Annotated in this window: 51 protein-coding genes and 2 pseudogenes (1 of these 53 running past the window's edge); 19 read left to right on the top strand and 34 right to left on the bottom strand. The window is 74.4% G+C overall.

Annotated features, from left to right (window positions below):
- Together FYW95_RS24770 and FYW95_RS24765 are read left to right on the top strand one after the other, a co-directional pair.
- On the top strand, positions 1 to 1,017 hold the 3' portion of the coding sequence (locus FYW95_RS24770) for a heavy metal translocating P-type ATPase (protein ID WP_201295023.1). It extends 891 nt beyond the left edge of the window; only the last 1,017 of its 1,908 coding nucleotides appear in the window; the start codon falls outside the window, past its left edge; its stop codon occupies positions 1,015 to 1,017.
- Positions 1,018 to 1,149: 132 nt separating this feature from the next.
- Complete coding sequence (locus FYW95_RS24765) at positions 1,150 to 2,082, top strand: universal stress protein (RefSeq protein ID WP_159942923.1); 933 nt, start codon at positions 1,150 to 1,152, stop codon at positions 2,080 to 2,082.
- A 74-nt stretch (positions 2,083 to 2,156) separates the two neighbouring features.
- Here FYW95_RS24765 and FYW95_RS24760 read toward each other — a convergent pair whose 3' ends face one another.
- The gene (locus tag FYW95_RS24760; protein ID WP_159942924.1) at positions 2,157 to 2,567 is read right to left on the bottom strand and encodes an arsenate reductase ArsC; all 411 of its coding nucleotides are present in this window, start codon (positions 2,565 to 2,567) and stop codon (positions 2,157 to 2,159) included.
- A 73-nt stretch (positions 2,568 to 2,640) separates the two neighbouring features.
- Here FYW95_RS24760 and FYW95_RS24755 point away from each other — a divergent pair, with 73 nt between their 5' ends.
- The 3 genes from FYW95_RS24755 to FYW95_RS24745 all read left to right on the top strand — a co-directional run bounded on the left by FYW95_RS24755 (position 2,641) and on the right by FYW95_RS24745 (position 5,182).
- Positions 2,641 to 2,946, top strand: a complete 306-nt coding sequence (locus FYW95_RS24755; RefSeq protein WP_159942925.1) for an ArsR/SmtB family transcription factor — start codon at positions 2,641 to 2,643, stop codon at positions 2,944 to 2,946.
- A complete protein-coding gene (gene arsB / locus FYW95_RS24750; RefSeq protein ID WP_159942926.1) occupies positions 2,946 to 4,043 on the top strand; it encodes an ACR3 family arsenite efflux transporter in 1,098 nt (365 codons plus the stop codon). The genes FYW95_RS24755 and arsB overlap by 1 nt, the downstream gene beginning before the upstream one ends.
- A 65-nt stretch (positions 4,044 to 4,108) precedes the next feature.
- Positions 4,109 to 5,182, top strand: coding sequence for an ArsO family NAD(P)H-dependent flavin-containing monooxygenase (locus tag FYW95_RS24745; RefSeq protein ID WP_160050898.1), 1,074 nt, complete (start codon positions 4,109 to 4,111; stop codon positions 5,180 to 5,182).
- Here the strand turns inward: FYW95_RS24745 and FYW95_RS24740 are convergent.
- The 3 genes from FYW95_RS24740 to FYW95_RS24730 all read right to left on the bottom strand — a co-directional run bounded on the left by FYW95_RS24740 (position 5,154) and on the right by FYW95_RS24730 (position 8,950).
- Positions 5,154 to 6,209: a flavin-containing monooxygenase gene (locus tag FYW95_RS24740; RefSeq protein ID WP_160050897.1), complete on the bottom strand. Its 1,056-nt coding sequence runs from the start codon at positions 6,207 to 6,209 to the stop codon at positions 5,154 to 5,156. The genes FYW95_RS24745 and FYW95_RS24740 overlap by 29 nt on opposite strands.
- 69 nt (positions 6,210 to 6,278) lie before the next feature.
- Entirely contained in the window at positions 6,279 to 7,511 is a 1,233-nt protein-coding gene (locus tag FYW95_RS24735; protein WP_159942929.1) for an MFS transporter, read from the bottom strand.
- Positions 7,508 to 8,950 (bottom strand): FAD-dependent oxidoreductase, encoded by a 1,443-nt coding sequence (locus FYW95_RS24730; RefSeq protein ID WP_160050896.1) that lies wholly within the window; start codon positions 8,948 to 8,950, stop codon positions 7,508 to 7,510. Before FYW95_RS24730 ends, FYW95_RS24735 begins: the two co-directional genes overlap by 4 nt.
- A 104-nt stretch (positions 8,951 to 9,054) precedes the next feature.
- Between FYW95_RS24730 and FYW95_RS24725 the strand changes: the two genes are divergently transcribed.
- On the top strand, positions 9,055 to 9,945 hold the full coding sequence (locus tag FYW95_RS24725; RefSeq protein ID WP_236572304.1) for a helix-turn-helix domain-containing GNAT family N-acetyltransferase: 891 nt from the start codon (positions 9,055 to 9,057) through the stop codon (positions 9,943 to 9,945).
- 198 nt (positions 9,946 to 10,143) lie between these two features.
- Here the strand turns inward: FYW95_RS24725 and FYW95_RS24720 are convergent, their stop codons facing one another.
- Positions 10,144 to 11,448 carry a TrkH family potassium uptake protein gene (locus FYW95_RS24720; protein WP_159942950.1) on the bottom strand — a complete coding sequence of 435 codons (1,305 nt, stop codon included), beginning with the start codon at positions 11,446 to 11,448 and terminating at the stop codon, positions 10,144 to 10,146.
- Between the two features lie 122 nt (positions 11,449 to 11,570).
- Entirely contained in the window at positions 11,571 to 12,332 is a 762-nt protein-coding gene (locus tag FYW95_RS24715; protein ID WP_159942932.1) for a response regulator, read from the bottom strand.
- Between the two features lie 249 nt (positions 12,333 to 12,581).
- Here FYW95_RS24715 and FYW95_RS24710 point away from each other — a divergent pair, with 249 nt between their 5' ends.
- From FYW95_RS24710 to FYW95_RS24695, 4 genes are all read left to right on the top strand, one after another.
- Positions 12,582 to 15,110 carry a sensor histidine kinase gene (locus FYW95_RS24710; protein WP_159942933.1) on the top strand — a complete coding sequence of 843 codons (2,529 nt, stop codon included), beginning with the start codon at positions 12,582 to 12,584 and terminating at the stop codon, positions 15,108 to 15,110.
- Between the two features lie 97 nt (positions 15,111 to 15,207).
- Positions 15,208 to 15,753, top strand: a complete 546-nt coding sequence (locus FYW95_RS24705; protein ID WP_159942934.1) for a hypothetical protein — start codon at positions 15,208 to 15,210, stop codon at positions 15,751 to 15,753.
- Positions 15,754 to 15,782: 29 nt separating this feature from the next.
- Complete coding sequence (locus tag FYW95_RS24700; RefSeq protein ID WP_159942935.1) at positions 15,783 to 16,421, top strand: TetR/AcrR family transcriptional regulator; 639 nt, start codon at positions 15,783 to 15,785, stop codon at positions 16,419 to 16,421.
- Positions 16,403 to 17,689, top strand: a complete 1,287-nt coding sequence (locus FYW95_RS24695) for a glycosyltransferase (protein ID WP_160050894.1) — start codon at positions 16,403 to 16,405, stop codon at positions 17,687 to 17,689. Before FYW95_RS24700 ends, FYW95_RS24695 begins: the two co-directional genes overlap by 19 nt.
- 120 nt (positions 17,690 to 17,809) lie before the next feature.
- On the opposite strand, the gene FYW95_RS24690 is transcribed toward FYW95_RS24695, so the two are convergent.
- From FYW95_RS24690 to FYW95_RS24650, 9 genes are all read right to left on the bottom strand, one after another.
- Entirely contained in the window at positions 17,810 to 19,315 is a 1,506-nt protein-coding gene (locus FYW95_RS24690) for a fluoroquinolone export ABC transporter permease subunit (protein WP_159945640.1), read from the bottom strand.
- Positions 19,312 to 20,166 carry an ABC transporter ATP-binding protein gene (locus FYW95_RS24685; protein WP_159945641.1) on the bottom strand — a complete coding sequence of 285 codons (855 nt, stop codon included), beginning with the start codon at positions 20,164 to 20,166 and terminating at the stop codon, positions 19,312 to 19,314. Before FYW95_RS24685 ends, FYW95_RS24690 begins: the two co-directional genes overlap by 4 nt.
- A 96-nt stretch (positions 20,167 to 20,262) precedes the next feature.
- The gene (locus tag FYW95_RS24680) at positions 20,263 to 20,619 is read right to left on the bottom strand and encodes a cation:proton antiporter (protein WP_201295022.1); all 357 of its coding nucleotides are present in this window, start codon (positions 20,617 to 20,619) and stop codon (positions 20,263 to 20,265) included.
- The gene (locus FYW95_RS24675; protein WP_370462451.1) at positions 20,616 to 20,831 is read right to left on the bottom strand and encodes an MrpF/PhaF family protein; all 216 of its coding nucleotides are present in this window, start codon (positions 20,829 to 20,831) and stop codon (positions 20,616 to 20,618) included. Before FYW95_RS24675 ends, FYW95_RS24680 begins: the two co-directional genes overlap by 4 nt.
- 38 nt (positions 20,832 to 20,869) lie before the next feature.
- Entirely contained in the window at positions 20,870 to 21,247 is a 378-nt protein-coding gene (locus FYW95_RS24670; RefSeq protein ID WP_236568134.1) for a Na+/H+ antiporter subunit E, read from the bottom strand.
- Positions 21,244 to 22,746, bottom strand: coding sequence for a monovalent cation/H+ antiporter subunit D family protein (locus FYW95_RS24665; protein ID WP_159945643.1), 1,503 nt, complete (start codon positions 22,744 to 22,746; stop codon positions 21,244 to 21,246). The genes FYW95_RS24670 and FYW95_RS24665 overlap by 4 nt, the downstream gene beginning before the upstream one ends.
- Positions 22,743 to 23,051, bottom strand: a complete 309-nt coding sequence (locus FYW95_RS24660) for a sodium:proton antiporter (RefSeq protein WP_159945644.1) — start codon at positions 23,049 to 23,051, stop codon at positions 22,743 to 22,745. Before FYW95_RS24660 ends, FYW95_RS24665 begins: the two co-directional genes overlap by 4 nt.
- Complete coding sequence (locus FYW95_RS24655; protein WP_159945645.1) at positions 23,048 to 25,858, bottom strand: DUF4040 family protein; 2,811 nt, start codon at positions 25,856 to 25,858, stop codon at positions 23,048 to 23,050. The genes FYW95_RS24660 and FYW95_RS24655 overlap by 4 nt, the downstream gene beginning before the upstream one ends.
- Before the next feature lie 205 nt (positions 25,859 to 26,063).
- On the bottom strand, positions 26,064 to 26,705 hold the full coding sequence (locus tag FYW95_RS24650; protein ID WP_159945646.1) for a pyridoxamine 5'-phosphate oxidase family protein: 642 nt from the start codon (positions 26,703 to 26,705) through the stop codon (positions 26,064 to 26,066).
- 67 nt (positions 26,706 to 26,772) lie between these two features.
- On the opposite strand from FYW95_RS24650, the gene FYW95_RS24645 reads away from it, so the two are divergent.
- Positions 26,773 to 28,176, top strand: coding sequence for a MocR-like pyridoxine biosynthesis transcription factor PdxR (locus FYW95_RS24645; protein ID WP_159945647.1), 1,404 nt, complete (start codon positions 26,773 to 26,775; stop codon positions 28,174 to 28,176).
- 247 nt (positions 28,177 to 28,423) lie between these two features.
- Here FYW95_RS24645 and FYW95_RS24640 read toward each other — a convergent pair whose 3' ends face one another.
- Genes FYW95_RS24640 through FYW95_RS24630 form a run of 3 tightly spaced genes read right to left on the bottom strand, consistent with a single transcriptional unit; the run spans position 28,424 to position 29,918 of the window.
- On the bottom strand, positions 28,424 to 28,975 hold the full coding sequence (locus FYW95_RS24640; protein WP_201295021.1) for a DUF5701 family protein: 552 nt from the start codon (positions 28,973 to 28,975) through the stop codon (positions 28,424 to 28,426).
- Between the two features lie 32 nt (positions 28,976 to 29,007).
- Positions 29,008 to 29,265 carry a virginiamycin B lyase family protein gene (locus tag FYW95_RS24635; RefSeq protein WP_201295020.1) on the bottom strand — a complete coding sequence of 86 codons (258 nt, stop codon included), beginning with the start codon at positions 29,263 to 29,265 and terminating at the stop codon, positions 29,008 to 29,010.
- Entirely contained in the window at positions 29,262 to 29,918 is a 657-nt protein-coding gene (locus FYW95_RS24630; RefSeq protein WP_159945648.1) for a CatB-related O-acetyltransferase, read from the bottom strand. Before FYW95_RS24630 ends, FYW95_RS24635 begins: the two co-directional genes overlap by 4 nt.
- Positions 29,919 to 30,136: 218 nt before the next feature.
- Here FYW95_RS24630 and FYW95_RS24625 point away from each other — a divergent pair, with 218 nt between their 5' ends.
- Together FYW95_RS24625 and FYW95_RS28495 are read left to right on the top strand one after the other, a co-directional pair.
- Positions 30,137 to 30,784: a TetR/AcrR family transcriptional regulator gene (locus tag FYW95_RS24625; RefSeq protein WP_159945649.1), complete on the top strand. Its 648-nt coding sequence runs from the start codon at positions 30,137 to 30,139 to the stop codon at positions 30,782 to 30,784.
- Positions 30,785 to 30,878: 94 nt separating this feature from the next.
- Positions 30,879 to 31,670 (top strand): annotated as a pseudogene (locus FYW95_RS28495) (siderophore-interacting protein); the annotation flags it as partial.
- 18 nt (positions 31,671 to 31,688) lie between these two features.
- Here the strand turns inward: FYW95_RS28495 and FYW95_RS28490 are convergent.
- The 3 genes from FYW95_RS28490 to FYW95_RS24610 form a co-directional block, all read right to left on the bottom strand.
- Positions 31,689 to 32,210, bottom strand: a complete 522-nt coding sequence (locus FYW95_RS28490; RefSeq protein ID WP_159945552.1) for a hypothetical protein — start codon at positions 32,208 to 32,210, stop codon at positions 31,689 to 31,691.
- Positions 32,211 to 32,442: 232 nt separating this feature from the next.
- Complete coding sequence (locus FYW95_RS24615; RefSeq protein ID WP_159945553.1) at positions 32,443 to 34,245, bottom strand: ABC transporter ATP-binding protein; 1,803 nt, start codon at positions 34,243 to 34,245, stop codon at positions 32,443 to 32,445.
- 52 nt (positions 34,246 to 34,297) lie between these two features.
- A complete protein-coding gene (locus FYW95_RS24610; RefSeq protein WP_236568128.1) occupies positions 34,298 to 36,052 on the bottom strand; it encodes an ABC transporter transmembrane domain-containing protein in 1,755 nt (584 codons plus the stop codon).
- A 269-nt stretch (positions 36,053 to 36,321) separates the two neighbouring features.
- Between FYW95_RS24610 and FYW95_RS24605 the strand changes: the two genes are divergently transcribed.
- The gene (locus FYW95_RS24605) at positions 36,322 to 37,092 is read left to right on the top strand and encodes a siderophore-interacting protein (protein WP_160050893.1); all 771 of its coding nucleotides are present in this window, start codon (positions 36,322 to 36,324) and stop codon (positions 37,090 to 37,092) included.
- 214 nt (positions 37,093 to 37,306) lie between these two features.
- On the top strand, positions 37,307 to 38,311 hold the full coding sequence (locus tag FYW95_RS24600; protein ID WP_159945556.1) for an iron-siderophore ABC transporter substrate-binding protein: 1,005 nt from the start codon (positions 37,307 to 37,309) through the stop codon (positions 38,309 to 38,311).
- Positions 38,312 to 38,372: 61 nt separating this feature from the next.
- Here the strand turns inward: FYW95_RS24600 and FYW95_RS24595 are convergent, their stop codons facing one another.
- Positions 38,373 to 39,551: an alcohol dehydrogenase catalytic domain-containing protein gene (locus FYW95_RS24595; RefSeq protein WP_159945557.1), complete on the bottom strand. Its 1,179-nt coding sequence runs from the start codon at positions 39,549 to 39,551 to the stop codon at positions 38,373 to 38,375.
- Between the two features lie 192 nt (positions 39,552 to 39,743).
- Here FYW95_RS24595 and FYW95_RS24590 point away from each other — a divergent pair, with 192 nt between their 5' ends.
- Positions 39,744 to 42,050, top strand: coding sequence for an FdhF/YdeP family oxidoreductase (locus tag FYW95_RS24590; RefSeq protein WP_159945558.1), 2,307 nt, complete (start codon positions 39,744 to 39,746; stop codon positions 42,048 to 42,050).
- 14 nt (positions 42,051 to 42,064) lie between these two features.
- Here FYW95_RS24590 and FYW95_RS24585 read toward each other — a convergent pair whose 3' ends face one another.
- Positions 42,065 to 42,853 (bottom strand): SAM-dependent methyltransferase, encoded by a 789-nt coding sequence (locus tag FYW95_RS24585; protein WP_159945559.1) that lies wholly within the window; start codon positions 42,851 to 42,853, stop codon positions 42,065 to 42,067.
- A gap of 165 nt (positions 42,854 to 43,018) precedes the next feature.
- On the opposite strand from FYW95_RS24585, the gene FYW95_RS24580 reads away from it, so the two are divergent.
- Positions 43,019 to 43,654: a histidine phosphatase family protein gene (locus FYW95_RS24580; protein ID WP_159945560.1), complete on the top strand. Its 636-nt coding sequence runs from the start codon at positions 43,019 to 43,021 to the stop codon at positions 43,652 to 43,654.
- Between the two features lie 81 nt (positions 43,655 to 43,735).
- Here FYW95_RS24580 and aroQ read toward each other — a convergent pair whose 3' ends face one another.
- On the bottom strand, positions 43,736 to 44,212 hold the full coding sequence (gene aroQ / locus FYW95_RS24575; protein ID WP_159945561.1) for a type II 3-dehydroquinate dehydratase: 477 nt from the start codon (positions 44,210 to 44,212) through the stop codon (positions 43,736 to 43,738).
- 125 nt (positions 44,213 to 44,337) lie between these two features.
- On the opposite strand from aroQ, the gene FYW95_RS24570 reads away from it, so the two are divergent.
- Positions 44,338 to 46,134, top strand: a complete 1,797-nt coding sequence (locus tag FYW95_RS24570) for an acyl-CoA dehydrogenase (protein WP_159945562.1) — start codon at positions 44,338 to 44,340, stop codon at positions 46,132 to 46,134.
- Between the two features lie 206 nt (positions 46,135 to 46,340).
- A complete protein-coding gene (locus tag FYW95_RS24565) occupies positions 46,341 to 46,841 on the top strand; it encodes a hypothetical protein (protein ID WP_159945563.1) in 501 nt (166 codons plus the stop codon).
- A 17-nt stretch (positions 46,842 to 46,858) separates the two neighbouring features.
- Here FYW95_RS24565 and FYW95_RS24560 read toward each other — a convergent pair whose 3' ends face one another.
- The 10 genes and pseudogenes from FYW95_RS24560 to FYW95_RS24515 form a co-directional block, all read right to left on the bottom strand.
- Positions 46,859 to 47,758 (bottom strand): glycosyltransferase family 2 protein, encoded by a 900-nt coding sequence (locus tag FYW95_RS24560; RefSeq protein WP_159945564.1) that lies wholly within the window; start codon positions 47,756 to 47,758, stop codon positions 46,859 to 46,861.
- Entirely contained in the window at positions 47,755 to 48,630 is an 876-nt protein-coding gene (locus FYW95_RS24555; protein WP_160050892.1) for a glycosyltransferase family 2 protein, read from the bottom strand. The genes FYW95_RS24560 and FYW95_RS24555 overlap by 4 nt, the downstream gene beginning before the upstream one ends.
- 45 nt (positions 48,631 to 48,675) lie before the next feature.
- Entirely contained in the window at positions 48,676 to 49,668 is a 993-nt protein-coding gene (locus tag FYW95_RS24550; protein ID WP_159945566.1) for a UDP-glucuronic acid decarboxylase family protein, read from the bottom strand.
- Positions 49,669 to 49,768: 100 nt separating this feature from the next.
- Entirely contained in the window at positions 49,769 to 50,455 is a 687-nt protein-coding gene (locus tag FYW95_RS24545) for an SDR family oxidoreductase (protein ID WP_159945567.1), read from the bottom strand.
- Positions 50,456 to 50,542: 87 nt separating this feature from the next.
- Positions 50,543 to 51,925: a PfkB family carbohydrate kinase gene (locus FYW95_RS24540; protein WP_159945568.1), complete on the bottom strand. Its 1,383-nt coding sequence runs from the start codon at positions 51,923 to 51,925 to the stop codon at positions 50,543 to 50,545.
- Complete coding sequence (locus tag FYW95_RS24535; protein WP_159945569.1) at positions 51,922 to 52,512, bottom strand: D-sedoheptulose-7-phosphate isomerase; 591 nt, start codon at positions 52,510 to 52,512, stop codon at positions 51,922 to 51,924. The genes FYW95_RS24540 and FYW95_RS24535 overlap by 4 nt, the downstream gene beginning before the upstream one ends.
- Positions 52,512 to 53,771, bottom strand: coding sequence for a glycosyltransferase (locus tag FYW95_RS24530; RefSeq protein WP_159945570.1), 1,260 nt, complete (start codon positions 53,769 to 53,771; stop codon positions 52,512 to 52,514). The genes FYW95_RS24535 and FYW95_RS24530 overlap by 1 nt, the downstream gene beginning before the upstream one ends.
- Positions 53,768 to 54,808: a glycosyltransferase gene (locus tag FYW95_RS24525; protein WP_159945571.1), complete on the bottom strand. Its 1,041-nt coding sequence runs from the start codon at positions 54,806 to 54,808 to the stop codon at positions 53,768 to 53,770. The genes FYW95_RS24530 and FYW95_RS24525 overlap by 4 nt, the downstream gene beginning before the upstream one ends.
- Complete coding sequence (locus FYW95_RS24520) at positions 54,805 to 55,821, bottom strand: glycosyltransferase family 9 protein (protein WP_159945572.1); 1,017 nt, start codon at positions 55,819 to 55,821, stop codon at positions 54,805 to 54,807. The genes FYW95_RS24525 and FYW95_RS24520 overlap by 4 nt, the downstream gene beginning before the upstream one ends.
- A pseudogene (locus tag FYW95_RS24515) lies at positions 55,818 to 56,519 on the bottom strand (D-glycero-alpha-D-manno-heptose-1,7-bisphosphate 7-phosphatase); the annotation flags it as partial. The pseudogene FYW95_RS24515 and the gene FYW95_RS24520, both read right to left, overlap by 4 nt.
- Positions 56,520 to 56,636 lie beyond the last annotated feature (117 nt).

Genomic DNA, 56,636 nt, shown 5'->3' with positions numbered 1-56,636 from the left:
TGCGCGGTGGTGCTCTCCACCATGCCGCCCCTGCTGGCCGCGATCGCCAACGCCGGGCGCCACGGCGTCCTGGTCAAGTCGGCGACCGTCATGGAGCAGATCGGCCGGACCGGGGCGGTGGCCTTCGACAAGACCGGCACCCTCACCCGGGGAGAGCCCGAGGTCACCGGGATCGACCCCGCGCCGGGCCGGGAGGCCGACGAGGTCCTGGCCCTGGCCGCGGCCGTGGAGCGCTACAGCGAGCACCCGCTGGCGCGCGCCGTGTGCGCCGCGGCCGCCGCACGGGGGGCGGACTCCTCGGGGAGCCGCGCCGAGGACTTCGCCGCGCTGCCCGGACTGGGGGTGCGCGCCCGTGTCGACGGCCGCGGGGTGCGGGTGGAACGGGCACCCGCCGGCCCCGGGGGCCCGGCGGGCACCCGGGTGTCGGTGACGGTCGACGGAGCCCCGGCGGGCACCCTCACCCTGTCCGACGCCCTGCGCCCGGAGGCGCCCGCCGCCGTGGCCGAGGTCGGTGCGCTCACCACCTCGCCGGTGCGCCTGCTCACCGGCGACAACGCGGCCACCGCCGCGCACGTGGCCCGGGCCACCGGGATCGGGGAGGTCCGCGCCGACCTGCTACCCCAGGACAAGTCCGCGCTGGTACGCGACCTGGAGCGGTCCGGAACCCGGGTGCTGCTGGTCGGCGACGGGGTCAACGACGCTCCGGCCATGGCCGCGGCCACCACAGGCGTGGCCATGGGGAGGCGCGGCTCGGACCTGGCCCTGGACACCGCCGACGCCGTCATCGTCCGCGACGACCTGGCGGCCCTGCCCCGGCTGATCGCCCTGTCGCGGCGCGCCCGCAGGTTCGTGGTCGCCAACCTGTGCGTGGCGGCGGCGTTCATCCTGGTACTGGTCATCTGGGACCTGGTGGGCACCCTGCCGCTGGCCCTGGCGGTGGCGGGGCACGAGGGCTCCACGGTGATCGTGGCCCTCAACGGGCTGCGGCTGCTGCGCGCGCGGGCCTGGACGCGCTGACGCCCGCGGTCGCCGGCCCGGAACGGGGGACCTTCGACGCGGACGAACCGGGACCTGTGGAGCCACTGGGGAACCCGGGAGCGGGTCATCCTGGAGACGAGGAAGCGGACGCTGCCCGAAGGCGAGGAAGACATGACCGACGAACAGGTACCCACACCCAAGGTGGCGGTGGGCGTGGACGGCTCCGAGTCGGCGCGCGCCGCCCTGGAGTGGGCGGCCGCCGAGGCCGAGCGCACGCACCTGCCCCTGTACATCGTGCACACCCTGTCCATGCCGCTGGTGGTGTCGGTCTACACCGGTCCCACCCGCTTCCCTCCGCCGGAGGAGGTGTCCCAGCACGGCCGAGGTGTCCTGGAGGAGGCCGTCGGCCACGTGCGCTCGCTGTGGCCGAACCTGAAGGTGGAGACGGAGCTGGCGCTGGAGGAGCCACCGCTGGCGCTGCTGCGCCGGCTCGGCCACGGGGACACGGTGGTCGTGGGCTCGCGCGGGCTGGGGCCGGTGCGCTCGGCGCTGGCGGGCTCGGCGGGGGTGCGCCTGGCGGCCAAGGCGGTGTGCCCCGTGGTGGTGGTCCCCCGCCGCCCCCAGAACGAGGCCCCGCCCAGGGGGCCGGAGCGCATCGTGGTCGGCGTGGACGGATCGGACGACTCCCGGCGCGCCCTGCGATTCGCCCTGCACCGCGCCGCCGAGCACGCGGGTTCCTCGGTCGTGGTGGTGCACAGCTGGCGGGTGCCCCTGCCCTTCGACACCGCGACGATGGTCGCCGGCGGCTGGGCTCCGCCCTCGGACGAGCTGCTGGACCGCTACTCCGAGGAACTGGTGGCGGGCGTGCTGGCCGACGTCATCGACGAGAGCACCGAGGGCGTGGACGTCAGCGTCCTGCGCACCGGTGACAACCCGGTGGACGCCCTGGTCGGGGCGGGCGCCGGAGCCGATCTGATCGTGGTGGGCTCGCGCGGGCGGGGCAGCGTGCGCGGCCTGCTGCTGGGCTCGGCCACCCAGGGTGTGCTGCACAACGCCACGGTCCCCGTCGCGGTGCTGCCCCGGCACTCCGAGGACGGGGAGTAGGACGGCGGCGCGGTCGCGGACCGGGGCCGGGCGGGACCACCGCGCGGCCCCGGCGCGTAGGGGAGGAGCCTCCCCTACGCGGGGGCGACCTCCGCGAGAAGCTCCTCGACGCGCTTCCTGATCTCGTCGCGGATGGGGCGCACCGCCGCCACGCCCTGTCCGGCGGGGTCGGGCAGCGCCCAGTCGAGGTAGCGCTTGCCGGGGAAGATCGGGCAGGTGTCGCCGCAGCCCATGGTCACGCACACGTCGGAGGCCTCCACGGCCTCGGTGGTGAGGATCTTGGGGCTCTGGTCGGTGATGTCGATACCGACCTCGGCCATGGCCTCGACCACGGCGGGGTTGAGGGCGTCGGCGGGCGCGGACCCGGCCGAGCGCACCTCGACGCGGTCCCCGGCCAGGTGGGACAGCCAGGCGGCGGCCATCTGCGACCTTCCGGCGTTGTGGACGCAGACGAACAGCACGGACGGCGTGGCGGACGTGGTCATGGTTCCTACTCTTCTGGCGGGGTGCGGATCGGGGATCGGAAGTCGGGCACGAATGATGCGATAGTATCAGCCCATGCTGATGTCAGTTGATCCTGATGTGATCAAGGCGGTGTCCGACCCGCTCCGGCTGCGGATCGTGACCCTGCTGGCCCGCGAGACCCTGTGCACGACCCACCTGATCCGGGAGACCGGCGCGCGCCAGACCAACCTGTCCAACCACCTGCGCGTCCTGCGCGAGACGGGCGTGGTCGAGACCGAGCCGTGCGGCCGCTTCACCTACTACCGCCTGCGCCCCGAGGCGCTGGAGTCCCTGTCCGGGGCGCTGTCCGAACTCGCCCGCACCGCCCGCGAGAGCGGCACCACCAGGAGGCCCTGCTGATGACGGCCACCAACGACACCTCCCCCGCCACCCCCTCGGTCGTGGCCAAGCTGTCCACCCTGGACCGGTTCCTGGCGGTGTGGATCCTGCTCGCCATGGCCGTGGGGCTGGGCCTGGGCCGCCTGGTCCCGGGCCTGGACGGGGCCCTGGCCGCGGTGGAGGTCGGCGGGATCTCGCTGCCCATCGCCCTGGGCCTGCTGGTGATGATGTACCCGGTGCTGGCCAAGGTCCGCTACGACCGCCTGGACACCGTCACCCGCGACCGGCGGCTGCTCGTCTCCTCCCTGGTGGTCAACTGGGTCGTGGGCCCGGCGGTGATGTTCGCCCTGGCCTGGATCTTCCTGGCCGACCTGCCCGAGTACCGCACCGGTCTGATCATCGTGGGCCTGGCCCGGTGCATCGCCATGGTGATCATCTGGAACGACCTGGCCTGCGGCGACCGCGAGGCCGCCGCGGTGCTCGTGGCGCTGAACTCGGTGTTCCAGGTGCTGGCCTTCGGCGTGCTGGGCTGGTTCTACCTGGACCTGCTGCCCGGGTGGCTGGGCCTGGACACCGGCGGCCTGGACGTGTCGCCGTGGCTGATCGCGCTGAACGTGGTCATCTTCCTGGGCGTCCCGCTGGCCGCGGGCTTCCTCACCCGCACGCTCGGCGAGCGGCGCATGGGCCGGGAGCGCTACGAGTCCGTCTTCCTGCCGCGGATCGGCCCGTGGGCGCTGTACGGGCTGCTGTTCACCATCGTGCTGCTGTTCGCCCTCCAGGGCGGCACCATCACCAGCCAGCCGCTGGACGTGGTGCGCATCGCCCTGCCCCTGCTGGCCTACTTCGTGATCATGTGGTTCGGCACCTTCGTGCTGGGCAAGGCGATCGGGCTGGGCTACGACCGCACCACGACGCTGGCCTTCACCGCGGCGGGCAACAACTTCGAACTGGCCATCGCGGTGGCCATCGCCACGTTCGGCGTCGCCTCGGGGCAGGCGCTGGCCGGGGTCGTGGGACCGCTGATCGAGGTGCCCGTGCTGGTGGGCCTGGTGTACGTGTCGCTGGCCTGGCGCAAGCGCTTCACGGCCCGCACCCCCAGCACCGCCCCCACCCCCTAGGAACCCCGGAGCCGGGGGCGGTCCACCGCCCCCGGCCGCCACCCCCGCACGCGAAAGGAACACGGATGCAGCACCGGGAGCACACCGTCGACGTCGCGGTCGTCGGCGGCGGACAGGCAGGTCTGGCCGCGGGCTACTTCCTGCGGCGGACCGGGGCGGAGTTCGTGATCCTGGACGACCGCACCGAGCCGGGCGGGGCGTGGAACGAGTACTGGGACTCGCTGCGGCTCTTCTCCCCCGCCGGGCACAGCATGCTGCCGGGCTGGTGGATGCCCGAGGAGGAGGGCCAGGCCTACCCGAGCGCGCGGCACGTCACCTGGTACCTGGGCGAGTACGAGCGCCGCTACGGCCTGCCCGTGCACCGCCCGGTCCACGTGGAGGGCGTGGAACGGGTCCGCGGCGCCCTGCGGGTGAACGCGCGGGAGGGCTCCTGGCGGGCCCGGTACGTCATCAGCGCCACCGGCACCTGGCGGGCACCGCGCGTGCCCGACCTCCCGGGCCGCGACCTGTACCGGGGACGCCAGCTGCACACCGTCGACTACCGTGCCCCCGAGGAGTTCGCCGGGCAGCGGGTCGTGGTCGTGGGCGGCGGCAACTCCGCGGCGCAGATCCTCGCCGAGCTCTCCCGGGTCGCCCAGACCACCTGGGCCACCCTGCGCCCGCCCCGGTTCCTGCCCGACGAGGTGGACGGGCGCGCCCTGTTCGCCATCGCCACCCGGCACCAGAACGCCGCACGCGACGGCGGTCCGCTGCCTCCGGGGGTCGGCGACCTGGGCGACATCGTGGTGGTGCCGCCCGTGCGCGAGGCTCGCGAGCGCGGCGCGCTCAAGGCCGAGCCGATGTTCGACCGCCTCACCCCCACCGGGGTGGTCTGGTCGGACGGCAGCTCCCTGGACTGCGACGCGATCGTGTGGTGCACGGGCTTCGCCCCGGCACTGGACCACCTGGCCCCGCTGGGCCTGACGGACGGCCGGGGCCGGATCCCGGTGGAGGGCACCCGGGCCGCGGCCGAACCGCGCCTGTTCCTGCTCGGCTACGGCGACTGGACCGGACCCGCCTCGGCCACCCTCATCGGCGCCGGACGCACCGCCAAGACCACCGTCGCCCGGATCAGCGACTCCCTCGCAGCCGGGGGCTGAGGCCGCGAAGGACCCGGCGCGCGTCACGGCCGACCCCGCGCAGGGTGGCCGAGGAGAAGCTGCGCTGGAACTCCAACCCCACGTACCCCAGGCCGGGGACGGTGGTGGAGATCCCGCCGCGGTGCAGCGGTCGGCCCCGGGCGTCCAGCGCCCCGGTGGGGGCCAGGTAGTCCAGGGCGGGCCGGTAGCCGGTGGCCAGCAGGAGGGTGTCCACCCGCTCCACCGTGCCGTCGGCCCAGGTGACCTTCTCCCCCCGCAGTTCGGAGAACATCTCCCGCCGGTCGGGGTTGCCCGTGGCGAAGGCCGCCCGGTACCGGCCGTCGTCGATGACCAGGGTGGCCCCCCGTTCCCACACCCGGCGCAGCGGTGCCGTGTCCAGGCCGCTGCGGGTGAACCACCAGTGCAGGTCCCGGCCGAGGGGGCGCTGGTTCACCCAGGCCACGGGCCCTCGGGTGGCCAGGCTGACCCGGGCCACGGAGGCCAGGTCGGCTGCGATCTGCACGCCGGAGTTGCCGCCGCCGACCACCACCACGCGCTGTCCGGCGAAGGCGTCGGGGCGCCGGTAGCCGGCCGAGTGCAGCACGGTCCCGGGAAAGGCGTCCAGGCCCGGCAGGGCCGGACGGTGCGGCCGGGAGAAGCCGCCGGTGGCCGCGACCACCGCCGAAGCCCGGAACCGGGAGCCGTCGGCGGTGGTCAGCACGAGGGCGTCCCCCCGGGGTTCGACCCGCTCCACGCGCTGGCCGTAGCGCAGGTCGGCGTCCAGGTGTTCGGTGTAGTCGCGCAGGTAGGCCACGATCTCATCGCGCCGCGGGTAGCGGTCGGGGTCCCCGGGCAGGGGGTGCCCGGGCAGGGCGGAGAAACGGGCCGGGGAGAACAGGGTCAGGCTGTCGTAGTAGTGCGGCCAGGAGCCGCCCGCGCTGTCGGCGGCCTCCAGCACCAGGGGGGTGAGGCCGCGCCGACGGGCGGCCCGTGCGGTGGCCAGCCCGGCCTGTCCGGCTCCGATGACGGCCAGGGACACGTGTTCCACGTTCTCTCCTCAGGGGATGGGGTCCCGCCGCCGGCGCGGGCGGGGGACCGGTTCTCGGGGAAGGGTTCTTCAGGAAGGGGCTGGGGCGGGGACCGGGCTCGGACGGCTGGCCAGGACCGCCAGGGCGCCGACCCCCGCCAGGACGCCCAGCAGAGTGAACGCGGCCGGGTAGCCGCCCACCGGTCCGGCCAGCGCGGCCCCCGCCCAGGGGGCCAGGGCGACGGCCACCATGACGGGCACGTGCAGGAGGCCGTTGAGGGTGGCGTGGTCCCGTGTGCCCCACCAGTCCACGACGGCCGTGGCCTGGAGGAGGGTGAGCACTCCGCGCGCCGTTCCCGCCAGCACCGCGACGGCCATGACCAACCCGAGCGGTCCGGGGACCAGGGCCAGGAGCAGCGTGGTCACCGAGCAGGCGCCCAGGACCGCCAGGGCGCGCGGCACCGGGGCCGTCCGACGTTCCAGGGGCCCGTAGACCAGGCGGCCCAGGACCTGGCCCACACCGCCCGCGCCCAGGGCCCAGGCCGCCGTCGTGGTGTCGAACCCCCGCTCCTGCAGGAGCGGGACCAGGTTGATCACGACGGCGTACACCGTGAGGGAGCCCGCGGTCAGCGCCGCGGCCAGCGCCCAGAACGCCGCCGACCCGACCACGGCGCGCACGTGCCCGGTACCGCCGGGCCCCCTCGCCGTGGCCGTTCCGTCCCAGGCCCGGGGCAGGGCGAAGGCGTGCAGGGGAACCACCACCGCGACGAGCACCCCGCCCAGGGCCAGGTAGGCGCCGCGCCAACCCAGCGAGGCCTCCAGGACCGCGGTGAGCGGGGCGAAGACGGTGCTGGCCAGCCCGGCGACCAGGGTCAGCACGGTCAGCGCGCGCACCCGCCCGGCGTCGTACCAGCGGGTCAGCGCGGCGAAGGCGGGCGGGTAGAACAACCCGGCCATCGCCGTCCCGGCCACCAGCCAGGCCGCGCCGAACAGCCAGAGGTCGCGCGCCGACGCGACCGCGGCCAGGGCCGGGACCGCGAGAACGGCCGCGGCCGTCATGGCCGGTCGGGGCCCGCGGCGGTGCAGCCACCGCCCCACCGCGATCCCCGTGAGCCCCGCCACGACCTGTGCGGCCGAGAAGCAGGCGGTGAGGGCCGCCAGCGACCACCCGGTGTCGGCGGTGATGGCGGGGGCCAGCACCGGGAAGGCGTAGAACAGCACCCCGTAGCTCGTGGTCACGGTGACGGACAGGGCCAGGAGCCCGCGGTGGGCCCGCGCGGCGCCCAGCACCCGCGCGGGCCCACCCGTGGTCGGGGAGCTCACGCCGTCGTGACCGGAGCGGGCGCCTCGACCGCCTGCGGGACGGGGGCCGAGCAGCAGCTTCCGGCGTCCGGCCCGCTCCGCGCCACGGTCACCGCGGCCTCGCGCTCCCGCCCGCCCGGCTCCGTGGTGTCAGCGGCGCCCGAGGGCTCCGGAGCACCGCAGCAGCCGCCCTCGTCCTGGACCTCGACCTCCTCGGTCAGGCCGCCTCCGCTGCACACCCCGGTCTCGGGCAGGGTCAGCTCCACCCGGGCCGCGCCCTCGTGGTCGCCCGCGAGGTGGGCGGCGATGCTGCGCACCTGCTCGAACCCGGTCAGCGCCAGGAAGGTGGGCGCGCGCCCGTAGGACTTCATCCCGGCCAGGAAGAACCCCTCCTCCGGATGGGCCAGCTCCCGGGCCCCGTGCGGGTAGACGGTGCCGCAGGAGTGCACGTTGGGGTCGATGAGCGGAGCCAGCTCCACCGGCGCCTGAAGCGTGGCGTCCAGTCCCAGGCGGATCTCCGACAGCGGAGCCAGGTCGGGGCGGAACCCGGTCAGGGCGACGACCTCGTCCACCGGCTCCAGTTCCCGACCGTTCTCGTCCGCCAGGACCAGGCCGCCGTCCTCGGTGCGCACCTCGGCGGTCCGGAAGCCCGCGACCACCCGGATGTGCCCGGCCGCCACGGCCGCCTTCGCCCGCTGGCCCAGGGCTCCCCGGGCGGGCAGCTGGTCTGCGTCCCCTCCTCCGAAGGCGTCGCCGACCTCCCCCCGGCGCAGCACCCACAGAGCGCGGGTGTCCGGCTCCTCCCCGGCCAGCGCGGCCAGGGAGACCAGGGCGGTCAGCGCGGAGTGGCCCCGGCCCACCACGGCCGTGGTGCGGCCCGCGTAACGGGCCCTCACGGCCGGGTCGGCCAGATCGGGGATCCGGTGGGAGATCCGGTCGGCGGCGGCCTCCTCCCCCAGCGCGGGCAGGCCGTCGCCGCCCACCGGGTTGGGGGAGCCCCAGGTCCCGGAGGCGTCGATCACCGCACGGGCCAGCAGGCGCTCCTCACCCGCGTCGGTGCGCAGCCGCACGGTGAAGGGCTGTTCGGCCCGTTCGGCGTCCACGACCCGGTCCCGGCCCCGGCGGCTGACACCGGTGACCTCGGCGCCGAAGCGCACCCGCTCTCCCAGTGCCCCGGCGAGCGGGGACAGGTAGAGCTCGGCCCACTCCCCGCCGGTGGGGTAGACCTCGTCGTCCGGGCGCTGCCATCCGGTGCCGGTGAGCAGCTTCTCCGCGGCGGGGTCGACCAGGTCGCGCCACATCGAGAACAGGCGCACGTGCCCCCACTCGCGCACCGCCGCTCCGGCGCTTCCGCCCTTCTCCAGCACCAGGACCGGCAGCCCCCGCTCGACCAGCTCCGCCGCCGCGGCCAGGCCCACCGGACCGGCTCCGATCACCACGACCGGGTACTCCTCGACCATGACGCATCCTTTCATCGACTGACATCTATGCAAGAAGAAGATATAGACTTCCATCAATGGATGCAACATCGACTTTGGTCGATGTCGTCACCGATACTGGGGGGGTGACCGTAACGAGCCCCGCACCCGAGACCCTCCCCGCCAGTGACGCCCAGACCTACGCCGCCTGGTTCGCCTGCCTGGCCGAGCCGATGCGCGTACGCCTGCTGCACACCGTCGCCGCGTACCCGGGCACGATCAGCGTGGGCGAACTCGCCGCGGCGGTGGGCATCAGCCAGCCGACCGCCTCCCACCACCTGCGCAAACTGACCGAGGTGGGCTTCGTGACCCTGACCCGCGTGGGCACCTCCACCCGGGTCGCGGTCAATCCGGCCTGCTGCACCGGCCTGCCGCACGCCGCCGACGCCGTCATGGGACTGCTCGGCTCGCGCCCGTGCTGCCCCGCCGACCTGCCCGCCGACGTGGACGTACGCGCCATGACCGAGGCGGATCTGCCGACGGTCCGCGAGATCTACGCCCAGGGAATCGCCACCGGCGACGCCGCCTTCGAGACCGAGGCGCCCGAGGAGGACGCCCTGTTCGAGCGGTGGCTGCCCGGTCACCGCTGGGTCGCCGAGCGCAGCGGGCGCCTGGTGGGTTGGGCCGCCGCCGCCCCGGTCTCCTCCCTGGCCGCCTACTCCGGCGCCGCCGAGACCTCGGTCTACGTGGCCGAGGACGCCCGGGGCCGGGGCACGGGCAAGGCACTGCTCCACCGGCAGGTCACCGAGGCCGACGCCGCCGGGCTGTGGACCCTGCAGGCCTCGGTCCTCCCCGAGAACAAGGCCGCCCTGGCCCTGCACCGCTCGGCGGGGTACCGCACCGTGGGCGTGCGCGAGAGCATCGCGTGCCTGGACGGCCGCTGGCGGGACAGCGTCCTGCTGGAGCGGCGCCGCCCGGAGCACCGGACCGCGACCTGCGGCGCGGACTGCGGTCCCGCTGAGGCACCGCGCTCCTGAACGGCTCACGCGGGGTCCCCGCGCACACGGCTATCCGGCCCCGGCACCGCCCATCCCGCTGCCCGGCGAACTGCTGGAGACCAACGGCGTGCGGATGGACGTCAACCACGGGCCGAACCGGGTGCGCTTCCCCGCCTCCGGGCCGCCCGGACGACACGGGGGGCGGGTCGGCGCCGGTCACACGCCGCGCCGCCGCCCTCAGCCGACGATCGGCCGCTCCTGGGGCAGCTCGTACAGGCGCGCCCGGCGGCGCAGCGCCAGGGCCGAGGCCAGGGTGATCGGCCCGATCCGCCCCACGAACATGAGGAAGACGACGACCATCTCACCGAGCGGCGGCAGGTCCCCGGTGATGCCGGTGGACAGGCCGACCGTGCCGAAGGCCGAGACCGTCTCGAACAGGATCTGGTCCAGGGTGAAGGGTGTGACGGTCATCAGGGTCAGCGTCGCCGCCAGCACCAGCCCCAGGGCCAGAAGCACCACCGTGGTCGCCTGGGAGGCGGTGCCGTCGGCCAGGCGGCGGCCCCCCACGTGCACCGTCGGCTCCCCTCTCACGTTGGCGTAGACCACGAAGGCCAGCACGGCGAAGGTCGTCACCTTGATGCCCCCGGCGGTGCCCGCGCTGCCCCCGCCGACGAACATGAGCATGTCGGTGACCAGCAGGGTCTGGGTGTGCATCGCGCCGAAGTCGAGGCTGTTGAAGCCCGCCGTGCGCGGCATCACCGCCTGGAAGAAGGCGGTGAGGACCTTGTCGCGCGGCGTCAGGGGACCCATCGTCGCCGGGTTGGCCCACTCCAGCAGGAGGAAGGCCGCGAAGCCGATCACCAGCAGGACACCCGTCATCACCAGGGTGATCTTGGCGTGCAGGGACCAGTGGCGCGCCTCCCGGCGCCGCCGGGTGAAGCGCCACAACTCCACCCAGATGGGAAAACCCAGCCCTCCCGCGACCACCGCCACGGCGATGGGAACCGTGATCCACGGGTCCCTGGCGAACCCCGTCATGCTGTCGGCGTAGAGCGAGAAACCGGCGTTGTTGAAGGCCGAGACGGCGTGGAAGACCCCCGTGTAGCAGGCCCGGCCCAGCGCCAGGTCGTACGCCAGCCACCAGCGCAGCGTCAGCACCACGGCCAGGACCGCCTCGAAGACCAGCGTCACCGCCAGGATGCCCTTGACCAGCTGGCGCACCTCGCCCAGCGTGACCACCTTGGCCTCCGAGCCGGTGCGCAGCGCCATGCGCAGCCCCAGCTGGCGGCCCACCACCAGGGTCAGCACGGTGGCCAGGGCCATGATGCCGAACCCGCCGACCTGGATCAGGGCCAGGATCACCAGCTCGCCGAAGGCCGACCAGTAGCCCGCGGTGTCCTCCACCACCAGACCCGTCACGCTGGCCGCCGACGTGGCGGTGAACAGGGCGTCGGGGAGGGAGGCCCGCTCCCCGCTCTCCGTGGCGGCGGGCAGCGACAGCGCGGCCGTGCCGACCAGGACCAGGGCGGCGAAGGCCAGCACCGTCAGCTGGGGCGGCTTGACCCACCGGGCCAGGTCGCGCAGCCTGTGGTCGAGCGCGCCGTTGACCCGCACCAGCACGCGCGAGGCGCGCGAGGCCGCCGAGGGTTCCCTGGTGCCGTGGCTCACGCGCCACCGGTCCCGTCGCGGCGCTCCGGGGACCCCGCGCCCCCGTCCGGCCGGAACCGGTAGCCCAGGCCCGGCTCGGTGAGGAAGTAGCGCGGGCGCGGCGGGTCCGGTTCCAGCCGCTGGCGGATCTTGGTCATGAACACCCGCAGGTAGTTGGTCTCGCGCCCGTACGCGGGCCCCCACACCTCGTTGAGCAGGTGCTTGTGGGTGACCAGGCGGTCGGGGTTGCGGGCCAGCACCTCCACGATGTGCCACTGGCGCGGGGTCAGGCGCACCGGGGCGCCGTCCTTGAGGACCTGTTTGGCGGCCAGGTCGATCGTGAAGTGACCGGTGGCCACGGGCGGCTCGTACTCGGGCACCACCGAGCGGCGCATGGCCGCGCGCACCCGGGCGAACAGCTCGTCCATGCCGAAGGGCTTGATCACGTAGTCGTCGGCGCCCAGGTCCAGCGCCTCCACCTTCATCGCCTCGGTGTCGCGCCCCGAGAGCACGACCACCGGCACGTCGGTCCATCCGCGTAGCCCCCGCAGGACCTCCAGGCCGTCCATCCCGGGCAGCCCCAGGTCGAGCAGGAGCAGGTCGGGGTGGTGCCGGGCCACCAGCCGCAGTGCGTGCTCGCCGGTGTCGGCCAGGTAGGAGGTGTAGCCGCGCACGCGCAGGTTCACCTCCAGCGTCCTGCGGATGCGGGGGTCGTCGTCGACGACCAGGACTGCGGGGGATCTGCCCCCGCCGGTGTCCGTGCTGGTGTCGGTGTCCATGGTGATCCGTTCTTCGCCTGTCCGGGTCCCCCCAACTCAGGGTGGGTCCCGCGGAAACGATGGTAGGGGCGTGCGGGGACCGCCCCCCGGCGGCGCTGGCACCGGACCGACTCTGGAGGAGAAGGGCCGGGGCGGGCCAGCACGCTAACGCCCCCTTAGCACCGGCAGTGTGGTAATTAGCGTCCTGTTAGCAGGTGAAACGCCCTGAACCGTCCGGGTGAGAATGGAAGCGGAGAGAGGGAGGGGTCCATGACCGCACGCGGCCACCTGCGCGTCTACCTGGGCGCGGCTCCGGGGGTGGGCAAGACCTACCGGATGCTGGACGAGGCGCACCGGCGCCGCGACCGCGGTGCCGACGTGGTGATCGGCTTCGTGGAGAGCCACGGCCGCACGCTCACGGAGGCGATGATCGACGACCTGGAGACCGTGCCGCGCGCGGTGTTCACCTCCCACGGCGAGCGGTTCGAGGAGATGGACCTGGACGCCGTGCTCGCGCGCCGCCCCCAGGTGGTCCTCGTGGACGAACTCGCGCACACCAACGCCCCCGGGGCGCGCAACGCCAAGCGCTGGCAGGACATCCAGGTCCTGCTGGACGCGGGCGTAACGGTGCTGTCCACGCTCAACGTCCAGCACCTGGAGTCGCTCAACGACGTCGTGGAGAAGATCACCGGCGTCCGCCAGCACGAGACCGTGCCCGACGCCTGGGTCCGCGAGGCCGACCAGATCGAACTGGTGGACATGACCCCCGAGGCGCTGCGGCGCAGGCTGGCGCACGGCAACGTCTACGGCGTGGACCAGATCGACGCCGCGCTGGGCCACCACTTCCGGATCGGCGCCCTGACCGCCCTGCGCGAACTGGCGCTGCTGTGGCTGGCCGGGCGGGTGGACGAGGAACTGGAACGGCACCGGGGCGCGCACGCCGCGGCACCGGCCTGGCAGGCCCGTGAACGCGTGGTCGTGGCCCTGACCGGCGGCCCCGGCGGGGAGGCGCTCATCCGCCGGGCCGCCCGCATCGCCGGGCGCGACAGGGGCGCCGACCTGCTGGCCGTGCACGTGTCCCTGGGCGACGGTCCGGTGGGCGCCGACCCCGCCCAGCTGGCCCGGCAGCGGATGCTGGTGGAGGACCTGGGCGGCACCTACCACCAGGTCCTGGGCGAGGACGTGCCCAGCGCCCTGATCGACTTCGCCCGGGCCGTGGACGCCACCCAGCTGGTGGTGGGCGCCAGCAGGCGCGGCCGGATCGCCAACCTGCTGCGGCCGGGGGTGGGGGTGGCCACCATGGCCCGGTCGGGCCCCATCGACGTCCACCTGGTCACCCACGAGGAGTCCTGCGCCCGGCCGCGCCGCCCCCGGACCGGCGCGGTCTCGGGGCGCCGGGAGGCCGCGGGGCACGCCCTGGCGCTCATCGCCCTGCTGCTCCTGGCCCTCCCGTGGATGCCCCGGGGCGAGGCCTACCTCAGCAACGGGATCCTGCTGGTGTTCGCGACGGTGACGGTGACAGCGCTGGTGGGCGGGCTGTGGCCCGCGCTGGTGGCGGCCCTGGGCGGTTTCGTGCTGCTCAACCTGTACTTCACCGAGCCCTACCTGACCCTGACGGTCACCCACTCCCGGGACACACTCGCCCTGGTGGTGTTCGTGGTGGTGGCCGTGGCGGTCAGCGTCGTGGTCGACCAGGCGGCGCGGCGCACCCGCGAGGCCGCCCGGGCCAGCGCCGAGGCCCAGACGCTGGCCGCGGTGGCCGGAAGCGTGCTGCGCGGCTCGCGGCCCCTGGAGGCACTGCTGGAGCGGCTGCGCGAGACCTTCTCCCTGGAGTCGGTGGCGCTGCTGGAGCGCAGGCCCGGCGCCTCGGCCCGCCCGGACCACCGCCAGGATCCCCGGGCGTGGGAGGCGGTCGCCTCGGTCGGGGACCGCCCGTGCGGGGCCCCGGGCGGGGCCGACGTCGACGTTCCGGTGGACGAGGAACTGACCCTGGTGCTGTACGGGCACCGGCCCCGTGCGGCCGAGCGGCGCATCATCGGGGCCTTCGCCGCGCAGGCCGCCGTCGCGCTGCGCCAGCAGCGGCTGGCCCAGGAGGCGGCGGCCGCCGTTCCGCTGGCCGAGGCGGACCGGATGCGCACCGCGCTGCTGGCGGCGGTCAGCCACGACCTGCGCGCCCCCCTGGCCTCGGCCAAGGCGTCGGTGACCAGCCTGCGCAGCCGGGAGGTGCGCTTCAGCGAGGAGGACCAGGCCGAGTTCCTGGCCACCGCGGACGAGTCCCTGGACCGGCTCTCGCGCCTGGTGACGGACCTGCTGGACATGAGCCGCCTCCAGGCGGGAGTGCTGGGGGTGACCGTCCGGGACCTGTCGCCGCGCGAGTCGGTGTTCGCCGCCCTGGACGAGCTCGGTCCGGCGGGGCGCGCGGTGCGGGTGCGCGTCCCCGAGGAGCTGCCGCTGGTCGCGGCCGATCCGGGGCTGCTGGACCGGGTGCTGGCCAACGTGCTGGGCAACGCCCTGCGCTTCAGCCCGCCGGACCGGCCGCCGACGGTGGCCGCGTCCTGGACGGGGGACGAGGTGGAGCTGCTGGTGGCCGACCACGGCCCCGGCGTGCCCGAGCATGAGCGAGAGCGCATGTTCGTCCCCTTCCAGAGGCTCGGTGACACCGACAACGAGACCGGTCTCGGCCTGGGTCTGGCGCTCTCGCGCGGGCTCATGGAGGCCATGGGGGGCTCGCTGCGCCCGGAGACCACGCCCGGCGGCGGGCTGACACTGCGGCTGACCCTGCCGGTGGCCACCGTCTGAACCCGCACCCCCCGCTCCCCGGGTCGCTGGCGCCCCTCCCTTGAAAACAAAAGTCCAAAGTGTTTTTATGTTTCAAGGTACTCGCGAAGGAGCCCCCATGGACCTGCTCACCGACTTCCTCACCTGGGCCTGGCCGCGCCACCTCAACCCGCTGAGCTGGTACGTCCGCCCGCTGTTCTTCCTACCCATCGCCTACTTCTGCTGGACGCGCAGACCTCTGGCGCTGGCCCTGACCATCGTGGCCATGCTGACCAGCTTCTTCTGGTTCCCCGCCCCCGAGGAGACCGACCCGGCCATGGCCGCGGTCCTGGAGATGGAGAAGGAGCTGTTCACCGACCCCACCTGGGTCACCTGGGCCACCCTGCCCCTGATCCCCGCCCTGATCGGCTCGCTGTGCGCCGCGTTCTGGTACCGCTCCCTGGGCTGGGGGCTGGTCGTCGTCAACGGCGGTCTGGCCCTGAAGATCGCCTGGACTGTCGCCAACTCCGGCTCCGACGGACTGGCCACCCTGCTCCCCCTCGGCCTGGCCATGGCGGTGATGACCGCGGTCGTGGTCGCCGTGGCACGCTGGCGTTCGCTCCCCCTGTCCCTGACCGGCCGCCGCGACACGGACCGGGAGCGCGCCCCGGCCGCCGCCCGGTGACCGGACACCACCCGCCGAGGAGGAAGACCATGCCACCCGCGTTCTCCGCGCAGGAGAAGGAGCGCATCACCGAACTGCTGCTGGAGTCGGGCCGCGCCCTGTTCACCACCCGGGGTCTGCGCAAGACCTCCCTGGAGGAGCTCGTGGCGCCCGCCGGAATCGCCAAGAGCAGCTTCTACGCCTTCTTCGACTCCAAGGAGGCGCTCTACCTGGAACTGATGCTGCGGCAGATGGCCGCGGTCAAGAGGCGCGTCATCGACGAGGCCCTCACCAGCACCGACGACGTACGCGAGGGACTGCGGCGCTTTCTGCGCGCCACCCTGGAGGAGCTCACCGCCAACCCCCTCTACGCGCGGCTCACCACCCACCCCGAGGAGATGGACGCGGTCATGCGCAGGACCGACGCCGCCCGCGTGGCCGCCTTCCCCGACAACCCCGCCAACGCCCTGGCCGCGTTCGTCGAGGCCGGACGCGAGAACGGGGACCTGGTACCGGCCCACCCCGCCGCGATCATCGGCGTCCTGCAGGCCGTACTGCTCCTGCCCGTGAACGCCGCCCGCCTGGCCGCACCCGAGCACTACCACGCCACCGTCGACCTGCTCATCGACATCGTCGCCGCGGGTCTGACCACCCGAGAGGAACCACCAGCGTGCACGCCCTCCTGCTGACCCACGGCACCCGCGGCGACGTCCAACCCTTCCTGGCCCTGGCCCGGGGCCTGGAAGCGGCCGGACACACCAGCACCGTCGCCGGGCCACGGGCCTGCGCCCCGCTCGCCGCCGAACAGGGCGTCGCCTACCGCCCGGTGGACGACGGCCCCAACACCCTCATGGGCGACCCCGAACTCAGCGGCGTCCGCGACACCGGCCTGCGCGGACCGCGCGGCGCCGCCCACGCCGTCACCCTCCTGCGCAGGATCACCCCGCTCATGCGGCGGGTCTACCGCGACACGGCCGCCACCGCCGACGAGGAGGCCGACGTGGTCGTGCACGTCCCCGGCATGCCGGGAGGGCACATCGCCGAACGCCTGGGCGTACCCGCGGTACCCGTCGCGCTCCAGCCCTCCTGGGTGCCCACCCGCGCCTTCCCCGCCCCCGGCCTGCCCTGGCCCGGGTGGCTGCCCGGGGCCCTCAACCCGCTGAGCTACCGGCTGGTAGCCCTGACCCTGCGCGGCCAGCGCTCGGTCGCCGAGGAACTGCGCCGCGACCGCCTCGGCCTGCCCGCGCGCCCCGGCTCCCACGACCCCCTACGCCAGACCGACGGCACCCCCTCCACCGTCCTGCAGGCCTTCAGCCGCCACCTGCTGCCGGACACGGCCGCGTACCCGCCGCACGTGCACACCACCGGCTTCTGGTTCGTGCCGCCGGACCGCGACTGGCGGCCCTCCCCCGAACTCGACGCCTTCCTCGGCGACGGCGCACCCCCGGTGTTCGTCGGCTTCAGCAGCCTGCCCACCGCCGACCCCGCCGCCACCGGGCGCATGGTGGCCTCCGCCGTACGCCGGGCGGGCGTGCGCGCCGTCGTCGCCTCCGGCTGGGGCGGCATCGCCGCGGAGGCGGGCGGGGCCGGGGTGCTGTCCATCGACCGGGCCCCGCACGAGCGGCTCTTCCCCCGCTGCTCCGCCGTCGTGCACCACGGCGGCGCCGGAACCACCGGGGCCGCCCTCGCCGCCGGACGCCCCCAGGTCGTGTGCCCCTTCTGGGGCGACCAGCCCTTCTGGGCCGCGCGGGTCCACGCCGCCGGGGCCGCCCCCGCCCCGCTGCGCGGCCAGCGCCTGACCGAGGACGCCCTCACCCGGGCCCTGGTCCTCGCCCGGGAACCGGCCACGGCCGAGCGCGCCGGAGTCCTGGGCGAGCGGGTCCGGGCCGAGGACGGCGTGGGCACGGCGGTGCGCCTGCTGGAGGAGGTGGCGGCCTCCCGGCGCGACCGCGCCTAGGCCGCCGAACCCGCCCCCTGCACCGCGGTCCTGTACCTGTGGCGAGTTCGGGCGCCCGAACTCGCCACAGGTACAGGACCAGCAGGTCAGACGGCAGACCGAAGAGGCGTATCGGCCCGCTCAGACCGCGTCGAGGGCCCGCCGGGTGCGCCGCAGCAACAGGACCAGCACCACACCCGTGACCACCGCTCCTCCCACCAGACACCCCCACGGGCCCAGCGGACCGGCGTCGTACCCCGGCAGGACCAGCACCGGCCAGGCCGGGGGGAGCACCAGCAACAACAGCCCCCAGGGCCCCGGCAGCGCCCACAGCGCCACCGGAACCAGCGTCATCACCGCACCGACGGCCTTCATCACGACCAGGGCCTCCACCTTGTTGGCCGCCCACGCGGTCATCGCGGCCAGCAGCACGGCCGCCTGCGGAGCCGCCAGCACCAGGGCCGGGACCACCGACCACGACCACCCCGACACCATCAGGCCGCTCAGCGGCAGCGCCACGGCCAGCCCCACCGCCGAGGCCGCGGTGACGGCCGCCAGACGATAGGCGGCGTAGGAGCGCAGCGAGAGCGGGGAGACCCGCAGCACGAGCAGCACCCCCTCGTCCCGGTCCTCCACCGCGCGCAGCCCGCCCACCACCCCGAACATCAGGGGCACGTGCAACAGCACCAGCGCGGCCAGCAGGACCGGGGCGTGCGGCTCCGGCTCGAAGCCGTACGCCGCCCGCAGGAACTCCGCCACCGGCGGGAACGCCAGGCGAAGGAGCACGGCCAGCAGTACCGGCGCCAGGAGCATCACCACCAGCGACTGACCCCGGCCGACACCCCGCAGGTCGACCCGGACGAACCGCACCACCGCGGGCAGCCCTCCCCGGCCGCCGACTCCCCGCCGGGCCCGGGAACGCCGCCCGGACCCGGCCCGCCCGCCCCGCTCGGCCCGGCGACCGGCCGCCGCGATCCCACCGCCCACCCAGAGCGCGCAGTAGACCGCCCCCGCGACCAGGACCGCCGGACCGGGCCCCGGACCCCCGCCCACCCCCCACCGCACCAGCTCCGCCCCCACCGTGGTCGGCACCAGGTAGGCCAGCGGATGCGCCGCGACCCCCGACACGTACAGCAGCGGCACCGTGATGAGCGGGACAGCGGCCAGCGGCACCGCCAACAGGAACCCCGACAGGTCCCGGGCCCGCGCCCCGACCACCAGGCACGCCGTGAGCAGCACCAGGGAGGTCAGCGCCACCCCGGGCAACGCCGCCGCCAGAGCCCACGGCACCTCGGGGATCCGCCCCCGCACGGCCGCGACCACCATCGGCACGGCGGCCAGCACCGCCAGAGCGGTGAGCACCGCCGCCTTGACCGCGACCGCCTCCGCGCCCCGCAGCGGAGTGGCCGCCAGCGCCTGGCGCGCCCCCTCGGTCCGCTCGAACAGCAGCAGGGCCACCACGAACAGCGCCCCGAACCCCGCGGTGTCCAGGAAGAGCAGGTAGGGCGCCGCCACCCGGGCCGCCCCGGCAGGGACCGCGAGCAGCACCACGGTCCACACCCCGCCCAGGGCCGCGGCCACCCCCACCACCCCGTACCGCCACTGCACCCGCCACTCCAGCGCGGCGGCCGCCCGCAGCCGCCTCACAACCGCTCCCGGGTCACGGCCGCGAAGACCTCGTCCAGTGTCGCCTCACGGGTGTGCAGGGTCTCCACCTCACCTCGCGCCACCAACCGCTGGAGCTCACCGCCCTCGGCCAGGGCCTCCATCGGGAACTCCCGCCCGCCCTGGCCCCGCACCTCCGCCACCAGCCCGGGCCGCCCGTGCCCGAGCCGGAACCCGCGCGGGGTGTCCACGGCCGCGATGCGCCCCCGCACGACGAAGGCCACCCGGTCGCACAGGTCGTCGGCGGTGGCCATGTCGTGCGTGGTGAGGAACACGGTGGCACCCGCGTCGGCCGCCTCGCGCACGACCCCGCGCAGCAGCGCGGCCCGCACCGGGTCCTGCCCGCTCGTGGGCTCGTCCAGGAACAACAGGTCGGGCCGGTTGACCAGGGCGCGCGCCAGGTTCAGCCGCATCCTCATCCCCTTGGACAGCTCCTCCACCCGGCGGTCGGCGGCGTCGGCCAGATCCACCCGGGCCAACAGTTCGTCCGGGTCCCGGACCGGACCGCGGTAGAGCGAGGCGAAGGCCGCCAGGTTCTCCCGGGCGGTGAGCCTGCCGAACCCCGCGGGCAGCTCGAAGCCCACCCCCACCCGCTCGAAGTAGTCCGGCCCCCACCGCTCCAGCGGCCGCCCCAGTACGCCCACCCGACCCTGGTAACGGCGCAGCAGGCGGGTCAGCACCCTCTGGGTCGTGGACTTGCCCGCCCCGGTGGGGCCCAGGAACCCGAAGACCTCGCCCCGGGCGACCGAGAAGCTCATCCCCTCCACGGCGGGCTCGGCGCTGCCCGGGTAACGGACCCTCAGGTCCTCCACGGTGACGACCTGCTCGGCCATGGACACATCCTCGGGCGACGGGGAGCGAACGCGGTCGCGGGCGCGCGACGGTTCCGAGTCTGCTCCCCCTCGCCCGCGGAGCCAACCCGCCCCCGCTCAGCCCGCGCCGTCCCCCTCCTCGCCGGAGGCCTCCGCCAACGCGTCGCGCCGGGTCTCCGACGCGGCCGGGGTCCCGGCGAGGTACCCCGCGCGGGCCAGCGCGGTGCCACCCACCGCGGCCGTGGCCAACTGCACCACCAGGGCCAAGCCGATCTTCAGTGCGTTCTCCACCGAAGGAAAACGCAACAGCAGACCCAGCAGCGGCAGGGCCGTACCCAGACCCGCCGAGACCGCGATCCCGTTCAGTCGGGCGTAGAAGTCCCGCAGCCGCAGCAGCCCCAGCGCCCCCACCGAGAAGACGAGCGCGCCCGCCACCACACAGGCAGTGCTGAGCACCTCCACAACCGTGTTCACCGCTTGCCCCCCGACACCAACCGGGCCAGTGACAGGGCCGCCAGGAAACCCACCAGAGTGCTCACCAGCACGATGTCCACCACCAACTCGGTCTCCAACCGGAGCCCCAGAACGATCACCACACTGACGAAACCGAAGAACACCACGTCGGCGCCCGCTCCCCGGTCGGCCTTGCCCGGCCCCCTCAGAACCCGGTAGGTGGCCGCCACCATCGAGGCCACGAGCAGCACCAGGGCCACGTCGAGCGGGTTCACCGCCGCCTCCCCTCCCCGTTCCCGGGCCGCGCCGGAGCACCGTCCGCACGCGTCACGGCCAGCAGCCGGTCCTCCATCGCGCGGACCCCCTCCCGCAGCTCCGCCTCATCGGACGCGTACATCCCGTACACCCACAACGTGGGCGGATCCATCCGGATCGCCACGGTCACCGTCCCCGGGGTCAGGGTGACCATGTTCGCGATCGCGGTCACCTCCAACTCGCTGCGGCACCGCAACGGCACCCGGACGAAGGCCGGCACCGACGCGCTCCCGGGGGTGAGCACGTCCCAGGCCAGACGGGCCGAGGCGGCCACCACCCGCGCTCCGAAGGCGGAGGGCAGCCCCAGCGCGTGGACGATTCTGCGCACGATCACCAGTCCGTCACCGCCCCGACGTAGGCGGAGGTGTCCAGGAGCTGGGCGGCCGCCTGCGCGCTCAATCCCAGCAGGACCTCCGCGCCCAGGCCCAGGCCCAGCGTCACCGCGGTCAGCACCAGCGAGGGCAGCAGCACGGCGGTGCGCACCCCGCCGCGCCGCGCCGTCGCGACGGCCGCGCCCCCGGCCCCGGGCTCCTCCTCCTTCTCGGGCGGCGCGCCCCAGAACACCCCGCCCCAGATCTTGAGCATCGACATCAGGGTGAGCAGGCTGACCGCGACAGCCACCCCCGCCACCACCCACTGCCCCTGTTCCAGGGCCGCCGCGACCAGGGCGGCCTTGGCCACGAACCCCGAGAAGGGCGGCAGCCCGGCCAGCGACAGGGCCGCCCCCAGGAACGCCAGGCCCACCAGGGGATCCCGGCGGGCCACCCCGCCCAGCCGGTCCAGCTCCCCGGTGCCGTAGGCGTACTCCACCGCCCCCGTGGACAGGAACAGCGACGCCTTCACCACCATGTTGTGCACCAGGTAGAAGATGCCCGCCATCAGTCCCAGCTCGCTGAACAGGGCGACCCCGACCAGGATGTAGCCGATCTGGCTGACCATGTGGAAGACCAGGATCGAACGGGTGCCGTGCTCGCCCACCGCACCCAGCACCCCGACCAGCATGGTCGCGGTGAAGACCGCCAACCCCACCCACAACAGCGAGGACTGGCCGTCGAAGACCACCGCGTAGATCCGGTAGAGGGCGTAGATCGCGACCTTGGTGTGCAGCCCCGACAGCAGCGCCGTCACCGCGGGCGAACACGCCGTGTAGGAGCGCACCAACCAACCGTGCACCGGCACCACCGCGGCCTTGACCCACAGCGCCAGCAGCACCAGGCCCGCACCGGCCGCCACCGTCGGCGACTCCCGGGCGGCCCCGGCCAGCTCGCCCAGCTGCACCGTTCCGGCCGTACCGTAGACCAGCGCCACCCCGGCGAGCAGGAGCGAGGAGGTCAGCAGGCTGACCACCACCAGGAGCCGACCGCCGCGCAGGCCGCGCGGCGTGCCCGCGAGGGCCATCAGCCCGTAGGCGGGCAGCAGCATGACCTCCACGAACACGAACAGGTTGAACAGGTCACCGGTGAGCAGCGCCCCGAACACCCCCGCCGCCAGCACCAGGACCAGCGGGGCGAAGAGCCGCCTCCCGGCCTCACCCGTGGCCACGGCGAACCCCGAGCAGACCAGGATCAGCAGGGCCGTGGTGGCCACCATCAGCGAGCTGAAGGCGTCGGCCACGAACGGGATGGCCACACCGCCGGGCCACAGCCCCACCTGGTGCGCGTACACCCGCCCGTCCCGGGTGAGCACGGCCAGGGCCAGGCCCGCGACCAGGGCCGCAGCGCACGTGCCCAGCAGCACGGTCCGGCGCAGCCACACCGGCCAGGACACGACGATGAGCAGCGCGGCCCCCAGAATCGGAACCGCGACCAACAGAAGCAGGAGAGCGGCGTTCACGGACCGTCCTCGGTGTCGTCGTCGTCCTCGCCCGCACCGGCGAGGGTGAGCATGTACACGGTGATGGAGAAGGTGATGACGATCGCGGTCAGCACGAAGGCCTGCGGCAGCGGATCCGCCGCCCGCTCCGGCGCCTCCGTCAACAGGGGCCGGTCACGCCGGAACGCCCCGCCCGCCGACACCAGCAGCAGGTTCACCGCGTTGCCCAACAGCACCAGACCGAGCACGATCCGGACCATCCCGCGTTGCAGGACCAGGTACACGGCGGCCGCGGTCAGGACACCGATCGCCAGGGACAGGGTCACCGGCCACCCCCCAGTCCCCGCTCCCGCGCGTCGGGAGCCCGCCCCGAACGCTCCACGGGCCGCTCCAGGCCCAACTGGTTGAGCGCCGTCAGCACCACACCGACCACGGCGAGGTAGATCCCCGCGTCGAAGACCAGCGCCGTGGTGGTGCTGAACCCGCCCCAGGGCAGAAGGAGGTCGAAGTGCAGCGGACGCAGGAAGGAGCCCTCGGCGTATCCGAGCAGTCCCGCGCCCAACGCCAGTGCCACCCCGCAGGCGATGTAGATTGGATAGGCCCGGCGGACATGCTCCACGGAGGCGCTGGACGAGGCCAGATAGGCCAGCGCGAACCCCGCGCCGCCGACCAGCCCGGCGATGAACCCTCCGCCCGGCTCGTCGTGCCCGCGCAACAACAGGTACAACGACCACACCAGCAACAGCGGAATGAGCCACCGGGCCACGGTGCGCATGGCGACGGTGTTGTCGTCGGAGTCCCAGACCGGACTGGTCCGGGGCACGTTCAGAAGGACCCGACCCTGGTCGCTCAGGCCCGCCGAGTGCAGGACCGCGATGACGATCAGCCCCGCCGCCCCCAGGACGGTGAGCTCACCCAGCGTGTCCAGCGCCCGGTAGTCCACCAGGACCGTGTTGACCACGTTCGTACCGCCGGTGTCCTCCCGGGCGTTCGACAGCAGGTAGTCACCCACCGGGGACAGCTCCCTGCGACCGGTGAGCGCGTACGCGGCCAGCCCCGCCGCGAGCCCGGCGGCGACCGCGACCGCCCCGGTCGCGACCGTGCGCGCGCGCCGGACCGCGTGGAAGCCCCGGGGCAGGCGGCGCAGCACCAGCACCGCCACGACCACGGTCAGCACCTCGACCAGCAACTGGGTCAGCGCCACGTCGAAGGCGCCGAGGAAGAGGAACCACAGCGCCGTGGTGAACCCGGCCGTTCCCACCAGCACCAGCGCCGCGATCCGCGAACGGGTCAGCACCGCGGCGGACACGGACGCGGTCAGCAGCGCCACCAGCACCCAGTCCTGGGGGCGCACGACCGGCGCGGGCGCCACCCCGTAGTCCAGCCCGGCCCCGGCCACCACCGCGGCCAGGACCAGGACCAGCACGATCGGCGCCGCCAGGTGACGCACGGGCGCGTCGGTGCGCGTCAGGTCACCGGTGCGCTCACCGAGTGCCACCACCCCCGCGTACAGCCGCTCGAAGGCCTCCGTGCCCCGCACCGGGAAGAGCCGCCTTCCGGCCAGGACCGCCCCGAAGGAGGTGCGCCAGGCCAGCAGCGCCCCGAGCAGTACCGCCGCGGCCGACATGCCCAGGGCCGGGGTGAAACCGTGCCACAGCGCCAGGTCCGCCTCTCCCCCCGCACGGGCGGTCTCCTCCGCGATCCGCCCGGCCAGCGGGTTCAGCAGCGACACGGCCGGACCCAGCACCAGGCCGCCCGCGGCGGCCAGCGCGGGCCAGGCCACGAAGGACCAGGGGGCCTCCCGCGACGGTTCCCTCTCCGGGTTGCGCACGACGCGCCCGCCGAAGACCGGGTACACGAACCGGAAGGCGTAGGCGAAGGTCAGGGCGGACGCGACCACCGCCGCCCCCGCCGCCACCGGTCCCGCCCAGACCGGGCCGGGAGCGTGCAGGAAGGCCTCCAGCAGCCCCTCCTTGCTGACGAAACCCAGCAACGGGGGGATTCCGGCCATCGACAGGGCGGCCAGCGCGCTCGTGGCCGTGGTGATGGGCATCGACCGGCGCAGACCCCCCAGTTCACGCAGGTCACGGGTGTGCGTCTGGTGGTCGACCACACCCACCGCCATGAACAGCGCCGCCTTGAACAGCGCGTGCGCCAGGGTGTGCATGGCCGCCGCCACGAGCGCCTCGGCGGTACCCACGCCCACCGCCGCCACGATCAGGCCCAACTGGCTGATCGTGGAGTAGGCGACGAGTTCCTTGATGTCGTTCTTCTGCAGCGCGAAGACCGCGCCCATCACCGCTGTCAGCAGGCCCAGGCCCACCAGGGCGACCTGCCACGCCACCACGTCCGCGAAGGCCGGGGAGAACCGCATCGCCACGTACACCCCCGCCTTGACCATCGCGGCGGCGTGCAGGTAGGCGCTCACCGGGGTGGCGGCCACCATGGCGTCGGGCAGCCAGGCGTGGAAGGGGAACTGCGCCGACTTGGTCAGGACCGCGACCACGACCAGCAGCGCCACCACCGTGGCGAACCCGGTGTCCCGGGTCCACGACGAGTCCTCGACGATGACGCTGAGCCGGGTGGTGCCGGTGCGCGTCCACAGCAGCAGCACCGCGGTCAGCAGCGCCAGACCGCCCATCGCCGTCGGCAGGAACGCGCGCACGGCGGGCCGGGCCCCCTCCGCCCCCGGCAGGCCGATCAGCCAGAAGGAGCAGACGGTGGTCAGCTCCCAGCACACGAACAGCAGGACCACGTCGTCGGCCAGCACCAGCCCGGTCATCGCCGTGGCGAACGCGCTCATGGCGAAGAAGAAACCGCCCTGCCCGCCCGGAGGGAAGTAGCGGGCCGAGTAGGCCAGGACGAGCGCGCCCACCCCGAGCACCAGCACGCAGAACAGCCACGCCAGGCCGTCCATGCGCAGGTACAGCCCCACCCCCAGGGTCGGCATCCACGACAGGGCCGCCTCCGGCGGGCGCTCCCCCTCCAGCACGCGGCCGCCCCCGAGCAGGACCAGTCCGGTCAGCAGGGCGAGCGCCCCGGCCACCAGCCACCCGGTGGAGCGCCCGAGCACACGGTCCACGGCCGGAGCCAGGAGCGTAACCGCTACGAGCGCGGCCAGGAGGTGGAGCACACCGCCGTCCTTTCGGGCCGTCCGCCGCGGGGGGGCGGGCGGTCAACGAGCTGAAGAGGGCACGGGTCCCATGCTCGGTGTGCGACGGGCGATAGGCCGTCCGGACACGCCAGGAAGCCGGACAAAACCCGGATCCCGGTGTGCTCCAGACACAGCCGTACACCGTGGCCGCCCGCCGGGGGACGGCGGGCGGCCACGGCGGTCCCTATCCCCGCGGCCCCCGCAACGCCACGTGGTCGGGCACCGCCAGGCCCGGGTCCTGCGCCGGGTCCGGCTCCGGCGCACCGAACACCTCGCGCACCGGCAGCACTCCCGCCCACACCGGCAGGGCGAGGTCCCCCTCGTCGTCCCCGGGCGGCCCGGTGCGCACCTTCACCGACGCCTCCTCCAGCGACAGCGCCAGCACCCGGGTGGCCGCCATCTCCTTGGGCGTGGGCGGGCGAACCGCGTCCCAGCGCCCCGGCACCAACTGCTCGGTCAGCGCGCGCAGCCCGTCCAGGCGCTCGCGCTCGTCGGTGACCACGCGCGGCACCCCGTAGACCATGGCCGAGCGGTGGTTGACCGAGTGGTGGAAGGCCGACCGGGCCAGCACCAGGCCGTCCAGCAGGGTCACGGTGACGCACACCTCGCCACCCGCGCGCAGCGACCGCGCACCGGTGGAACCGTGCAGGTAGAGGGTGTCACCGATCCGGCCGTAGGCGGTCGGCACGACCATGGGCGCGCCGTCGACGACCACCCCCAGGTGGCAGACCGTCCCCGCGTCCAGGACCGCGTACAGGTCCGCCCGGTCGGTACGGGCCTTGTGCTTGCCGCGGCGCAGCCGGGTGCGTTCTGTGGTGGAGAGCATGCGCCTAGCCTAGGAAGCAAGTGGACACCCCACCATGGCCACTTACAGCCGAAAAGGAAAGACCACTGTGCCCCGCCGCGCCGCCGAACCCGCCCTGAGCCTGGACCGCTCCGCCGCCCGGCCGCTGACCGTCCAACTGTCCGACGCCCTGCGCGAGGCCATGTCCGGCGGCGTGCTCCACCCCGGCGAGCGCCTGCCCTCCAGCCGCGTCCTGGCCGCGCAGCTGGGCGTGAGCAGGACCGTGGTCACCGAGGCCTACCAGCAGCTGTACGCCGAGGGCTGGCTGGAGGGACGGCACGGATCGGGCACCTTCGTCGCCCGGCACGAGGCCGCGCACCCCGCCCCGCACCCCGCCCCGGCTCCCGCCGAGCCGCTCCTGGCCGCCGCGCCGCGCCCGTCCCGCGGGCAGGCCCGGGAGCAGGGGCTGATCGACCTGCGCCCGGGCGGCCCGTGGGTGGGCGGCCACGACCCGGCCGCCTGGCGCCGGGCCTGGCGGTACGCGGCCGAGCAGCCGCCCGACGACGACCCCGACCCCCGCGGCCTGCCCCGCCTGCGCGAACTCCTGGCCGACCACCTGCGCCGCACCCGGGGCGTGCGGATCGGCCCGGAGAGCGTCATGGTCACCCGCGGCACCGGCAACGGCCTGGACCTGGTCGGCGCGGCCCTGCTCGGCGCGGGCACCCGCGCGGGCGTGGAGGAGCCCGGCTACCAGAAGGCCCGCACGATCCTGGCCGCGCGCGGGGCCCGGGTGCACCCCTGCCCGGTGGACCACGACGGCATCCTCACCGAGGCGCTGCCCGAGGACCTGTCGGTGCTCTACACCACGCCCGCACACCAGTACCCGCTCGGCGGACGGCTGCCGATCCCCCGCCGCGAACGCCTCCTGGCCTGGGCCCGCCGCACCGGGGCGATGGTCGTGGAGGACGACTACGACGCCGAGTTCCGCTACGACGTGGCGCCCCTGCCCGCGCTGTACGGCCTGGACCCCGGCCGGGTCATCCTGCTCGGCACCCTCTCCAAGACCCTGTCCCCGGACCTGGGGGTCGGCTGGGTGGTCGCCGAGCCCGCCCGGCTCGAACACCTGGCCGCGGTCCGCCGCGACCTGTCGGACCGCACCAGCGTGCCCGCCCAGGCCGCGACCGCCCTGCTGCTGGAGCGCGGCGACCTGGACCGGCACCTGCGGCGGATGCGCCTGGAGTACGCCCGCCGCCGCCGGATGCTGATCGAACTGCTCGGCCCGCGACTGCGGGGTGACACGGCGGGCCTGCACGTCCTGCTCCCGCTGCCCGCGACGGCCGTGGCCCCGGTGGTCGCCGAGGCGGCCGAACGCGGCGTGCTGCTCGACGACGTCTCCCGCAACAGCCACGGCGCACCGGACGTGCACGGCCTGGTGATCGGCTACGGGACGGCCAGCCCCGCCGAGCTGCGCCGCGCCTGCGGGGTCCTCAACGAGGTGCTGCGCCGCCACTGACCGCGGGGCGCCGGCGCCACCGGCGGAACCGGCTCCGCGGTGGTGGTCGCACCGCTCCCGCTTACCCGACCGCGGTCGTCGTGTTGTTCCCACTCTCTTGATCCATACTGATCAAACGCCACCTTGATGATGTAGATCCCAAATCTGGCACAAGGGTCGTAGCGGGCCCATGGGGCACCACCCCCGAACGGTGGTCGGCGGCGGTACCGTCTCCGGCCACCGGTGTGGCGTGGGCCCCGGCCATCGGCTACGCGGTCGCGCGGCGGTCGCCCGAGCGGGATCCGCCGAGGGAGAAGCACTTGTTCTTGACCAGCGCCTCCGGGAACCGGGTGATCACCGCGATGCCCTCCTCGATGGTGAGCGGGGTGCGGTTCCTGGCGGTGATGGTGTCCATGGCGTCGCGGGGAACGGCGCCGCAGAACTCCTCGCCGCGTTCGATGTCCGACAGCAGGTAGACCGGCTGGTCCGTGAGCCCGGTTTCCTCGATGGCGGCGAATCGCTCCAGGGATCCGGGCTCGAAGGAAGGGTCGACGAAGCCGGGCTTGGCCTTTCCGCGGAGTGCGGTGCGGGGCATCATCCGCTCGATGGGGACGACCTCGCGGGTGACCACCAGCACGAACGGAATCCGACCGGTCCCGGGCTCGTAGGCGGTGTTCCCGGCCTGCGCCGCGACGTCGCGCAGGGGTGCGGCCAGGGTCTGGAACCGCTCAGGCGTCAGGCCCCCCATCCCCGGGTAGCCCAGCTCGATCAGGTTGTTCGTCTGGCGGTCGAATTCCGCGCCCGCGTCGATCGTTGTCATGGTGTCCTTTCAGCGGTCCGGTGGCCGGGTGGTCAGAGGGCGATACCGGCGAGGGCGCCGGTTTCCAGCGCCGTCCACAGGGCGCCGTCCGGGCCGAGGGTGATGCCGTGCGGCTCCGAGGCGGGTGTGGGCAGATCGTGCGCCTCGATCACACCCCCACCGGTAACGGAGCCGACGCGGTTACCGCTCCATTCGGTGAACCACAGCGCGCCGTCGGCCCCCGTGGTGATCGCGTAGGGCCCGGCGGCGCGGTCGGCCACGGCGCACTCCTCGATGGTCACACGGGTCAAAGACTCTTCTCCAGTCCGTGTTCGGCGGCGACGCGGGCGATGTCGGCCGGGGTACCGGCCATGATGGTGCGGGCGTGTTCGGTGACCAGGTCGGCGGGCCAGTCCCACCAGGCGGCCCGCAGCAGGCGTTCGGCGTCGGAGTCGTCGAAGCGCCGCCGGATCGGCCTGGCCGGGTTCCCGCCCACGACCGTGTAGGGCGGGACGTCGGCGGTGACCACGGCTCCGGCCGCGATGATGGCGCCGTCGCCGACGGTCACCCCGGGCATGACGGTGGCCTGGTAGCCGAACCAGACGTCGTTGCCGACGACGGTGTCGCCCCGGCTGGGCATACCGGTGACGATGTCCAGGGTGCGCTCGGCCCACTCACCGCCGAACATGGTGAACGGGAAGGCGGACACCCCCATCGTCGGGTGCTCGGCGCCCGCCATCAGGAACCTGGCTCCCGAGGCGATCGCGCAGTACCTGCCGATGGTCAACCGCTCGGGCCCGTAGGCGTACAGCACGTTGCGGTGCTCGAACTCGGTCGCGCTCTCGGGGTCGTCGTAGTAGGTGTACTCGCCCACCTCGATCGTCGGCGAGCTGACCAGCGGCTTGAGGAAGACCACCCGCTGGTGGGCGGGCAGCGGGTGCACCGCCATCGGGTCGGGGACCAAGAGGGAACTCCTGTCTGCGGGGAACCAGGTGACGGGACCGGGCGGCGGGTTCCCGACCGTGTCGGGGAAGGCCGCGACGGCGGCGTGGCCGGGAGCCACGGGTATGGACGCGCCCTCCGGACTCGTCGTTCTCTCGCCATATTTTTACGACGGGCGTAAACTTACTCCAGCACCCGAGGAGTGTCGACATAAATATATGACAGGAGTAAGTTTACGCCATGACTACCGAGACGCCCGCTCCGACCACCGGGCTGCGCGAGGCCAAGAAGCAGGAGACACGGCGGCTCATCTCCGACCACGCGACCCGACTGTTCATCGCCCAGGGCTTCGAGCAGACGACCATCGCCCAGATCGCCGCCGCCGCCCGTGTCGCCAAGAAGACCGTCACCAACTACTTCCCCCGCAAGGAGGATCTGGCCCTGGACCACCAGGAGGAGTTCGCCGCCTCCCTGGCCCGCGCCGTCGCCGCGCGGCGCCCGGGGGAATCGGCACTGGCCGCGCTGCGCCGCGCGTTCGCCGCCGACACCGCCACCCAGAACCCGGTCGCCGGGTTCTCCGGCCAGCGGTTCGCCCGCATGATCGCCGAGAGCCCCACCCTGACCGTCTGCCTGCGCGGCCTGCACGACCAGCGCGAACACCGCCTCGCCCAGGCGCTCGCCGACGCCACCGGCGCCCAGCCCGACGACATCACCGTCCAGACCGCCGCCGCGCTGCTGGGCGGCGTCCACCGGGTGCTGTTCCAGCGCATCCAGACGCTCACCCTCTCCGGAAGCCCCAACGACGAGATCGCCCGTACCGTCACCGCCGAGGCCACCCAGGCCTTCGACCTGCTGGAAGGCGCCCTGCCCGACTACGCCACCGCCTGACGCCGAACCGGGCGGCCGTCGGCGTCGACGAAAAGATTTGGTTAGGCTAACCTCACTTAATGAAGGTTTCCGCTCACACGACCGGAGGGCTCCCGTGCGCATCGAACAGCCCGGCCACCGCGCGATGGTCCGTACCCGCGTGGTGCGCACCGAGCGCCTGAGCAAACATTTCGTCACGGTGACCCTGGGCGGGTCCGAGCTCGCCGACTTCACCCACCTGGGCCGCGACCAGTTCGTGCGCCTGTTCCTGCCCCGCCGGGGCCAGGACCGGCTGCACATGCCCGGGTCCGCCGACAGGCGCTGGGTGGAGGAACTCCACGCCATGCCGCCGAGCCGCCTGCCGCACGTGCGCGCCTACACCGTGCGCCGCTTCGACCCCGGGGCGCTGGAGCTGGACATCGAGTTCGTGGACCACGGCGAGGAGGGCCCGGCCTCGGCCTGGGCCAACCGCGCCGTGCCCGGCGGCGAGGCGGGGCTGCTGGCCGACAGCGTGTACTACCTGCCGCCCGAGGGGGTGGACTGGCACCTGCTGGCCGGCGACGAAAGCGCCCTGCCCGCCATCGCCGCCATCCTCGAACAGGCCCCACCCGACCTGGAAGGCCACGCCTACCTCGAAATCCCCACCCCCGACGACATCCGCGACCTGCACACACCACCCGGAGTCCAGGTGCACTGGCTCCCCCGCACCGACCCCCACACCATCCCCGGACGACTCGCCCTACACACCGTCAGCACCACCCCACTCCCCCCGGGCCGCCCCTACTGCTTCCTCGCCGGAGAGAACGCCCTGCCCACCGGACTACGCCGCACCCTCGTCCGCGACCACGCCGTCCCCAAGGACGACATCACCTTCATCGGCTACTGGCGCCACGGCACCGCCGGGATCAGCGCCCGGGTGCGCGGCTCAGCAGGTGCCCGCCCGGTTCCAGGCGGCGAAGAGACCGTCCGGGTTCTTCTGCCAGAACCACACGTGCAGGGTGTAGTTGACCGGCAGGCCCTCGGTCTGGGGCTCGTTGGGCCCGTCGAAGGGCTGCCCGAAGAGGGAGGGCCGGTCGTCGTCGGTCGAGACGTCCTGGTCCTCGTCCACGTAGATGTACTCCGCCGCGACGAGCTCGCGGCCGCCGTAGCCGTCGGGCTGGTAGACCAGCGCCTCGGGCCTGCGCGCGTCGAGCTCGCGGTCGATCAGGTCCATGTCGACGTAGTGGTAGCCCATCACGCCCTCGGGGCTCTCCACGCACTCGTCGGTCCGCGCGTAGCCGTCGGCGATCGCCCGCTCCTCGTCCTCGTACTCGGACAGGTACCTCTTCACCGAGGCCAGCTCCTTGTGCGCGTACTCGTCCGCGTGCGCGCCCACCGGTGCGAGCACCGCCAGTACCGTCCCGGCCAGCGCGGCGGCGGCCATTCGGGTGGGGGCTAGCGACATCATGTTCCTCCTGGCTGCGTGCACCCTGCGCAGACGCCTCCCCCGGGAGCGGGTTCTCGGGGTGGGACCACACGCGCGACGGCGGTGCCGGCCTGCGGGCCCCCGGGCGGGGGCCGCGGGTGTTCCTACGGCAGAAACACTCCGGCACACACCCCGGAAAGGTTGCCCGACACAGTGATCCTTGGCCGAAAGCCAACCCGGAATTGACCGGCTCCGGGCACCGGCCCCCCGAACCTCAGCACACGCGTTCTCCCTGGTCAACACCCCCCTGCCAGCTGCGCCACAGGGCGGCGTAGCGGCCGTCGGCGGCCACCAGGTCGGCGTGCGCGCCCTGCTCCACGATCCGGCCGCGGTCCATGACCACCACGCGGTCCGCGGTCTGGGCCTGGGTCAGCCGGTGCGCCACCACCAGGGTGGTGCGTCCGGCGGTGGCCGCGGCGGCGGCCCGCTCCAGGTTCCGGGCCCCCGAACTGCCCGCCTCGGCGGTGGCCTCGTCCAGCACCGCCACGTCCGGGTCGGCCAGCACCAGGCGGGCCAGGGCCAGGTGCTGGGCCTGCTCGGCGGTCAGGGCGTGCCCGCCCTCGCCGACCACCGTGTCCAGCCCCTCGGGCAGGGCACGCACCCACTCCAGGGCGCCGACCGTCTCCAGGGCGGCCTCCGCCTCGGCGGGGGTGGCTCCGGCGCGGGCCAGGCGCAGGTCCTCCAGCAGCGGTCCGGCGAACACGTGGGTCTCCTGGCTGACGAGGAAGACGTGTTCGCGCACCCGGCGCTCTCCGAGCTCGTCCAGGGGGATCCCGCCCAGGTACACGGTGCCGGAGGTGGGCGCGCGCAGACCGCTGACCAGCGCGGCCAGGGTGGTCTTGCCCGCGCCGCTGGCCCCGACCAGGGCCACGCGCTCGCCCGGGGCGACGGTGAGCGAGACCCCGTCCAGGGCGGGCGGGGCGCCGGTGCCGTAGGAGTGGCTGACCGACTCCACCCGCACCGAGGAGTCCGCGGGCCCCTCCCCGGCGCCCGCGTCGGGCTCCTCAGGAAGGTCGGCCACCCCGGCCAGGCGGGCCAGGCTCGCCCCGGCCGACTGGACCTCGTTGAAGTTCATGACCAGGAAGATCAGCGGCCCGAACAGGCGGTGGAAGTACAGCGCGGCGGCGGTGACCATGCCGACCGTGGCCAGGTCGCCGCGCACCAGCCAGAACCCGACGACCAGCACGGAGGTCAGCCCCACGCACTCGGCGGCGTTCAGGCGCGAACCGAACCGGGTGAACAGCCGGAAGACCGCGACCGTGATGTCCATGGCCTCGCGGGAGCGCTCGGCCACGCGCCCGGCGTGCTCGTCCTCCAGCCGGTAGGCGCGCACGGTGCCGCGGCCGCGCAGGGCGCCCATCATGGCGTGCGAGCGCTCGCCCATGGCGACCCGCTCGCGGGCGTAGTAGGGGCCCGAGCGCGGCAGGTACCAGCGCACCGCCAGGGCGTACACCGGCAGGGAGAGCATCCCGGCCAGGCCCAGTCGCCAGTCCAGGGCGGTCATGCCCGCGCCGGTGAGCACCACGGTGGCCAGGGCCACGACCACCTCGGGGCCGTTGCGGGCGATGCTCGCGGTGACCACCGCGACGTCGTCGCCAACCCGGGAGAGCAGGTCGCCGATCCGGACCCGTTCCAGGCGGGCGGCGGGCATGCGCAGCACCCGGTCCATGACGCGTTCGCGCAGGCGGGCCAGGACGGTCTCGCCGACCCGGCTGACCAGCCAGCCGCCCAGCCCCGTGAGCAGGCCGCCGAGCACGCCCGCGACCGCGATCACCGCGGCCGGGGCCAGGACCGCGTCCAGGCCGCCGCCGGCCGAGACCTCGTCCACCATCCGCCCCAGCAGCCAGGGGGCGACCAGCCCGGCGGCGCTGCCCGCGAGCACGGTGGCCAGGGCCAGCGGGGTGTGCCAGCCGGTGCGGCGCACCGCCCCGCCGAGCACGCTCCAGGTGCGGCGGGCGGAGGCGGTGGGGAGCAGTTCGCCGTGCGCCGGCGCGGACGTGTCCGCCGACGTGCTCATGGGCGGCCCTTCGGGGTGGCGGGTGTGCGGGGGCGGCCGGAGGCGGGGGAGGTCACCGCAGCACCGCCTCGCCGTAGGCCTGGTCCTCCTCGACCAGGCGGGCGTGGGTCCCGGTGCGGCGGACCCGGCCCCGGACCAGGACGACCACGCGGTCGGCGCGGGCCAGCAGCGCGGGGCTGTTGGCCACGACCAGGGTCGCCCGGGCCGGAACGGTACCCGCGCGGGCGGCGGCCACGCCCCGGGCGATGGCCTCCTCGGTGACCGCGTCCACGGCGGTGGTGGGGTCGTGCAGTACGAGCACCGGCGGGTCTGCGGCCAGGGCGCGGGCCAGGGCCACGCGCTGGCGCTGGCCCCCGGACAGGTTGGCGGCGCGGTCGGCGATCGGGCGGTCCAGCCCCTGGGAGTGGCCGCTGACCAGGTCCTCGGCGGCGGCAGAGCGCAGGGCCTCCAGCAGGCGGGGCTCGCCCGCGTCGGTGCCGACGGCCAGGTTGGAGCGCAGGCTTCCCTCGAACAGGGCCGCGCCGTGCTCCTCCACCAGGACCGCGCCGCGCAGGGCGTCCAGGCCCAGCTCGTGGACGGGGACCCCGCCCACGGTGACGGTGCCGCGCACCTCCTCGGGCTCGGCCCGGCCGGAGAGCAGTTCCAGCAGGGCCTCGGCGTCGCGGGGATCGGTGGTGACCACGCCCACCAGCTCGCCCGGGGCCAGTTCCAGGTCGACGTCGCGCAGGGTGCGGTAGCCGACCCCGGTCAGGGCCACGAGCGGTTCCTCCCCGCAGGAGCGGTTCCCCGGGGTCACGGCGTCGGGGGCGTTGAGCAGGCGCACCAGCCGCCGGGCGGAGGCGCGGGCGGTGGCGAACAGCTGGCCGACCATGCCCAGGGCCTGGACGGGTTCGGCGAGGAACTGGGCCAGGCCGACGACGATGACGAGTTCGCCGACGCTCAGGCGTCCGTTGAGCGCCATCCACCCGGCGGTGCCCGCCACGCAGGCGAGGAAGACGGCGCTGGCGGCGGTGACCAGACCCCGGTAGAGGCCGTTGCTGGCGGCGGCGCCGACCGAGGCCTCCAGGGCTCGGGTGCTGGCCTCGCGGTAGCGGTTCGCGGCGTTGTGCCGGGCGTTGATGCCCATCAGCACGCGCAGGCCGCTGACCAGGTCGGTGGCCAGGGCCGTGGCCCCGGCCGCGGTGGCCTGCTTGGCCTCGCTGCGCCGGGTGATGCGCGCGGCGGGGAAGCGCAGCAGGAGCATCAGCAGGGGGACGCCGACGAGCACGCCGAGGCCGAGGGGGACGTCCACGGCCAGCAGGGCGACGGTGGTGACGATGATGGCGACCGCCACCGCGATCGCCGAGGACCAGGCGCGCACGTACTGAGCGGCCTGTTCGGCGTCGGAGGTGGCCACCGACAGCACCTCGCCCGCGCGCAGCCCGCTGCGCTCGCCGCGGGGGTCCAGGGCCCTGCGGGCGGCCTCCACGCGCAGAAGGTGGGCCTCGTTCTCCACGGCGCGCAGGGTGAAGCGGGCCCCGGTCCGGTAGGCCGTGGCCAGGACGGTGAAGAGGACGGCCGTGCCCGCCACGCACACCGCCAGGGCGCGCACGTCCCCGGGGACGACGGCCCAGTCGATGGTCAGGCCGATGGCGACGGGCACCAGGGCCTCGGCCGCCTGGTGCAGGGACAGCAGCACCACACCGGCGAGCACGTGCGCGCGGTTGCGGCGCAGGGTGCGCCCGCCCAGCGCGCGCACGGTGGCGGGGGCGGCGGGGGGCTCGGCGGGGGTTCGGACGGCTTCCGCCACGGGGGTTCCGGTGGTCAGTGCGCTCACGCGGCACGTCCCCTCGGCCTGGGGCGCGCGGCCCCGCACAGACGTCTCATCCGGTGTCCCTTCCCCGCCGTTTCGTGCCCGGGCCAGGCTAGTGCCCCGTTCGGTACGCGATGTCCCGCATCCACCCCGAACTACCCGAATACGCCAACCTTGGTTAGGCTAACCTTCCCGGTCCGGGGTGTACACCTCCGCCCGAGCCGCCGACGACCGCAGACCGAAGGGGAAGCGCCTTGCGCATCAGGCATCCGAGCCGACGCGGCATGATCCGGACCAGGGTGGCGCGTACCGAGCGCACCACCGAGAGCTTCCTGACCGTGACGCTCACCGGACCCGAGCTGGGCGGGTTCGAGTTCCTCGGGTTGGACCAGTGCACGCGGATCCTCTTCGCCCGCCCCGGGCAGGACCGGCTGCACATGCCCGTCGCGACCGACCAGGACGGGTGGGTGGAGGAGTTCCGCGCCATGCCCGACGAGCGGCGGCCCCACGTGCGCAACTACACCGTGCGCCGCTTCGACCCCGGGGCGCTGGAGCTGGACATCGAGTTCGTGGACCACGGCGAGGAGGGCCCGGCCTCGGCCTGGGCGCTGGGCGCCCGCGAGGGCGACGAGCTCGGCCTGTACCCGGAGGGGATCTACTACCTGCCGCCCGAGGGGGTGGACTGGCACCTGCTGGCCGGCGACGAAAGCGCCCTGCCCGCCATCGCCGCCATCCTCGAACAGGCCCCACCCGACCTGGAAGGCCACGCCTACCTCGAAATCCCCACCCCCGACGACATCCGCGACCTGCACACACCACCCGGAGTCCAGGTGCACTGGCTCCCCCGCACCGACCCCCACACCATCCCCGGACGACTCGCCCTACACACCGTCAGCACCACCCCACTCCCCCCGGGCCGCCCCTACTGCTTCCTCGCCGGAGAGAACGCCCTGCCCACCGGACTACGCCGCACCCTCGTCCGCGACCACGCCGTCCCCAAGGACGACATCACCTTCATCGGCTACTGGCGCCACGGCGTGCAGGCCTACCCCTGACCCTCCGGCCGGGTGTGAGGATCGCCACCACCGGGTCCTCGCCGGCCACGACGGCGAAAGGAGAAGCGCGGCGAAGCCCGGGTCCCGCGCACCCCGGTCACCGTGCGGTCATCTCCGCCAACGTTGGGCGCGCTTGCGGAGCAACGTCCCTTTCGTCCACCATGTCCTTTGCTTAGGCAAGGCTAAGCTGATCCTTCCGACCGAATGAGGCCCCATGAACCGCGGTCCGCTGACCCGCGGCGGCTCGATCGCCGCCGGCGCGCTCTCCCTCCTGCTGCTCGCCGCCTGCGGCGGCCCGGCCTCCGACCCGGGTGCGGACGAGGCGGGCGGCGGGACCGCCGAGGGCTACCCGGTCACCGTCGAGACACTCTTCGGCGACGTGGAGATCGAGGACCGGCCCGTCAACGTCGTCGCCCTGGGCTGGTCCGACGCCGAGACCGCGCTCGCCCTGGGCGTGCAGCCGGTGGGCGTGGCCGACTGGCAGGCCTACGGCGGCACGGGCGTGGGCCCCTGGGCCTCGGACCTGTTCGACGAGGAGCCGACCGAGGTGGGCACCATGGAGCCCAACCTGGAGGCCATCGCCTCGCTGAACCCCGACGTCATCCTCGACACCCGCTCCGACAACAGCCAGGAGCGCCACGACCTGCTCGCGCCGGTGGCCCCGGTGGTCGGCCCCCCGCCCGGCGTGGAGGTCACCTACGGCACCACCTGGCAGCAGCAGACCCGTCAGGTCGCCCAGGTCTTCAACGAGCAGGAGCGCGGCGAGGAGATCATCCGGGAGCTGGAGGACCGCTTCGCCCGGATCCGCGAGGACAACCCCGGCTTCGCCGACAAGACCATCGCCGTGGGCGCCTACTTCGACGGCCAGTACGGCGCCTACGTACCCGGTGACACCCGTGTGGACCTGCTCCAGGAGCTGGGCTTCCAGTACGAGCCCGAGGTCCTGGAGATGGCCGGGGACACCTTCTACATCGACCTGAGCCCCGAGCGGCTGGAGGTCATGGACGCCGACCTGACGGTCATGTTCCCGCTCGGGGACACCGCGGACTTCCTGCGCGAGGACCCGGTGCTCCAGGGCATCCCCTCCGCCAAGGACGGGCGTCTGATCATCGTGGACGACCTGGAGCTGGCCAACGCCTTCTCCAGCGGTTCGGCCCTGGGCGTCTCCCACGTGCTGGACGAGCTGGTCCCGCTGATCCAGGAGACCCTGGAGGGCTGAGCCCGCCCCACGCCACGGGTCCCGCGGAGCGTGCGCCCCGCGGGACCCGACGCGTTCCGGATCAGGGCCGGAAGACCACCTTGAACACGCCGTCCTCCTTCTTCTGGAACTTGGCGTAGGCGCGCGGCGCCTCGTCCAGGGGGACGTGGTGGGTGGCGAAGTCCTGCGCGCCGAGCCGGTCGGCGTCGTCCAGCAGCGGCAGGATCTCCGGTGCCCAGCGGCGCACGTTGGCCTGCCCCATGCGCAGCTGGATCTGCTTGTCGAAGAGCGTCAGCATCGGCATCGGGTCGGCCATGCCGCCGTAGACGCCGATCAGGGAGATGGTCCCGCCGCGCCGCACCAGGTCGATGGCGGTCTGCAGGGCGCTCAACCGGTCCACCCCGGCCGTCTCCATCATCCTGGCCGCGACCCCCTTGGGCAGGAACGCGGCCATGCGCTGGGCGAACTTGGCCGTTCCGTGCCCCTCCGCCTCCATGCCGACCGCGTCGATGACCGCGTCGGGGCCGCGGCCCTCAGTTCGCTCGCGGATCTGCTCGACCGCGTCGCCACCGGAGGGGTCGAACACCTCCGTGCCCCGGGCGGCCGCACGCGCGCGCCGCTCGGGCACCGGGTCCACGCCGAACACCCGCCCCGCACCCAGGTGGTGGGCGACCCGGCAGCACATGTCGCCGATCGGCCCCAGGCCCAGCACCGCGACCGACCCGCCCTCGGGCACGTCGGCGTAGCGCACGGCCTGCCAGGCGGTCGGCAGCACGTCGGACAGGAACACGTACCGGTCGTCGGGCCCCTCGGGGGGCACGACGATCGCGTTGTGGTCGGCCCGCCGCACCCGCAGGTACTCGGCCTGCGCCCCGGGCACGGAGCCGTAGAGCGAGCTGTAGCCGTAGATGGCCGCGCCCATGCCCTGTTCCCTCATCTGGGTGTTCTCGCACTGGGTCTGCAGGCCGCCGCGGCACATGAAGCACTCGCCGCAGGAGATCTGGAAGGGGATGACGACCCGCTGCCCGGGGACGAGGGAGGTGACCCCGGGGCCGACCTCCTCGACCACGCCCATGGGCTCGTGTCCGAGGATGTCCCCCTCGTGCATGAAGGGGCCGAGCACCTCGTACAGGTGCAGGTCCGAGCCGCACAGACCCGAACTGGTGACCCGGATGACCGCGTCCCCGGGCTCCTCGATCCGCGGATCGGGGACCTCGGCGACAGCGACGTCCCTCGTTCCGTTCCACACCACTGCCTTCATGCTTCCCCCTGGTCTCGTGCCGGTCGTGGTCGGCCGGTCCCCGAGGGCGCGCCGCCCTCCGGGGGCCGCTCCCGCCCCATCTACCCGGGCCCGGGACCCGAAAACGGTCGCCGTGCGGAGGGAGCGGTCCGCGCAGACCAAGGTTGCTCCCCCTGAGCCCCACGACCCGGCCGACGGTGCCACAATGCCCCTGTGAGACACCAGAACCCCGAGAAGCCGGACCCCCCGCAGGACTCCCCCGCGGTCGGCCCGCCCAAGGCCAGCGCGGCGGGGCTCCCGGCGGTCCTCAGCAGCCTCCGCCACCTGGGAGAGCACACCGGGGTGCGGCGCGGCCTGCCCGCGATGCTCGCGGTCAACCAGAAGCGCGGCTTCGACTGCCCCGGCTGCGCCTGGCCCGAGGGCGACAAGCGGCACCGCGCCGAGTTCTGCGAGAACGGCGCCAAGGCCGTCGCCGAGGAGGCCACCGCCACGGCGCTGACCGCCGGCTTCTTCGCCGCGCACCCCGTGGCCGACCTGGCCGGGCGCTCCGGTTACTGGCTGGGGCGGCAGGGCCGTCTCACCGAGCCGATGTACCTGGCCGAGGGCGCCGCCCACTACACGCCGGTCTCCTGGGACCGGGCCCTGGACCTGGTCGCCGAGGAGCTGCGGACGCTGGACTCCCCCGACGAGGCTGTCTTCTACACCTCCGGGCGCACCAGCAACGAGGCGGCCTTCTGCTACCAGCTCTTCGCCCGGGCGCTGGGCACGAACAACCTGCCCGACTGCTCGAACATGTGCCACGAGTCCTCGGGGTCGGCGCTGACCGAGACCCTGGGCGTGGGCAAGGGCAGCGTCTCCCTGGAGGACCTGCGCGAGGCCGACCTCATCATCGTGGCGGGGCAGAACCCGGGCACCAACCACCCCCGGATGCTCACCGCGCTGGAAGGCGCCAAGCGGGCCGGAACGCGCGTCGTCACCGTCAACCCGCTGCCGGAGGCGGGCATGCGCGAGTTCCGCAACCCGCAGCGCCCGGACGGCCTGCTGGGGCGCGGCACCGAGCTGACCGACCTGTTCGCGCAAGTGCGCCTGGGCGGCGACCTCGCGCTGTTCAGCGCCCTGAACCGCCTGCTGCTGGAGGCCGACCAGCGCGGTGAGCCGGTGCTGGACCGGGAGTTCGTGGCCGCCCGCACCCACGGCTTCGAGGAGTTCGCCAAGGCCCTGCTCGCCGAACCCGGGGAGGAGTTCTGGGCGCGCACCGAGCGGGCCACCGGGCTGGATCGGGAGCTCATCGAGCGGATCGCGGAGATGGTCACCGCCTCCGAGCGCATCGTGGTGTGCTGGGCGATGGGCCTGACCCAGCACCGGCACTCGGTGCCCACCATCCGCGAGGTGGTCAACTTCCTGCTGCTGCGCGGCAACGTGGGCCGCCCGGGCGCGGGCGTGTGCCCGGTGCGCGGGCACTCCAACGTCCAGGGCGACCGCACGATGGGGATCTTCGAGCGCCCCGCGCCCGCCTTCCTGGACGCGCTGGAGGCGGAGTTCGGCTTCGCCCCGCCGCGCGAGCACGGGTACGACACCGTCAACGCCATCCGCGCCATGGCGCGCGGCGACGTGCGGGTGTTCTTCGCGATGGGCGGCAACTTCGTGGCGGCCACCCCCGACACCGGGGTCACCGAGGAGGCCATGCGCAGAGTGGGGCTGACGGTGCACGTGTCCACCAAGCTGAACCGCTCGCACGTGGTCACCGGGACCCGCGCGCTCATCCTGCCCGCGCTGGGGCGCAGCGACCGCGACCTGCGCGACGGGCGGGCCCGCTGGGTGACGGTGGAGGACTCCATGGGCAGGGTGCACGCCTCCCACGGGGTGCTGCCGCCGCTCTCGCCGGGAATGCGCTCGGAGGTGGACATCATCTGCGACCTGGCCGGGCGCGTACTGGGCGAGACGCCCGTGCGGTGGTCGGAGCTGACGGACTACGACCGGGTGCGCGACCGCGTGGCGGCGGTCGTGCCGGGCTTCGCCGACTTCAACGAGCGCGCCCGGCGGCCCGGCGGGTTCACCCTGCCGCACGCCCCGCGCGACGACCGGCGCTTCCCCACCGCGACCGGGCTGGCCAACTTCACCGTGAACGGCTTCCACGCCCCGGAGGTCCCCGAGGGGCGGCTCCTCCTGCAGACGCTGCGCTCGCACGACCAGTACAACACCACCGTGTACGGCTTGGACGACCGCTACCGGGGCATCACCGGCGGCCGCCGAGTGGTCCTGGTCAACCCCGAGGACGCCCGTGGGCTGGGCCTGGCCGAGGGCGCCTTCACCGACATCGTCAGCGAGTGGCCCGACGGCCGTGAGCGGCGCGCCGCGCACTTCCGCGTGGTGCGCTACCCGACCGCGCGCGGGTGCGCCGCCGCCTACTTCCCCGAGACCAACGTGCTGGTGCCGCTGGACTCCACCGCCGAGATCAGCAACACCCCCACGTCCAAGTCGGTGGTCGTGCGCTTCGAACCCGACTCGGGGGCGCCCTGACCCCGGACGGCGGGTCAGGGCTTGCGGGCGACCCCGCAGTACTGGTCGGCCTCGGCGACCGTGCCCACCTCGGCCGGGGCGGGCCGCCACAGGGGTGCCGAGACCACGCCCGGCTCCAGCAGTTCCAGGCCCTCGAAGAAGCCCGCGATCTCCTCGGGGCTGCGCAGGTGGTAGGGCAGCGGGGCGGTCTCGTTCCAGCGGCGGGCCGCCTCGATCATCGGCTCGCTGGTGTTGGTGCCGTCGCACATGGCCAGGAAGCTGCCCGAGGGCAGCGCGTCCACGTAGGCGCGCACCGTGGCGTAGGCCCGCTCGTTGTCGGGGGTGTGCCCCATGGTGCCCAGGATGGTCAGACCGATGGGCCGGGAGAAGTCCAGGTGTTCGGCGGCCGCCGCCAGGACCTTCTCCGGCTCGTGCAGGTTGGCGTCGACGTAGTGGACGTCGCCCGTCTTCTCCCCCACGAGCAGCGCCCGGGCGTGGGTGAGCACCAGCGGGTCGTTGTCGACGTAGACCACGCGCGAGCCGGGCGCGACCGCCTGGGCGACCTCGTGGGTGTTGTTGTGCGTGGGCAGTCCGGTGCCCACGTCCAGGAACTGTCGGATCCCCTCCTCCGCGGCCAGGTGGGTGACCGCGCGGATGAGGAACTCCCGGTCGGCGCGGGCCGCGGTGACCATCTCCGGGTAGGCCTGGAGCACGTAGTCGCCCACCTCGCGGTCGGCCGGGTAGTTGTCCTTGCCTCCCAGCCAGTAGTTCCACACCCGGGCGGAGTGCGCCACGGTGGTGTCGATGGGGGGTGTGTCCGTCATGGGAGCCCTCTCGGCGGGAAGCGTCGTTCGCCCCCGTATTGTGCTGCTCGCGAGGACCCCCGCGCAACCGGCGGTCCCTGCGGCCGCGGGTCTCCCGACGCTGGCCCGGGCGCCCCGGCGACCCCGCCGCGCGGACGCGCGCGGGCCCGGTCCTACTCTGGTGCGATGCCAGCTATCTATCTGATCCGCCACGGCAAGGCCTCTCCGGAGGCGGAGGACTACGACGAACTGAGCCCGACCGGCTACGAACAGGCCCGCCTGCTGGGCGCCGAGCTCAAACGGCGGGAGCTGCGCGTGGGCCGGGTGGTCACCGGCCTGCTGCGCCGCCAGCGCCAGACGGCGGCCGCGGCCCTGGCCGAAGCGGGCCTGGACCGGGAACCGGAGGGCGACGCGCGCTGGAACGAGTACGACCACCTGGGCCTGCTGGGCGCGCACGCGGCGGACGGGGGCTCCCTGCAGGAGCGGCTCGACGCCTCCCTGACCGCCTGGATCGAGGCCGGGGGCAGCGGCCCGGGCACGTGGGAGGGCTTCCGATCCGGGGGCCGGCAGGCCCTGGACGACGTGGCCGCCGGGCTGGACCGGGGCCGGACCGCGCTGGTGTTCACCTCCGCCGGGGTCATCGCGGCGGTGTGCTCCTCGCTCCTGGGCGCCTCCCCGGCCGGATTCCTGGCCATGAACCGGGTGGTGGTCAACGGCTCGGTCACCAAGCTGGCGCACGGGCGAGGCGGCACACAGCTGCTCTCCTTCAACGACCACGCCCACCTGGAACAGGGCGGTCCCGCGCTGATGACCTACCGCTGAACCCGTGCCCCACACAAACCGACCAGTCGGTACCTCAGGGTCGGGGGACGGGCCCGCCGCGTTCCGGCGGGCCCCGCTCCCCTACCCGGCGTCGGCGCCGCGGCGCTCGGCGGCGCGTTGGAGCACCGCGCGCAGGGCCAGCTCGTAGCCGAAGACCCCGCACCCGGCGACGTAGCCCGCCGCCACCGGCGCGGTCACCGAGGTGTGCCGGAACTCCTCGCGCGCGTACACGTTGGAGATGTGCACCTCCACCACGGGCGCCTCGATCGCGTCGACCGCGTCTCGCAGGGCGATGCTGTAGTGCGCGTAGGCACCGGGGTTGAGCACCACGCCCGCCCAGTCCCGGGCGGCGTGGACCCGGTCCACCAGGGCGCCCTCGCTGTTGCTCTGCGCGCACACCACCTCCACGCCCAGCTCCCCGCCCAGCGCGGTCACCCGCGCCTCGACCTCGGCCAGGGTGGTGGTGCCGTACTGTGCGGGGTCACGGGTCCCCAACAGGTTGAGGTTGGGGCCGTTGAGCAGCAGAACGGTACGGGACGGGTCGGACACAGCGGACATGCGGGTCAGCGCTCCTTCTCGGGTCGGTCCCGCCAGCTTAGGACCCGGCGGCCCTGGCCGCCTCCCGCGTACACGGACCAGGTAGCATACCGACCAGTCGGTTCACGATCCCTAGGAGGCGACCCGTGGCGTCCACCCTGCTGTCCACGCGCGACCTGCACTTCCTGCTCCACGAGTGGCTCGACACCGAGGCGCTCACCCGACGCCCCCGGTACGCCGACCACTCCCGCGAGACCTTCGACGCCGCCCTGGAGCTGGCCGAGCGCGTGGCCACCGACCACTTCGCGCCGCACAACAAGGCCAACGACGCCAACGAGCCGCGCTTCGACGGCGAACGCGTCCACGTCATCCCCGAGGTGAAGAAGGCCCTGGAGGCCTACGCCGAGACCGGCCTGGCCGCCGCCGGGATGCCCGCCTCGGTGGGCGGCGGCCAGCTCCCGCACGTGGTCACCAGCGCCTGCGGCGCCTATTTCCAGGCCGCCAACCTGGGCACCTCCGCCTACCCCTTCCTCACCTCGGGCAACGCGCGCCTGCTCCTGGCGCACGGCAGCCCCGAGCAGATCGACACCTTCGTCCGCCCCATGGTCGAGGGGCGCTTCACCGGCACCATGTGCCTGTCCGAGCCGCAGGCGGGCAGCTCCCTCGCCGACATCACCACCCGCGCCGAGGCCGACCCGGACGGCACCTACCGCCTGTTCGGCAACAAGATGTGGATCTCGGCCGGGGACCACGAGCTGACCGAGAACATCGTGCACCTGGTGCTGGCCAAGATCCCCGGCGGCCCGCCCGGGGTCAAGGGCATCTCCCTGTTCGTCGTGCCCAAGTACCTGGTGGCGGACGACGGCTCGATCGGCGAGCGCAACGACGTCGTGCCCGCCGGGCTCAACCACAAGATGGGCTACCGGGGCACGGTCAACGCGCTGCTCAACTTCGGCGAGGGCCGCCACACCCCCGGGGGCCGGCCGGGCGCGGTGGGCTACCTGGTCGGCGAGCCCCACCAGGGCCTGAGGTACATGTTCCACATGATGAACGGCGCCCGCATCGGCGTGGGCGCGGGCGCCGCCGCCGTCGGCTACACCGGCTACCTCAAGTCGCTGGCCTACGCCCGCGAGCGCCTCCAGGGCCGTCCCCTGGGCGCCAAGGACCCCTCCCGGCCGCAGGTGCCCATCATCGAGCACACCGACGTGCGCCGGATGCTGCTCGCCCAGAAGAGCTACGTCGAGGGCGCGCTCGCCCTGGTGCTGTACTGCGCGCGCCTGGTGGACGAGACCGCCAGCGCCGAGGACGGGGCCGCCCGCGAGCGCGCCGACCTGCTGCTGGACGTGCTCACCCCGATCGCCAAGAGCTGGCCCTCCCAGTGGTGCGTGGAGGCCAACAGCCTGGCCATCCAGGTGCACGGCGGCTACGGGTACACCCGCGAGTACGACGTGGAGCAGCACTACCGCGACAACCGGCTCAACCCGATCCACGAGGGCACCCACGGCGTCCAGGCCCTGGACCTGCTGGGGCGCAAGGCGGTGCTCGACGGCGGCTCACGGCTGTCGCTGCTGGTGGAGACGGCCCGCGCGACCGTCGAACGGGCCCGGGAGCTGGGCGGCCGGGAGGCCGAGTACGCCGGCCTGCTCTCGGCGGCCCTGGACCGGACCACGGAGACGGCCGCCGCGGCCTGGGCCGAGGGCGACCCGGCCGTGGCCCTGGCCAACGCCACCCCGTACCTGGAGGCGGTCGGCCACGTCGTGGTGGCGTGGCTGTGGCTGGAACAGCTGGTGGCCGCGCACGGCCGCGAGGGGGGCTTCTACGAGGGCAAGCGCGCAGCGGCGGCCTACTTCTTCCGGCACGAACTGCCGCGCACCGGCCCACAGTTCGACCTGGTGGCCTCCCGCGACCGCACGGTCCTGGACGTCTCCCCCGACGTGCTCTGAATCAGGAGGGGGCGGGGCGCCGGCACTCGTCGGCGGCGCGCACAATGGAGGCATCCTCCTTTTTCGGACCAGCCCGCCAGGGCGGACACGAGTACCCGGAGAACATCCCGGCCGCGCGCCGGGGCGGGTGCCGTCCGTGCGCCCCTCCGCGCGAGGACGCCTGGCGGACAACCCCTCCCGTGCACCCGGACCCTCTGAGGAACACCGTGAAGAACGACCTCCGTGTCCCCGTCGCCGTGGGCCACCACGCCGAGCGGGCCGTCCCCTGGACCGTGCTCCTGGCGGTGCCGGGACTGTGGATCCCCGGCCTGCCCGCCTGGGCCCTGGCCCTGGCCTTCGTGCCGATGTACGCGGCCATGGCCCTGCACTGGGCGGCCCACCGCGGCAGGCTGTGCGAGCTGTGCGTGGCCGAGATGCCCCTGCACGGATCCGAGGTCGCCGACCGGTGGCGGCGCCCCCTGCGCACCTTCCACTGGGTGGTCGACCGCATGGGCCGCACCGCCCTGGTCGCCGCCGCGGCGATGATCGGGCTCGGCCTCCTCCTCCCCGCCGCTGGGATCTCCCTGTTCTTCGTGCTCGTCTCGACGGGACTGCTGTGGGCCATGCGGCACACGCGCGTCGCGGTGTGGTGCCCCTGGTGCCGCGGTGGCGGCGGCGAGGAGGAGGAGTCGCCGGTGGTGCCGACCCTGCCCACGGTCAACGCCTGACCCGGTCGGCCCCTGGGTCAGCCCACGTAGCGCCGGGCCCCGGACTCGCGCCGGGGGGCCTCCAGGGCGCGCAGCCCCCGTTCCACGCGCGGCGGGACCGGTGCGCGCTCGCGCAGCACCCAGGGCAGCCCGGCCAGGGCCTCGGCCACGGCCAGGGCGCTGGTGCCGTCGCGCGGCACCGACCTCAGGGTCTGCCACGTGTGCCGCCACGCGCCGTCCAGGGGACGGCGCAGCCACGCGGTCCACAGGGTGTTGCGGATCCCGAGGCGGCGACGCCGGGAGGGATCGCGCACCGGGGAGGCGGCGTGGTGGGCCACCGTCCTCTCGTCCCAGCACATCCACCACCCGGCGGCGGCCAGGTCCAGCGCCAGCAGCTCCTCCTCCCCGCCCATCCACAGGCGCCGGGAGAACCCGCCCGCCTGCTCGAAGGCGCGCACGCGGAACACCGTGACCCCGGCCAGCACCCCCAGCAGGGCGGGCCCGGGCAGCCAGTCTGGCCCGGGGACCGGGGAGTGGCGCAGTTCGGGGGTGAGGGGGTCCTCGTGCCCGCCGGGCTCCACGAGCAGGCGCGCCGTCACCGAGCCCAGGCGGGGGTGGGCGTCCAGCAGGTCGGCGGCCCGCTCCAGGGCGCCGGGCTCCCACCAGGTGTCGTCGTCGCAGAAGGCGACGTAGGGCGTGTCCAGGGCCTCCACCCCGATGTTGCGGCCCACCGACCCCAGGTTGGTCCCGGCCCGGACCAGGCGGACCCAGGGGTGGTGCTCGTCCACGGCCGCGGCGGTGCCGTCGGCGGAGGCGTTGTCCACCACGACGGTCGGCGGCGGTCCCGGCAGCTCCGCCAGGCGGTCCAGGGTGCGCAGCAGCTCCTGCCTGCGGTCGCGGGTGATGACCACGACCCCGACGCGGGCGCCCTCGCTCATGCCTCCTCCAACAGGGACAGATCGCGTTCCAGCCGCGCGGGCACCGGGCGGCGCCGCGCCATCGCCGCGGGCAGCACCCGCAGCGCCCCGGTCAGCGCACCGCGCGAGACCGGGTCGCGCAGCGCGCGCCCGGCCAGCCGCGCCGTGCGGGCCAGGGCCAGGGCCGGGCGGCGGCGCAGCCAGACGGTCAGCAGCGCGTTGCGCTCCTCCAGGGTCCGCCGCCACCGTCCGGGCGGGCGGGTGGAGGAGGGGTGGTGGTGCACGCGCACGTGTTCCAGGTGGCACAGCTCCCAGCCGCGGGCGGCCAGGTCCTGGGCCAGCAGCGCCTCCTCCCCGGCGAAGAACAGCAGGGAGCTGAAACCGCCCGCCTCCTCGAAGGCCCGGCGCCGCACCACCGCCGCGCAGGCCAGGAACCCCAGGATCCGCGGCCCGGGCAGGTCGCCCTCCGCCGGCAGCGGGCTGCGCGCCAGCGCCTCGTTGACCGGGTCGGGGCGCTCCTGCTCGCCGACGAACACGGAGGCGGCGACCAGCCCCAGGCGCGGGTGGGCGTCCAGGGCGTCGGCCGCCGCCTCCAGGGCCCCCGGAGCCCACCAGGAGTCGTCGTCGCAGAAGGCGACGTAGGGCGTCGTGGCGCAGAACACTCCGGTGTTGCGGGCCGCGCACCCGGTGTTGCGGGACTGGCGCACGAGCCGCACGCGCGGGAACTCCGCGCGCACGGCCGCGGCGGTGCCGTCGGCGGAGGCGTTGTCCACCACCACCACGGGCGGCCGGGGCTCCAGCGCCTCCACGTGCCGCAGAGTGCGCAGCAGCTCCTCGCGGCGGTCGCGAGTGGCCACCACCACGGTGACCCTCGGGTGCTCCGGGTGTTCCACGTCGCTCCTTCCTCGTGCGCCCCGTCTCCCCTTCGGCCGGGCCCGTCAGTTGGCGGGCGTGGCCCCCTCGGTCAGACCGTCGTAGCGCGAGCGCTGCTCGACGAAGTAGGCGATGGTGCGGCGCAGCCCCTCCTCCAGGCGCACGCGCGGCCGCCAGCCCAGGACCTCCTCGGCCAGGCGGATGTCCGGGCGGCGGAAGTGCGGGTCGTCCTCGGGGCGCTCCACGAAGGTGATCTCCGAGCGCGACCCGGTCACGTTGAGCACGACGCGGGCCAGGCTCAGCACCGACAGCTCCTCGTCGCTGCCGATGTTGACCGGCCCGGTGGTCGCGCTGTCGGCCAGGGCGAGCAGGCCCCGCACGGTGTCCTCCACGAAGCACAGCGACCGGGTCTGGTGGCCGTCCCCGGCCACGGTCAGGGGCCTGCCCTCCAGCGCCTGGTTGACGAAGGTCGGCACCATGCGGCCGTCGTCGGCGCGCATGCGCGGCCCGTAGCAGTTGAAGATGCGGGCGATCCCGACGTCGGTGCCGCGCGCCCGGTGGTGGGCCATGGTCAGCGACTCGGCGTAGCGCTTGGCCTCGTCGTAGACGCTGCGCGGGCCGATCGGGTTGACGTTGCCCCAGTAGGTCTCCCGCTGCGGGTACTCCAGCGGGTCGCCGTACACCTCGCTGGTGGAGGCCAGCACCAGGCGCGCGCCGTGCTCACCGGCCAGTTCCAGGACGTTGCGCGTGCCCAGGCTGCCCACCTCCAGCGTCTCCACGGGCAGACGCAGGTAGTCGGGCGGGGACGCGGCCGAGGCCAGGTGGAAGACCGTGTCCACGGGGTCGTCCAGCGTGAACGGTTCGGTGAGGTCGGCCTCCCTCAGCTCGAACCGCGGGTGCCCGGCCAGGTGCCCCACGTTCTCCGCTCGCCCGGTGGCGAAGTTGTCCAGGCACACCACGCGTGCGCCCCTCTCCAGCAGCCGTTCGCACAGATGGGAGCCGATGAATCCGGCACCCCCGGTGACCAGGGCCGTTCCTCTTGCCGCGGGTTCTGTCATGTCGCCCACCTTCCGGATCTCGCCGCCCAGGCGGCGCTTCTCGGGCAGAGCTCTTCGGGGCCTCGGCCCCCTGCACTCCCGGTTACCCGTCTTCCGGGCCTCAGGGCCAGGAGGTCTCCTGGGAGGGGCAGATGACCAGTTCGCGCACCTCGCAGCCGGGGGGCTGGCGCAGCGCGAACACCACCGCGCGGGCCACGTCCTCGGGCGCGTTGAGCTTGGCGTCGGGTCCGGGCTTGTACTGCTCGGGGCGGCCGTCGAAGAAGGACGTGCTCATCCCCCCGGGGACCAGGAGCGTCACCCCGACCTGGCCGGCGAGTTCGGCGGCCAGCGCCCGGGTGAAGCCCACGACTCCGAACTTGGAGGCGCAGTAGGCGGTGGCGTCGCTGAGCGCGCGCAGGCCCAGCGTGGAGGCGCAGTTGACGACCGTGCCCCGGGAGGCGCGCAGGTGGGGCAGGGCCGCGCGGGTGACGGAGGCGGTGCCGATGAGGTTGACCTGGATGACCCGTTCCCAGTCGTCGGCGGACACGTCGGTGAGGGTGCCGCAGGCGTCAGTCCCGGCCGCGTTGACCAGGGCGTCGATCCTGCCGTGTTCGATGCTGACCCGGTGCACGGCGCGTTCGACCGCCTCGCGGTCGGCCAGGTCGACCTGTTCGAAGGGCAGGTCGCTGCCCGGGTGCTGGCGGTCCAGGAGGATGGGGTGCCCGCCCTCGGCGGCCACGGCCTCGGCGGTGGCCGCTCCCAGGCCGGAGGCCCCTCCGGTGATCAGCGTGTTCCCCAGTGGACGCATCTCTTTCCCCGTTTCCTCGTTCCTCGGTGACCGGCTCGGGGCCGGTCGTTCGTTCCGGCGGCCTGGCCCTGGCGGGCGCGGCGGCCGCTACCGGGCGGGCACGCCGTCGCGGCCCCGGCCCCGAATGCGGGTGATCAGCCCGGTGGTGGAGTGGCCGGGAACCAGCGGCACGGTGACCACCTCTCCCCCGGCCCGGCGCACCACGGGCGTCTCCGGCAGTTCCTCCACGTCGTAGTCGCCGCCCTTGACCCACACGTCCGGCCGCAGCCGCTCCAGGGCGCGCACCGGAGTGGTCTCGCCGAACACGACGACCTCGTCCACGCAGTCCAGGGCGGAGAGCACGCGGGCGCGGTCGCGCTCGCCGACCACGGGCCGGCCGCTGCCCTTGAGCGCCCGCACCGAGGCGTCGCTGTTGAGCAGCACCACGAGGCGGTCGCCCAGGGCGCGGGCCCGGCGCAGCAGGTCGACGTGGCCCGCGTGCAGCACGTCGAAGCAGCCGCCGGTGGCCACGAGCCGTCCCGGCCGCCCGGGCGCACCGCCCGCCGCCGCGTCGGCCGCGCGCGGGTCGGGCACGGCCGCCCCGGGACGGGGCCGGGTGTGCGCCGAGGCGCCGCCCCCGGCCACGAACTCCGAGGCGGAGGCCACCCCCCGCCGGACGGCGTCGGGGACGCGCGCCCCCTCGGCCAGCGCCACGGCGCACGCCGCGGCGAAGGCGTCCCCGGCCCCGCAGGTGTCCGCGGGCGACTCCACGGGGCGGCCGGGGACCAGGGCGCGCCCGCCCGAGCGGTCGGACCAGGCGGCCCCGCGGGCGCCCAGGGTGACGGCCACCGAGCGCACGTCCCACACCCCGGCCAGCTCACCGGCCCGGCGCAGGGCCCGCTCCTCCTCGCCCTCGGGGACCTCGGCCTCGGCCGCGTTGGGCGTGACCAACCGCGCCCCGGGCAGCGGCACCGCGCCGCGCGGGTGCGGGTCCCACACCAGCGGGACCCGGCGGGCGCGGGCCGCCAGGGCCTCGCGTACCGGGGCCTGCCGGGTGAGCCCGTGCCCGTAGTCGGCCACGAGCACGGCCGAGGCCCCGTCCAGGGCCCGGGCCACGTCCTCGGCGCGGGCCTCGCGCTCCACCCCGTCGCACCCCTCGTCCAGGCGGGCCACGGTGCGCCCGTTGGCCTGCACCCGGGTCTTGGTGGGGGTGCGCTCCATCAACGGTAGTCCCACCAGCCGCACGCTTCCCCTGAGCAGCTCGGCCAGGTCCTCGGCGGCGGGGTCGCCGCCCAGCGCGGTCACCAGGACCACCTCGCGCCCGCCCGCACCGGCGCACAGCGCGGCCAGGGCCGCGCCGCCCGGTCGATACCAGGCCTCGGTCCCCTCCAGGACGGGCGCGGGCGCGTCGGGGCAGTCCCGCCGGGACACCCCGCGCAGGTCCACGTCCAGCAGTGCGTCGCCGAGCACCACCACGGGTCCGTCGCTCACGTGGCGGCCCTCCTCCGCGGGACGAACGCCCCGTGCTCGCGGGCGGCCAACTCCCGGTCCACCGCGGCGCAGAACACGTGGACCAGCGCCAGGTGCACCTCCTGCACGGTCGAGGTGCGCGGCGCGGGGACCGCCACCGTCTCGTCGCTGAGCGACTCCAGGGCGCTGGGCCCGGGTCCGGTCATGGACCAGCAGGTGACGTCCAGCTCCTGCGCGGCCTTGGCCGCGGCCACGACGTTCTCGCTGTTGCCGCTGGTGGACATGCACACCAGCAGGTCGCCCGGGCGGGCGTGCGCGCGCAGCTGGCGGGCGTAGACCTGGTGGTAGCCGTAGTCGTTGGCGATGGCGGTGACGCTGGAGGTCTCCGCGTGCAGCGCGATCGCCGACAGGGGCGCTCGCTCGTCCTCGAAGCGTCCGGTGAGCTCGGCCGTCAGGTGCTGGGCCTCGGCCGCGCTGCCGCCGTTGCCGCAGGCGAACAGGCGCTGCCCGGTGCCCAGTGCGCGGGCCGCGCGGGCCCCCCACCGTTCCACGCGGGCCGCGTCGATGTCGTCGAGGGCCCGGCTGAGCTGGAGCAGGTGCGCGTGCATCACTCCTCGCCTCCCGTGACCGTGGTGCCGACCGGCGTGCTGCGGACGGCGCGGGGAGCCGGGACCCCCGTGGCGGACGTGCCGGTCACGTGCAGGTAGCACTCCTCGGTGCGCCGGGCCACCTCCGCCCAGGAGTAGTGGTCGCGGGCGCGCTCGGCCGCCGCCTCGCCGAAACCGGCCCGGGTCGACTCGTCCGAGAGCAGCCAGCGCACGGCGCGGCCCAGCCGTTTGGGCGAGCGGGGCGGCACGAGCAGGCCGGTCTCCCCGTGCACGACGGTGTCCACGTGGCCGCCCACCCGGGAGGCGACCACGGGGACACCGCAGGCCATCGCCTCGACGGTGGAGATGCCGAAGGGCTCGTACCAGGGCACGTTGACCGCGACGTCGATCGACCGCAGCAGCGCGGGCACCTCGTGGCGGTCCACACAGCCCAGGAAGGCGACCCGGTCGGCCACGCCCACGCGCTCGGCCACCATGCGCAGCCGCACCGCCTCGGGTTGGGTCCACAGGCGTTCGCGGTCGGCTCCCCCGGCGATGACCAGTTCGGCCTCGGGCACCTCGGCGAGCGCGCGGATCACGGTGTCCACGCCCTTGCGCTTGACCAGGCGGCCCAGGCTGAGCAGGCGCGGCCGGTCGCCGCGCGGGGCGGCCGGACCCTTCGGGGCGAAGCGTGCGGTGTCCACCCCGCAGGGCACGACCGCCACACGCCCGGGCGGGACGCCCCACTCGGCCAGCTCGCGGCGCTCCTCGGTGGAGGTGGCCACGACCATGTCGCACTGGCTGGCCACGGCGCGCTCGGTCGGGATGCGCTCGACGGGGCTGGTGTCCTCCGACCCCTGGTGGCGGTGCTTGACGGTGCCCAGGGCGTGGAAGGTCTGCAGGACCGGCAGGTCCAGGCCGTTGGCCGCGCGCAGCGAGGCGAAGCCGCTCATCCAGAAGTGGGCGTGGACGACGTCGGGCCGGTGGATGCGCCAGGCGGCCCGTAGCCGCTGGGCGAACTCGGGCATGTACCGGGGCATTTCGTCCTTGCTGATGGGTGCCGCCGGCCCGGCCCGTACGTGTTCCACCCGCACCCCCGGCCCCAGGGACACGGTGTCGGGCCGCTCGGTGTCGGTGCGGCGCGTGTAGACGGCGACCTCGTGTCCTCGCGCGGCGAGCGCCGCGGCCAGCTCGGCCACATGCACGTTCTGTCCGCCCGCGTCCTCTCCGCTGATCACGGCCAGCGGGCTGGCGTGTTCGGAGACCATGGCGATTCTCATGACGTCACCTCCTGTAGCACCCGGTCCCAGTCGTCGAGGAAACGGGTGAGCCCGTAGCGGCGCAGAGCCGCGGCGCGGGCGGCCGTGCCGGTGCGGAGGGCCAGGTCGCGGTCCTGTCGGAACGCGTGCAGCGCCTCCGCGAGTACGCGGGGATCGGTGGAGACGGTTCCCGCCTCCGGTGGTACGGCCTCGTGCGCCTCGGTGGTGCCGAGGACGGCGACGGGGAGGCCGAGCATCATGGCCTCGATGAGGGACAGCCCCAGCGAGGTCCAGCGCAGCGGGTGGACGTAGGCGCGGCGGCGGGCGAGCTGCTCGTGCATCGCCGCCTGCGGCAGGTCCTCGTAGGCGCGCAGCCGCGAGGGCGGCAGCCCGAAGCGGTCGGGTACCCCGGCCACGTCCATCCCGAACAGGTCCAGCGGCACCTTCTCGGCCAGCCCCGGGAGCAGGTCGGTGCCGGTGAAGCGCCAGCGGCGCAGGGGTTCGTTGAGCACCACGCCCACGCGGTCCACCTCGCCGGTGTAGCGGTGGCCGGGGTCGGGCACCCCGTGCTCGACCACGTACGTGGGGGCGCGCCCGCAGTCCCAGAACAGGTCGTTGAAGTAGGTCACGTGCACGACGGGGATGTCGCTGCGGTCGGCCACGGGGTGGCGGGTGAGCGGCACGTCCTGGCGCGGGGTGTTGTGCTCGACGTACAGGGCGGGCACGTCCCGGCCCAGGGAGCGGCCCAGCAGCCGCGCGGCCAGTTCGAGCTCGTGCGGGCGCTGGAGGATGACCAGGTCGGGTTCGCTGTCGCGCACCGCGTCCCAGGGGACCTCCTCGGCGTTGGCGGGCCAGTCCCAGGTGCGCGCCCGGCCCCGCCCGTCGGGCCCCCGGTCCGGGGTCACCGGCAGCAGGCAGGTGTGCCCGCCGTGGACGAACGCGGTCGTCCACGAGCCGTGCACGTGCCAGAGCAGGATCCGCAGGACGCGCGCGGGCGTCCTGGCCCGGCCCTGGGCCATGCCGGCCGGGGCGGTGGGCACCGGTTGCTGGAGCGTCATCGTTCCCCCAGGAGTTCGTCGACTGCGGTCAGGACGTCGTCGGAGGACACCGACGCCAGGCACGGGTGGCCCGGGACCGGGCAGACCCGGGCGCGCGTGTCGGCGCAGGGCGCCCGCTGGTCGCCCAGGACCCGCACCGGGGTGCCGTAGGGCGCCCAGGCCGAGGCGGGCACGACGGGCGCGAAGAGCGAGACCACGGGTGTGCCGACCGCGGCGGCCAGGTGGGCGGGGCCGGTGTTGCCCGAGACCAGGACGGCGGCGCGGTCGAGCACGTCGGCGAGTTCGGCCAGGCCGGTGCGCCCGGCCAGGCTGGTGCCGCCGTGCGCGGCCACCTCCGCGGCCTGGTCTGCCTCGCCCGCCGCACCGGTGACCAGCACCCGGTGCCCGCGCTCGGCGAGCGCGGCGACGGTCTTGGCGGCCAGGTCGGGCGGCAGCTCCCGGGAGGGGGCGTCCGCGCCGACGTGCACCACCGCGTACCCGTCCGGTCCGGTCAGGGCGCGGGTGTCGGGCAGCGGTCGGCGCACGGCCAAGCGCCCGGTCTCCCCCGCGGGCGGCGGGTACCCGGCGGCCTCGGCCACCGAGAGCATCCGCTCGGCCTCGGGGACGCCGAACTCCACGTGGTGGCGCACGTCCAGCAGGCTGCCCGGGTAGTCCTCGCTGACCGCCGAGATCCGGGGCACCCCGGCCATGCGCAGGAGCAGGGCCAGCGGCAGGGGCGACTGGTGGAAGGAGGTCAGCAGCACGGCGGCCTGCGCGCCCAGTCGGGACAGGCGGTCGACCAGCGCGGTGACGTCGGCGCGGTCCACGGGCGGCGGGTCGGCGGCGATCCAGGGCGCGCACCAGGTCAGGACCCGGTCCACGCCGGGCAGCAGCGCGGCGGCCTCGGCGCCCCGGGGCCCGGCGAGGTAGACCACCCGTTCGGCGTGGTGGGCGACGGCGCGCACGGCGGGTCCGGACAGCAGGACGTCGCCCATGCTGTCCAGCCGTGCCACCAGTACGGTGCCTTCGCTCACGGGGTGCACCCTCCCAGAAGGCGGAGGACGGCCGCCTCCAGGTCGGGGGCGGTCTCGGGCGCGTCCCGGACCTCGGCGTCCAGGGTCGCGGCGGTGGGAACGAGCACCCCGCGCGCGCCCGCGGCCCGGGCGGCCTCCACGTCGGAGCCGATGTCGCCGACGAGGGCGCACTGGGCGGGGAGCAGGCCGCGTTCCGCGGCCGCGGAGCGGACCATGCCGGGCCGGGGCTTGCGGCAGCCGCAGCCGTCCCGTTCGCCGTGCGGGCACACCCGCCACAGGTCGAAGGGGCCCAGGAGCTCCTCCACGCGCCGGTTGACCGCGTCCACCTGTGCGCGGGTGAGCAGTCCGCGGGCGATCCCGGACTGGTTGGTGACCACGCCCACGGCGAGTCCGGCGCGGCGGGCCAGGTCCAGGGCCCGCGCCGCCGAGGCCGTGGGGCGCACCTTGTCGGGGTCGCCGTTGTAGGGCACGTCCTCGACCAGGGTGCCGTCCCGGTCGAACAGGATCACGCGCACCCCCGGGGCGGGGCGGGCCCCGGCGTGGCGCAGTTCACCGCGCAACCGGTGCCAGCAGGCCAGCGGCGGGATGAGCGCGCTGGTCACCACCATGTCGGTGACCTCGGCGGCGGTGCCGGGCCCGCCGCGCAGGCGCCGCCGGGCGAAGGCGGCCGTGCGCGCCGCCCACAGGGCGCGTGCGGCGTCCGGGGGTAGTCTCCGGCTGCGCTGACAAGGATGTTCGGAGCTCCCATCCGTTCATGCACGCGTGCGTACAACTCCGCTGGTGCGGTGGGTGAACGCAGGTCCGCTTCGAAGACC

The sequence above is a fragment of the Nocardiopsis sp. FR4 genome, assembly GCF_009830945.1.
GTDB lineage: Bacteria > Actinomycetota > Actinomycetes > Streptosporangiales > Streptosporangiaceae > Nocardiopsis.
The sequence above is the reverse complement of the archived record's forward strand: the minus strand, read 5'-3'. Positions and strand labels throughout refer to the sequence as shown.

Excerpts from the sequence above, each read along its gene's own strand:
- FYW95_RS24760 (WP_159942924.1), bottom strand. The coding sequence starts at position 2,567 with ATGACCACGTCCGCCACGCCGTCCGTGCTGTTCGTCTGCGTCCACAAC.
- FYW95_RS24745 (WP_160050898.1), top strand. The coding sequence starts at position 4,109 with ATGCAGCACCGGGAGCACACCGTCGACGTCGCGGTCGTCGGCGGCGGA.
- FYW95_RS28490 (WP_159945552.1), bottom strand. The coding sequence starts at position 32,210 with ATGATGTCGCTAGCCCCCACCCGAATGGCCGCCGCCGCGCTGGCCGGG.
- FYW95_RS24550 (WP_159945566.1), bottom strand. The coding sequence starts at position 49,668 with ATGACAGAACCCGCGGCAAGAGGAACGGCCCTGGTCACCGGGGGTGCC.
- FYW95_RS24615 (WP_159945553.1), bottom strand. The coding sequence starts at position 34,245 with ATGAGCACGTCGGCGGACACGTCCGCGCCGGCGCACGGCGAACTGCTC.
- FYW95_RS24650 (WP_159945646.1), bottom strand. The coding sequence starts at position 26,705 with ATGCTCTCCACCACAGAACGCACCCGGCTGCGCCGCGGCAAGCACAAG.
- FYW95_RS24585 (WP_159945559.1), bottom strand. The coding sequence starts at position 42,853 with ATGACGGACACACCCCCCATCGACACCACCGTGGCGCACTCCGCCCGG.
- FYW95_RS24605 (WP_160050893.1), top strand. The coding sequence starts at position 36,322 with ATGATCCGGACCAGGGTGGCGCGTACCGAGCGCACCACCGAGAGCTTC.
- aroQ (WP_159945561.1), bottom strand. The coding sequence starts at position 44,212 with ATGTCCGCTGTGTCCGACCCGTCCCGTACCGTTCTGCTGCTCAACGGC.
- FYW95_RS24730 (WP_160050896.1), bottom strand. The coding sequence starts at position 8,950 with ATGGTCGAGGAGTACCCGGTCGTGGTGATCGGAGCCGGTCCGGTGGGC.
- FYW95_RS24675 (WP_370462451.1), bottom strand. The coding sequence starts at position 20,831 with ATGGTGGCGGCCACCTACCGGGTTCTGAGGGGGCCGGGCAAGGCCGAC.
- FYW95_RS24600 (WP_159945556.1), top strand. The coding sequence starts at position 37,307 with ATGAACCGCGGTCCGCTGACCCGCGGCGGCTCGATCGCCGCCGGCGCG.
- arsB (WP_159942926.1), top strand. The coding sequence starts at position 2,946 with ATGACGGCCACCAACGACACCTCCCCCGCCACCCCCTCGGTCGTGGCC.
- FYW95_RS24535 (WP_159945569.1), bottom strand. The coding sequence starts at position 52,512 with ATGCACGCGCACCTGCTCCAGCTCAGCCGGGCCCTCGACGACATCGAC.
- FYW95_RS24525 (WP_159945571.1), bottom strand. The coding sequence starts at position 54,808 with ATGACGCTCCAGCAACCGGTGCCCACCGCCCCGGCCGGCATGGCCCAG.
- FYW95_RS24580 (WP_159945560.1), top strand. The coding sequence starts at position 43,019 with ATGCCAGCTATCTATCTGATCCGCCACGGCAAGGCCTCTCCGGAGGCG.
- FYW95_RS24765 (WP_159942923.1), top strand. The coding sequence starts at position 1,150 with ATGACCGACGAACAGGTACCCACACCCAAGGTGGCGGTGGGCGTGGAC.
- FYW95_RS24545 (WP_159945567.1), bottom strand. The coding sequence starts at position 50,455 with ATGCGTCCACTGGGGAACACGCTGATCACCGGAGGGGCCTCCGGCCTG.
- FYW95_RS24685 (WP_159945641.1), bottom strand. The coding sequence starts at position 20,166 with ATGGCCGAGCAGGTCGTCACCGTGGAGGACCTGAGGGTCCGTTACCCG.
- FYW95_RS24715 (WP_159942932.1), bottom strand. The coding sequence starts at position 12,332 with ATGGACACCGACACCAGCACGGACACCGGCGGGGGCAGATCCCCCGCA.
- FYW95_RS24560 (WP_159945564.1), bottom strand. The coding sequence starts at position 47,758 with ATGAGCGAGGGCGCCCGCGTCGGGGTCGTGGTCATCACCCGCGACCGC.
- FYW95_RS24640 (WP_201295021.1), bottom strand. The coding sequence starts at position 28,975 with ATGACAACGATCGACGCGGGCGCGGAATTCGACCGCCAGACGAACAAC.
- FYW95_RS24530 (WP_159945570.1), bottom strand. The coding sequence starts at position 53,771 with ATGAGAATCGCCATGGTCTCCGAACACGCCAGCCCGCTGGCCGTGATC.
- FYW95_RS24705 (WP_159942934.1), top strand. The coding sequence starts at position 15,208 with ATGGACCTGCTCACCGACTTCCTCACCTGGGCCTGGCCGCGCCACCTC.
- FYW95_RS24595 (WP_159945557.1), bottom strand. The coding sequence starts at position 39,551 with ATGAAGGCAGTGGTGTGGAACGGAACGAGGGACGTCGCTGTCGCCGAG.
- FYW95_RS24700 (WP_159942935.1), top strand. The coding sequence starts at position 15,783 with ATGCCACCCGCGTTCTCCGCGCAGGAGAAGGAGCGCATCACCGAACTG.
- FYW95_RS24625 (WP_159945649.1), top strand. The coding sequence starts at position 30,137 with ATGACTACCGAGACGCCCGCTCCGACCACCGGGCTGCGCGAGGCCAAG.
- FYW95_RS24710 (WP_159942933.1), top strand. The coding sequence starts at position 12,582 with ATGACCGCACGCGGCCACCTGCGCGTCTACCTGGGCGCGGCTCCGGGG.
- FYW95_RS24755 (WP_159942925.1), top strand. The coding sequence starts at position 2,641 with ATGCTGATGTCAGTTGATCCTGATGTGATCAAGGCGGTGTCCGACCCG.